The 52,269-nt window shown below is 43.0% G+C and carries 49 protein-coding genes and 1 other annotated feature (1 of these 50 only partly in view); of the genes, 8 read left to right on the top strand and 41 right to left on the bottom strand.

Features of this window, described 5'->3' with window-relative positions:
• The first annotated feature begins 689 nt into the window (after positions 1-689).
• On the top strand, positions 690-1,760 hold the full coding sequence (locus PGQ33_RS04940; RefSeq protein ID WP_330663233.1) for a CdaR family transcriptional regulator: 1,071 nt from the start codon (positions 690-692) through the stop codon (positions 1,758-1,760).
• A 198-nt stretch (positions 1,761-1,958) separates the two neighbouring features.
• Here PGQ33_RS04940 and PGQ33_RS04935 read toward each other — a convergent pair whose 3' ends face one another.
• The 3 genes from PGQ33_RS04935 to PGQ33_RS04925 are packed head-to-tail and all read right to left on the bottom strand — an operon-like array spanning position 1,959 to position 3,683.
• A complete protein-coding gene (locus PGQ33_RS04935) occupies positions 1,959-2,084 on the bottom strand; it encodes a helix-turn-helix domain-containing protein (protein WP_207730779.1) in 126 nt (41 codons plus the stop codon).
• Between the two features lie 37 nt (positions 2,085-2,121).
• The gene (locus PGQ33_RS04930; protein WP_270205370.1) at positions 2,122-2,775 is read right to left on the bottom strand and encodes a YkgJ family cysteine cluster protein; all 654 of its coding nucleotides are present in this window, start codon (positions 2,773-2,775) and stop codon (positions 2,122-2,124) included.
• Positions 2,776-2,789: 14 nt separating this feature from the next.
• Positions 2,790-3,683: a radical SAM protein gene (locus tag PGQ33_RS04925; protein WP_270205369.1), complete on the bottom strand. Its 894-nt coding sequence runs from the start codon at positions 3,681-3,683 to the stop codon at positions 2,790-2,792.
• Between the two features lie 167 nt (positions 3,684-3,850).
• Here PGQ33_RS04925 and PGQ33_RS04920 point away from each other — a divergent pair, with 167 nt between their 5' ends.
• A complete protein-coding gene (locus PGQ33_RS04920) occupies positions 3,851-4,297 on the top strand; it encodes a GatB/YqeY domain-containing protein (protein WP_008369771.1) in 447 nt (148 codons plus the stop codon).
• Positions 4,298-4,341: 44 nt separating this feature from the next.
• Here PGQ33_RS04920 and PGQ33_RS04915 read toward each other — a convergent pair whose 3' ends face one another.
• Together PGQ33_RS04915 and PGQ33_RS04910 are read right to left on the bottom strand one after the other, a co-directional pair.
• Positions 4,342-4,641: a type II toxin-antitoxin system PemK/MazF family toxin gene (locus PGQ33_RS04915; protein WP_270205368.1), complete on the bottom strand. Its 300-nt coding sequence runs from the start codon at positions 4,639-4,641 to the stop codon at positions 4,342-4,344.
• 3 nt (positions 4,642-4,644) lie between these two features.
• Positions 4,645-4,887 (bottom strand): AbrB/MazE/SpoVT family DNA-binding domain-containing protein, encoded by a 243-nt coding sequence (locus PGQ33_RS04910; RefSeq protein WP_044998617.1) that lies wholly within the window; start codon positions 4,885-4,887, stop codon positions 4,645-4,647.
• A 160-nt stretch (positions 4,888-5,047) separates the two neighbouring features.
• Here PGQ33_RS04910 and PGQ33_RS04905 point away from each other — a divergent pair, with 160 nt between their 5' ends.
• Entirely contained in the window at positions 5,048-6,262 is a 1,215-nt protein-coding gene (locus PGQ33_RS04905; RefSeq protein WP_270205367.1) for a DUF4317 domain-containing protein, read from the top strand.
• A 177-nt stretch (positions 6,263-6,439) separates the two neighbouring features.
• Here the strand turns inward: PGQ33_RS04905 and PGQ33_RS04900 are convergent, their stop codons facing one another.
• The 5 genes from PGQ33_RS04900 to PGQ33_RS04880 all read right to left on the bottom strand — a co-directional run bounded on the left by PGQ33_RS04900 (position 6,440) and on the right by PGQ33_RS04880 (position 9,940).
• Positions 6,440-7,138, bottom strand: coding sequence for a site-2 protease family protein (locus tag PGQ33_RS04900; protein ID WP_227119682.1), 699 nt, complete (start codon positions 7,136-7,138; stop codon positions 6,440-6,442).
• 140 nt (positions 7,139-7,278) lie between these two features.
• Entirely contained in the window at positions 7,279-7,983 is a 705-nt protein-coding gene (locus PGQ33_RS04895; protein WP_117834345.1) for a TVP38/TMEM64 family protein, read from the bottom strand.
• Positions 7,984-7,995: 12 nt separating this feature from the next.
• Complete coding sequence (locus PGQ33_RS04890) at positions 7,996-8,682, bottom strand: TVP38/TMEM64 family protein (protein WP_117555980.1); 687 nt, start codon at positions 8,680-8,682, stop codon at positions 7,996-7,998.
• A 164-nt stretch (positions 8,683-8,846) separates the two neighbouring features.
• Positions 8,847-9,131, bottom strand: a complete 285-nt coding sequence (locus tag PGQ33_RS04885; protein WP_082421164.1) for an RpiB/LacA/LacB family sugar-phosphate isomerase — start codon at positions 9,129-9,131, stop codon at positions 8,847-8,849.
• A 20-nt stretch (positions 9,132-9,151) separates the two neighbouring features.
• Positions 9,152-9,940, bottom strand: a complete 789-nt coding sequence (locus PGQ33_RS04880; protein ID WP_055261386.1) for an SseB family protein — start codon at positions 9,938-9,940, stop codon at positions 9,152-9,154.
• A 180-nt stretch (positions 9,941-10,120) separates the two neighbouring features.
• Here PGQ33_RS04880 and PGQ33_RS04875 point away from each other — a divergent pair, with 180 nt between their 5' ends.
• Positions 10,121-11,509, top strand: a complete 1,389-nt coding sequence (locus PGQ33_RS04875) for an MATE family efflux transporter (RefSeq protein ID WP_270205366.1) — start codon at positions 10,121-10,123, stop codon at positions 11,507-11,509.
• Between the two features lie 81 nt (positions 11,510-11,590).
• Here the strand turns inward: PGQ33_RS04875 and PGQ33_RS04870 are convergent, their stop codons facing one another.
• The 8 genes from PGQ33_RS04870 to PGQ33_RS04835 form a co-directional block, all read right to left on the bottom strand.
• Positions 11,591-12,115, bottom strand: a complete 525-nt coding sequence (locus PGQ33_RS04870; protein ID WP_270205365.1) for a 2'-5' RNA ligase family protein — start codon at positions 12,113-12,115, stop codon at positions 11,591-11,593.
• Position 12,116: 1 nt separating this feature from the next.
• Positions 12,117-12,410, bottom strand: a complete 294-nt coding sequence (locus PGQ33_RS04865; RefSeq protein ID WP_055249520.1) for a hypothetical protein — start codon at positions 12,408-12,410, stop codon at positions 12,117-12,119.
• A gap of 304 nt (positions 12,411-12,714) precedes the next feature.
• Positions 12,715-14,097: an HNH endonuclease gene (locus PGQ33_RS04860; protein WP_270205364.1), complete on the bottom strand. Its 1,383-nt coding sequence runs from the start codon at positions 14,095-14,097 to the stop codon at positions 12,715-12,717.
• 316 nt (positions 14,098-14,413) lie between these two features.
• Positions 14,414-16,840 carry a leucine--tRNA ligase gene (leuS, locus tag PGQ33_RS04855; RefSeq protein WP_117834351.1) on the bottom strand — a complete coding sequence of 809 codons (2,427 nt, stop codon included), beginning with the start codon at positions 16,838-16,840 and terminating at the stop codon, positions 14,414-14,416.
• 118 nt (positions 16,841-16,958) lie between these two features.
• Positions 16,959-17,196 (bottom strand) — a binding site (T-box leader).
• A gap of 87 nt (positions 17,197-17,283) precedes the next feature.
• Entirely contained in the window at positions 17,284-17,826 is a 543-nt protein-coding gene (locus PGQ33_RS04850) for a M48 family metallopeptidase (RefSeq protein ID WP_008369795.1), read from the bottom strand.
• Positions 17,817-19,652 carry a DNA helicase RecQ gene (recQ, locus tag PGQ33_RS04845; RefSeq protein WP_195250826.1) on the bottom strand — a complete coding sequence of 612 codons (1,836 nt, stop codon included), beginning with the start codon at positions 19,650-19,652 and terminating at the stop codon, positions 17,817-17,819. The genes PGQ33_RS04850 and recQ overlap by 10 nt, the downstream gene beginning before the upstream one ends.
• Positions 19,645-20,586 (bottom strand): TIGR03943 family putative permease subunit, encoded by a 942-nt coding sequence (locus PGQ33_RS04840; protein ID WP_008369798.1) that lies wholly within the window; start codon positions 20,584-20,586, stop codon positions 19,645-19,647. Before PGQ33_RS04840 ends, recQ begins: the two co-directional genes overlap by 8 nt.
• 15 nt (positions 20,587-20,601) lie before the next feature.
• Complete coding sequence (locus PGQ33_RS04835) at positions 20,602-21,774, bottom strand: CobW family GTP-binding protein (RefSeq protein WP_117555839.1); 1,173 nt, start codon at positions 21,772-21,774, stop codon at positions 20,602-20,604.
• A gap of 201 nt (positions 21,775-21,975) precedes the next feature.
• Between PGQ33_RS04835 and PGQ33_RS04830 the strand changes: the two genes are divergently transcribed.
• A complete protein-coding gene (locus PGQ33_RS04830) occupies positions 21,976-22,398 on the top strand; it encodes a DsrE family protein (protein WP_117555837.1) in 423 nt (140 codons plus the stop codon).
• 214 nt (positions 22,399-22,612) lie between these two features.
• Here PGQ33_RS04830 and PGQ33_RS04825 read toward each other — a convergent pair whose 3' ends face one another.
• From PGQ33_RS04825 to PGQ33_RS04810, 4 genes are all read right to left on the bottom strand, one after another.
• Positions 22,613-24,223 carry a CvpA family protein gene (locus PGQ33_RS04825; RefSeq protein ID WP_195479491.1) on the bottom strand — a complete coding sequence of 537 codons (1,611 nt, stop codon included), beginning with the start codon at positions 24,221-24,223 and terminating at the stop codon, positions 22,613-22,615.
• Between the two features lie 39 nt (positions 24,224-24,262).
• Complete coding sequence (locus tag PGQ33_RS04820; RefSeq protein WP_270205363.1) at positions 24,263-25,708, bottom strand: TrkH family potassium uptake protein; 1,446 nt, start codon at positions 25,706-25,708, stop codon at positions 24,263-24,265.
• A gap of 12 nt (positions 25,709-25,720) precedes the next feature.
• Positions 25,721-27,082: a Trk system potassium transporter TrkA gene (gene trkA, locus PGQ33_RS04815; RefSeq protein ID WP_270205362.1), complete on the bottom strand. Its 1,362-nt coding sequence runs from the start codon at positions 27,080-27,082 to the stop codon at positions 25,721-25,723.
• 165 nt (positions 27,083-27,247) lie between these two features.
• Complete coding sequence (locus PGQ33_RS04810) at positions 27,248-29,323, bottom strand: elongation factor G (protein WP_022220725.1); 2,076 nt, start codon at positions 29,321-29,323, stop codon at positions 27,248-27,250.
• A gap of 184 nt (positions 29,324-29,507) precedes the next feature.
• On the opposite strand from PGQ33_RS04810, the gene PGQ33_RS04805 reads away from it, so the two are divergent.
• Positions 29,508-30,605: a prephenate dehydrogenase gene (locus PGQ33_RS04805; RefSeq protein ID WP_270205361.1), complete on the top strand. Its 1,098-nt coding sequence runs from the start codon at positions 29,508-29,510 to the stop codon at positions 30,603-30,605.
• A gap of 179 nt (positions 30,606-30,784) precedes the next feature.
• On the top strand, positions 30,785-32,098 hold the full coding sequence (gene aroA, locus PGQ33_RS04800; protein WP_270205360.1) for a 3-phosphoshikimate 1-carboxyvinyltransferase: 1,314 nt from the start codon (positions 30,785-30,787) through the stop codon (positions 32,096-32,098).
• Between the two features lie 262 nt (positions 32,099-32,360).
• Here aroA and PGQ33_RS04795 read toward each other — a convergent pair whose 3' ends face one another.
• Positions 32,361-33,713, bottom strand: a complete 1,353-nt coding sequence (locus tag PGQ33_RS04795; protein ID WP_117822904.1) for an MATE family efflux transporter — start codon at positions 33,711-33,713, stop codon at positions 32,361-32,363.
• Positions 33,714-33,944: 231 nt separating this feature from the next.
• On the opposite strand from PGQ33_RS04795, the gene PGQ33_RS04790 reads away from it, so the two are divergent.
• The gene (locus tag PGQ33_RS04790; protein ID WP_117555825.1) at positions 33,945-34,964 is read left to right on the top strand and encodes a M42 family metallopeptidase; all 1,020 of its coding nucleotides are present in this window, start codon (positions 33,945-33,947) and stop codon (positions 34,962-34,964) included.
• Positions 34,965-35,104: 140 nt separating this feature from the next.
• On the opposite strand, the gene PGQ33_RS04785 is transcribed toward PGQ33_RS04790, so the two are convergent.
• The 18 genes from PGQ33_RS04785 to cbiE form a co-directional block, all read right to left on the bottom strand.
• Positions 35,105-36,373: an L-cysteine desulfidase family protein gene (locus tag PGQ33_RS04785; RefSeq protein WP_117822902.1), complete on the bottom strand. Its 1,269-nt coding sequence runs from the start codon at positions 36,371-36,373 to the stop codon at positions 35,105-35,107.
• Between the two features lie 272 nt (positions 36,374-36,645).
• Positions 36,646-37,842 carry a glycine C-acetyltransferase gene (locus PGQ33_RS04780; RefSeq protein ID WP_270205359.1) on the bottom strand — a complete coding sequence of 399 codons (1,197 nt, stop codon included), beginning with the start codon at positions 37,840-37,842 and terminating at the stop codon, positions 36,646-36,648.
• Between the two features lie 26 nt (positions 37,843-37,868).
• On the bottom strand, positions 37,869-38,921 hold the full coding sequence (tdh, locus tag PGQ33_RS04775) for an L-threonine 3-dehydrogenase (RefSeq protein WP_173689988.1): 1,053 nt from the start codon (positions 38,919-38,921) through the stop codon (positions 37,869-37,871).
• 270 nt (positions 38,922-39,191) lie between these two features.
• On the bottom strand, positions 39,192-40,574 hold the full coding sequence (locus PGQ33_RS04770) for an MATE family efflux transporter (RefSeq protein ID WP_181974485.1): 1,383 nt from the start codon (positions 40,572-40,574) through the stop codon (positions 39,192-39,194).
• On the bottom strand, positions 40,555-41,055 hold the full coding sequence (locus PGQ33_RS04765) for a GNAT family N-acetyltransferase (RefSeq protein WP_117555816.1): 501 nt from the start codon (positions 41,053-41,055) through the stop codon (positions 40,555-40,557). Before PGQ33_RS04765 ends, PGQ33_RS04770 begins: the two co-directional genes overlap by 20 nt.
• A 2-nt stretch (positions 41,056-41,057) precedes the next feature.
• Positions 41,058-41,729, bottom strand: a complete 672-nt coding sequence (locus tag PGQ33_RS04760; RefSeq protein ID WP_008371759.1) for an HAD family hydrolase — start codon at positions 41,727-41,729, stop codon at positions 41,058-41,060.
• 289 nt (positions 41,730-42,018) lie between these two features.
• The gene (locus PGQ33_RS04755) at positions 42,019-42,819 is read right to left on the bottom strand and encodes an SDR family NAD(P)-dependent oxidoreductase (protein WP_044998928.1); all 801 of its coding nucleotides are present in this window, start codon (positions 42,817-42,819) and stop codon (positions 42,019-42,021) included.
• 176 nt (positions 42,820-42,995) lie between these two features.
• A complete protein-coding gene (locus PGQ33_RS04750) occupies positions 42,996-43,625 on the bottom strand; it encodes a precorrin-8X methylmutase (RefSeq protein ID WP_117555814.1) in 630 nt (209 codons plus the stop codon).
• Positions 43,622-44,023, bottom strand: a complete 402-nt coding sequence (locus tag PGQ33_RS04745) for a bifunctional adenosylcobinamide kinase/adenosylcobinamide-phosphate guanylyltransferase (protein ID WP_117822896.1) — start codon at positions 44,021-44,023, stop codon at positions 43,622-43,624. Before PGQ33_RS04745 ends, PGQ33_RS04750 begins: the two co-directional genes overlap by 4 nt.
• Complete coding sequence (locus PGQ33_RS04740; RefSeq protein ID WP_270205358.1) at positions 44,020-44,571, bottom strand: bifunctional adenosylcobinamide kinase/adenosylcobinamide-phosphate guanylyltransferase; 552 nt, start codon at positions 44,569-44,571, stop codon at positions 44,020-44,022. The genes PGQ33_RS04745 and PGQ33_RS04740 overlap by 4 nt, the downstream gene beginning before the upstream one ends.
• Positions 44,559-46,097 carry a cobyric acid synthase gene (locus PGQ33_RS04735; protein WP_117823032.1) on the bottom strand — a complete coding sequence of 513 codons (1,539 nt, stop codon included), beginning with the start codon at positions 46,095-46,097 and terminating at the stop codon, positions 44,559-44,561. The genes PGQ33_RS04740 and PGQ33_RS04735 overlap by 13 nt, the downstream gene beginning before the upstream one ends.
• Before the next feature lies 1 nt (position 46,098).
• The gene (locus PGQ33_RS04730) at positions 46,099-47,154 is read right to left on the bottom strand and encodes a pyridoxal phosphate-dependent aminotransferase (protein WP_117555808.1); all 1,056 of its coding nucleotides are present in this window, start codon (positions 47,152-47,154) and stop codon (positions 46,099-46,101) included.
• A 15-nt stretch (positions 47,155-47,169) separates the two neighbouring features.
• Positions 47,170-48,132 (bottom strand): adenosylcobinamide-phosphate synthase CbiB, encoded by a 963-nt coding sequence (cbiB, locus tag PGQ33_RS04725; protein WP_270205357.1) that lies wholly within the window; start codon positions 48,130-48,132, stop codon positions 47,170-47,172.
• Positions 48,129-48,755 (bottom strand): histidine phosphatase family protein, encoded by a 627-nt coding sequence (locus PGQ33_RS04720; RefSeq protein WP_117822890.1) that lies wholly within the window; start codon positions 48,753-48,755, stop codon positions 48,129-48,131. Before PGQ33_RS04720 ends, cbiB begins: the two co-directional genes overlap by 4 nt.
• Before the next feature lie 34 nt (positions 48,756-48,789).
• Positions 48,790-49,566 (bottom strand): adenosylcobinamide-GDP ribazoletransferase, encoded by a 777-nt coding sequence (locus tag PGQ33_RS04715; protein WP_270205356.1) that lies wholly within the window; start codon positions 49,564-49,566, stop codon positions 48,790-48,792.
• Positions 49,563-50,636, bottom strand: coding sequence for a nicotinate-nucleotide--dimethylbenzimidazole phosphoribosyltransferase (gene cobT / locus PGQ33_RS04710; protein ID WP_117834379.1), 1,074 nt, complete (start codon positions 50,634-50,636; stop codon positions 49,563-49,565). The genes PGQ33_RS04715 and cobT overlap by 4 nt, the downstream gene beginning before the upstream one ends.
• Before the next feature lie 46 nt (positions 50,637-50,682).
• Positions 50,683-52,065 (bottom strand): cobyrinate a,c-diamide synthase, encoded by a 1,383-nt coding sequence (locus tag PGQ33_RS04705; protein WP_117822884.1) that lies wholly within the window; start codon positions 52,063-52,065, stop codon positions 50,683-50,685.
• A protein-coding gene (gene cbiE / locus PGQ33_RS04700) for a precorrin-6y C5,15-methyltransferase (decarboxylating) subunit CbiE (RefSeq protein ID WP_243034340.1) crosses the window boundary here: on the bottom strand, positions 52,062-52,269 show its 3' end. The gene runs 1,013 nt beyond the window's last position; 208 of the gene's 1,221 nt are visible here — the last part of the coding sequence; its start codon lies off the right edge, out of view — the gene reads right to left on this strand; its stop codon occupies positions 52,062-52,064. Before cbiE ends, PGQ33_RS04705 begins: the two co-directional genes overlap by 4 nt.

Genomic DNA, 52,269 nt, shown 5'->3' with positions numbered 1-52,269 from the left:
CCACTACCGGGTGGATTCGGGACTTTAACCCGTTAGAAACGTGCGCCGCTAGGCGCACATGACAAATATGCAGGCAACTTCCATAACGCAAATTGCCTACATATTATCCATAAAGGGGCACTTTCCAGTCTGTAATTGCAAGCGCCCATTCTTCTTTCTTTTTACCGATTGCCAGTCCCAGCATCATTCTAGTTGATTCGCTCATATTTGGTTACCTCTTTACTAATCTTTCCTCTACTCGTTCATTATGTCAGCGCGCTGTCATTTATCTGACAATGCTATTGTACGAAAAAAAAGACATAAATTCTATTGACGCTTTCATCAATACCTATGTACTTTTTTTATGTATTCTTTACAATTTTTCATATATAGTAATGAAGTTTTCAAAATCATTTCATTTTCATTTCAACATGATATTTTTCTGTCAATCTATACTTTTTCAGCAATTGTTTTATTTCTTATTTTGAAATCTTTCATTCATATATTGCATTTTTGTGAATCATATACATTTTCCAGTTCTTCTTTTATGCAATCTTCCTCTTGTACCTTTCCACCTTGTTCCTCTCTCCAAATAATGCTACAATTCTTAAATAAGTGGTAATGATACCGTTCTCTTTATCCTGTTAAATGCTGGATAAGCATCTGCATCATTCCCGCAACTTCTTTTCCAGAATCGGAGGATGTTTAAAATGAAGTTAGACAAATCACTTGCCTTTCAGGTAGTAAACACGATCAAAGACACCTGCGGACAGGATATCAATTTTATCGATAAGCAGGGAATGATTTTTGCGAGTACCAACGCCGACCGGATTGGTACGTTTCATGCCATCGGTCACAAAGCCGCCCAGACAGAACAGACAATCGAAGTTTTTTCAGATGATGATTTTCCCGGAACACAAAAAGGGATCAATATGCCACTCTATTATCACGGCAGTTTTCTTGCAGTGATCGGAATTACCGGAGAACCGGACCAGGTCCGCCAGTACGTCCATCTTGCCGACCGGATTACCCATCTGCTGATCCGTGAAAAAGAGCTGAACCGACTGAGCCGCTCTCTGGAAGATAAAAAACACTTTGTTATCGATGCCCTGATCCGGAATGAGATTGCTGATCCGGATTATCTGGACACCTGCCTTTCAGATCTTCAGGTAAATCCAGGGACAAAGAAACGGCTTCTGATCATCCAGTCATCACCGGATGGACACAACAACTCTTCTTCCCTTGAACAGAAGATCATCGGACTTTTCGGCACGCTTGGTATTACTCTTTATACCTTTTATTATCCAAATGAATATCTTGCCGTGCTGGAAAACTCCGGCAAAGCCGCTCTCTATCAGATACTGGCTGATTTTACCGCAGACTGTGAAGCTTTGCTCTCCATTGCAGTCGGAAAGAAATGTCAGCTTTTCCAGCTGTCTCTTTCTTACCAATCTGCACTCACTGCGCTGAAATACTGCCGGAGTTCGGAAAACGAGATTGCTTTTTTCGATGATATGACACTGGAAATTCTGCTCTCTTCCATCTCGGAGCAGGAAAAAAATGCTTATCTGCAAAAAACGATCTCTGTACTTTCTGATGAAGAAAGAAATCTGCTTCAGACTTACTTTGAAGCAAATATGTCTCTTCTCGGAACCAGCCAGAAACTGTTTCTTCACAAAAACACAGTGCAGTACAAGCTGAATCATATTTATCAGAAATGCGGGCTGAATCCGCGTGTTTTCAAGGATGCGGTGCTTTTATATCTTGCCTTGCAGTTGTGATATTTTTAAATTCCAGACACGGATTCCTGTGCACACATCTTCCATATCCGTGTACAGGTTTGCCTATATAAGAAAATATTCTTGACAGATAAGTTTACTTACAGATTTTCGTCAAAAAACAGGACAGCCTTTCCTTCACCCTCACAACGGGTATTAAAAAGTCTGTCCTATCTTTTTTTATTCTTTATTTCTCATCAGCTATTCATCATACTTTGCTTCCACGCCATATTTCTTCATCCTCCGCCAGAGCGTCGTCGTACTGATCCCCAGCTCTTTTGCCGCAAGGTTCCGGTTTCCGTGGCACCTTTCCAAAATTTCTGACAACTCAATACTCCCTGGCTGCCGATTATTTCAATTGTATTTAACAATATGCCTTTTTTGCTTCGTCCATTCTCTGGAAAAATTCACTGTAAAATTCTTCCGTCCGATACGGAGTAAGGTAAAATCTCTGCAGTACATCCATGCTGACCGCTTTTGCGCTCTCCGGGTGTGCTGCAATGAATTCCTGTAACTGAATCAGTAATCCATGCCATCTGGCAATATACGTTTCATACTTTTTCAGATCCGGTGTATCAAGCCATTTTTTGACCTTTACTTTCGCCCGGTTCTCTTTCTGACATTCATGTACCTGAAGAAAATAGCAGAAACCATTTTCCTCATAATATCTTCCAAGCGGGAAAAGCCGACAGATTCCCGGACGAAATGGATGAATCCCACATCTTCCTTCCTCAGTCAGAAAACCACAGCCATCTTCCGCTCCTGCCATCTTCAGATTCGGCAAAATGATTCCGTCTACCACATTCAGTTCAATCTTTCCTGCAAGCAAAGTCTCAAAAGCCGCTCCTGTTCCCCTGCAAATCCGGACAATATCCAACGGATCCAGCACAATCGAGCTTCCCATCCCCGTACAACAGGCGTGGCATCCCTCACAATCGCCACAGTCTGCTTTTACCAGATCATTGCTGGTATATAATTTTCCATCTGAAATTTCTTCCATTGTCACCTGTCTTTTCATATCAATCTCCTTTCCTATACTCCTTCCAGTGTAAACGGTGGAATAAAGCTCTCCTTTGCCGTATCCCCTTCCTGTATAAACGCCTGCATCACACCAAGCGAGATCGCATAGTCCACCAGTTTCTCATACGCATACTCTGGCACTTTCCGGTTCAGCTCTGGATATTTTACCGCATCCAGACTCTCCAGTGGCGTATACTGGCTCATCAGGCTCATATAAATCCGGTTTCCATAAGTCTCATGCAAATATTTCACCACTCTTTTTCCATCTGCAAGACATCCCGGCAAAAGCAGATGACGCACGATCACGCCACGTTTCATCATTCCGCACTCATCAAATGTCGGCTCCCTTGTCTGTCTTACCATCTCAGCAAGAGCCGCCTTCGCAACCTCCGGATAATCCTCCGCCATCGAATATTTTTTCGCATGATCTGTATTTAAATATTTGAAATCCGGCAGGTAAATATCCACCAGACCATCCAGCATTTTCAAGGTTTCCACTCTCTCGTAACCGCCCGTATTATATACAACCGGCAAATACATCCCCTGCTTCTTTGCACTCTGAAGCGCCCGGATGATCTGCGGCACAAAATGCGTCGGCGTCACAAGATTGATATTATTCGCACCTTTCCCCTGCAGTTCCAGAAAGATCTCCGCCAGCCGCTCTTCTGAGATCACTTTGCCAACCTTGCTTCCCGCAATCTCATGGTTCTGACAGAACACACATCTTAAAGTACATCCCGTAAAAAAGACCGTCCCTGATCCTTCCTTTCCGGAAATACAGGGTTCCTCCCACATATGAAGCGCCGCTCTCGCCGCCCGGATCTCCCCTGTCTCTCCGCAAAAACCTGTCTTCCCATTCTCCCTGTCCGCCTCACACATCCGCGGACATAATGTACAGCCACTCATCCTATCGCTTAACCTCTCATCTATCCCTGATTTATTCCTCTCAGTATACCGCACTTTTTGAAAAATAGCCACCCAAGTTTTCCTCTTCCAGAGATTGAAAATTCTTTCCCCATCTGCTACAATAAAGTGCAGACAGGCATTTTGCCTCAAGTTTGGAGGAATATACAATGAGTAAAATTGATGAAGTAAGAAGCGCTATGGTCGCAGCCATGAAAGCAAAAGACAAGGACACAAAAGAGACATTATCTGCTCTTCTTGCAGCCCTTAAGAACAAAGCCATCGACAAACGTGCCGATCTTACCGAAGAAGAAGAAGTTCAGGTTATCTTAAAAGAGATCAAACAGACAAAAGAAACTCTGGAGATGACTCCTGCTGATCGTACAGACATTATTGAAGAATGTGAGAAACGTATCGCTGTTCTTGAACAGTATGCTCCGAAGATGATGGACGAAGCTGAGATCAAAGAAGTGATCGCAGGTGTCCTTTCCGGTCTTGGAATTGATGCTCCGACACCAAAGGATAAAGGACGTATCATGAAAGAACTGATGCCGAAAGTAAAAGGAAAAGCTGACGGAAAGCTTGTGAATGATATTCTCACAGGAATGATGGCTTAATAGCAGATATTATGAATGCAGGGTTCCGGATTGGTTCCCTGCATTTATATATAGTCGAATATACTCTGTATTGCGTCTGTTACATTAATTACATCTGCCCTTTTTACACGATCTATTATTTTATACCCCCTGATTCTCAAGTCTAACATTTTCATTTGTTCACATTGGATATAACCTTTATTTTCATCCATTTCAACATAAATGTGAAGTGGGCTTTCTGTACTCTCTCCTAATATTGGACAGCCAATTATTTCTCCCGACTGATTAAAAAAATTTTTACTTGCAACAAATACAGGATCCTTAATTTTTTCCACTTTTAAAACAGCCCCCTGCTGTATCTCCATTTTCTACCACACCTCTCTTCCTTCCGGCTTATCCCATTCATATTCTCCATCAAGATTTAACTTACCACCAAACTTTTCAGCTCTTTCTTCTAATTTTTGATGCCTGAAGGTCTTAACAAGCATAATCATACCATCCGATACTTTTACTTCCAGCATATCATTTATTTCTACATTGGCCTCTTGTAAAATATCTTTTGGAAGTCTGATTCCCTGACTATTTCCCCATGCTTTTACCTGTGTTTGCATAAAATTCACCTCCATATAATGTATATACTTAGTATATACATTATTCTGAAAATAATCAAATAATTTTCTCTCCTAATCACACTCTTCCTCAAAATATGTTATAATTCATAAGCATCAGTCTTTTACAAAATCACAATTACCAAAAGGGGATTTACTTACTATGAATAAAAAAGAAGTTACTGAAATCAAAAAACAGTTCACCCCATCCAACTGTGCGATTACCCGCATCTGCGGATGCTATGTAGATGGTGAAAAAGAGAAAAAAACGGAGATGAAAGATGCTTTCCTTTCTCTTCCGGAAGAGGAAATGTTCAAGTATTTTGACATTTTCAGAAAGTCCTTGTCCGGTACGATCGGAAAAAATCTTCTGAATATGGAATTTCCTCTGGAGACCGAATCGGAAGGTGGTACACAGGAATTTCTTCTCAAATTAAGAAACAGCCGGCTTACTGACGACGCTCTTCTGGAAGAATTCTATAATCGTGTCATCGATTCCTATGATTATGCAGAGAACTATCTGATCCTGCTGGTCCATGCAGCCTACGATATTCCGGGAAAATCAACGGACGGAAGTGAAATGTTCGATGCATCCGATGAAGTCTATGATTACATCATGTGTACCTTCTGTCCGGTCAAGCTTTCCAAGCCAGGACTCAGTTATCATGCAGAAGAGAACAGCTTCCATGAGCGTATCCGTGACTGGATCGTAGAGATGCCGGATGCCGGTTTCCTCTTCCCTGCTTTTAACGACCGCAGCACCGATATTCACAATCTGCTTTATTATTCAAAAAATGCAGAGAATCTCGGAAACGGTCTGACCGATCTGCTTCTTGGATGTGTTCCGCCACTCACCGCCGGAGATCAGAAAGAAACTTTCCGTACACTGATCGAAGAAACGCTCGGAGATGACTGCGACTACGATACGGTCAAAAATATCCACGAAAACTTGAATGAAATGATTGAACAGAATTCTGAAAATCCGGAACCACTTGCCCTTGACAAAGCAGAAGTTAAATACCTCCTTGCCAAAAGCGGTGTCGAAGAAGAAAAGTTGGAAACATTCGATGAGCAGTACGATTCCGCTGCCGGAGAGCACAGTACACTCCTTGCCTCCAATATTGCAAACCTCAAAAAATTCGAGATCAAAACTCCGGACATCACCATTCAGGTAAACCCAGAATGCGCAGATCTTGTAGAAACACGTATTATCGATGGTCAGAAATGCCTGGTCATTGTCGTTGACGACCGCGTTGAGATCAACGGAATCAGTGCAAAGACTGCCGTATCCGGAGGACTTCCAAAGTCTTCTACCCCTGATGCGTCTGATGAATCCAAAAGCGATACATCCGAAAATGAAATGGATGTTCCATTCTAAATGCCTTACATATTATTACAAAAGACATTTTTATTGATTATCTTTCGTAATATTTCCTTATTTCTTTTCAATTTTACAATGTATACGAAAAATGCAGGTAATCCTCTCGACTACCTGCATTATTCTATACGCATTTTTTCATTCTCATTTACTACAATTCCCGTTTTTCATCTTTTCCTAAATCACAGTTCCTCCACCGGTCGTCACAAATCCAACTCTCAGAATTGCTTTCACAAAACTCCACATTCCATTGATTACTGCAGAATTCAGCAGACTGATCGGCACATCCAGAATTCCTGTTCCAAGTAACAGAAGCAGAATCCACATACTATACGGTCGGATCTTCCAGTAAAACTCTGCTACCCTCGGAAAGATCTCAGCAAGAATATTCGATCCGTCAAGAGGCGGAATCGGAATCAGATTGAACACACCAAGTCCAATATTCAGCACTGCTCCATAATAAGTAAGCACATAAAGATAATTCAGAATCAACCCACTCGATCCGTACTTATACAAAAGCCCGTGCAGAATCATACAGACAAACGCAAGCAGGAAATTCATGACTACTCCCGCTGCTGCCACAAGAATCGTATCTCTTTTTTTATTCTTATAATTCCTGGTATTGATCCTTACCGGCTTTGCCCATCCCACATGAAAGACAAGCAGACATAACGTTCCCCACACATCCAGATGCTTAAATGGATTCAAGGTCAGTCTTCCGTCATATTTTGGTGTCATATCCCCGAGTTTATATGACACATATCCATGTGCAAATTCATGCAACGAAACAGCAAATAGTGTGGCAGGGGCAACGTAAATGAGTGTCTGAAAAAACTGATACATCGCCCTGGTCAGTCCTGTATTCTGAAACAGCATAATATCCTCCCGATTTTCTTAGTAACGTCTATTATAGTCCCAAGAGAAAACGGATTCAAGAAAGATTATGTAAATTTTTTCTAAAGATTGTACAGAAAAAGTCATTATCCAATCCATAGATAATGACTTTTTTATACCATTTATTTTGCTTTTTTATTCTGTCTGTCCATGTAGATCTTTCTCCCCATAAAAATCAGTGCCGACAGAGCAAACAGGATCAGCAGTCCTGTCACCAGAAGCTTCGCTCCTCCTGTCAGCATTCCTCCAACATAAGAATATACAATCGTTGCCGGAAGCTGTCCTACACCAGTTGCCACAAAAAAAGATATAAACGACATCGAAGTAAGTCCTGCTGCATAACTTACAATATCAAACGAAATAAACGGAAGCAAACGACAGATCAGAACTGTATTCTTTCCATATTTTTTAAAAAATGTATCTATCTGCTGCATTCCAGCTTTACTCGTAAGCTTTTCTGCCACATCACGTCCAAGTATTCTTGCAATGAAAAAACATACCGCTGCTCCTGCCATCGCACTGCTCCATGACAGAATAGCTCCCTGCCACCATCCAAAAAGATTCGCATTTGCAAATGTAATCAGAAATGCCGGAAGTGGCGCTGCAATCGACTGAAAAATCATAAGCAAAAATGAAATCAATGCCGCATATGCCCCATAAGATGCTACAAAGTCTCTGACCACTGCAAAGTCTCCACTAGCAAACATCTTAAATACCTGATTCATCACATGTTTTACGGACGGAAATACATAATAACTTCCGATTGATACAATAATCAAAACGATCACTACTATTTTCCCCACCCAAATATTTTTCTTTTTTTCCATACTTTTTACTCCTTATTCCTTATTTTCTTCCAGGTCATCTTTCAGGTAACGTTTTTTCAGGATTATCCCGATTATCGTGACTACAACTGCCAGCACTACTGCTATTCCAATATAAAGCAACCTATTTTCCTTATCCGCAAGGCCTGCTGTACCAACCGTATACATCGCTGTACCAGGTAGCATAAATATCAACGAACCAATTGCATACGTACTAAAACGGATATCTGTAATACCATACGCAAAATTCTGCAGATTAAATGGAAATACCGGAACCAGACGTGTAATCATAAGAACAAATAATTCATTACAGCCAGTATCGTCAAACAACCATTTTTTCAAGATACGGTTTTTTGCAACCACTGGTCCAATACTGTCTTTCAAGAAAAAACGTCCTGCAATAAATGCAAGAACCGCCCCGATCGTTGTTGCCAGAGAACAACAAATCGTACCGATTACTGGTCCAAAGAGAAGTCCTGCCAGTATCGCAAACGTCACTCCCGGAAGCGCAAGCACCACACACCCAACAACTGTCAATACCATATACAATAGAATTGCCAGAGGAAGATTATTCTGCACTATCCGCTTCATAAATTCAAGATTTTCTGCAGTACTTATGTAAGAAGACCAGTCAAAAATATGATTCAGGATCACAATCAAAAGGATGATTCCCCCAAATATCCATAGCTTCTTGTTTTTCATCTCTTTTTCCTTTTCCCCTTTTTGAATTTTGCTATCTAATGTTATCACATTTTCCCTTCTATCTCAAATACATTTATACTATAATTGTATATCCTTATCGTGTTTTTCTATAGCAAAAAGCAGCCCTTGATGGACTGCTCTTTACGCTTTCTGAATAACTCAGATTATTTACCTTCTTTTTCGTATTCTGTAATTCTTGCCACCTTTGGCATAGAACGGGATTCCGGATCGAAAGTTACGCTTAAGTACTCTTTTACGAGGCATTTTGCGAGCTCAATTCCTGTAACCTGTGCACCAAGTGTGATAATGTTGGCATTGTTACTGAGCTGTGCTCTCTGAGCCTGATATACATTGTTAACCAGTGCTGCATAAGCTCCCGGAACTTTGTTGGCAGCAATGCTTACCCCGATACCTGTTCCGCAGATCAGGATTCCTCTTGCAATTTTCATTTTTTCTTTTTTATTTTCGATTATTCTTGTGTTTTGTTTTCGTTTTCTTTCGTTTTCGCTGGTTTTCTCTTTATCTGCAACTGCAGGTTCACCCCAAACGGATTGACTGCAACGCCAAATGCTTCCGGTGAAAGAATTTCCGGAATCTTACTTCCTTCTACAACAGCGGTTTTCAATGTCACACCCTTGTTCAGGTTCTGGAATTTCTTAACTTCCTGCACATCCGTAAAGATTGGCTGATACACTTTCCCATCTTTCTGTTTCAGAATCGGAATTCCTTTGTCCTCCTGAACAGTCACAATATAACGCCCCTCCTGATAATGGGCAAGCATTTCTTCGTTCAGTTCTTTTAACTCATCCGTCATCTCCGGTTTATCCGGCTTTCTCATCTGTTGCATAAAATACGCTGCAGTCAGCACCAGTTCCGGATTCTCTACACGTATTTTTCCTTCTGGCAGTTCTTCATCCTTCGGTCTCGTGATCAATTCGTCAAGCTGCACAGTAATCTGTCCGTCCAACCCTTTGTCCACCAGAATACAGTTGACTCCCATCGGAAACAGCCCGGTAAAAAATGACAGGCGGGAATTTTCATCCACCTTGACAAGCTGCATTGGATTTCCCTCCTTCTGAAGTTTCATAGCCTCTTCTTTCGCTTCCGCTTCTGTGTAGTAAAGAAGGATCTCATCATCAAATGTCTCCGGATCGCAGACCACATATGGCATTCTTGTACAGGATGACATCAGTACATAAATTGCCTCTGTAGTACGCAGTTTATTTAAAGTTTCGATTTTCTGATTTGTATTACTCATTCTAGTATATCCCTTTCCTATTTCTCCATATAACAAGAATTATACCCGTCTGTCCGAAAGAAGTCAATTTATACTCCCTTATTCCACTTGATTATCTTCGTATTTTCCTATATCATATGTGTTTAGTGGCTGTTTTTACAATATTTTTACTCTTTTATCAGAACAGAAAGGAATGAGAAAATGAATCAGGAAAATACATCTGCACCTGCAGAAAACAAAATGGGTACCATGCCCATCGGAAAACTATTATTTAATATGTCTCTGCCTATGATGATTTCTATGCTGGTACAGGCTTTGTACAACATCGTAGACAGTATTTTTGTCGCTAAATTATCGGAAAATGCACTGACCGCCGTTTCACTTGCCTTTCCACTCCAGACACTGCTTATTGCAGTTGGAACCGGAACCGGTGTCGGCATGAATGCACTCCTTTCCAAATCACTTGGAGAGAAAAATTTCAAAAAAGCAAATGCAACTGCAAGCAACGCTGCCGTTTTATATTTTTTCAGCTATCTCGTATTTTTCATTCTTGGCTTTACGATCGTCCGTCCTTTTTACGCAAGTCAGATTGGAAATGCTGACCAGGAGATCATGAAACTCGGAATTGAGTACTTAAGCACCGTCATGATTTTTTCTTTCGGGCTGCTTGCACAGGTCTTCTTTGAACGTCTTCTTACTTCAACCGGAAGAACCATCTTCAGTATGACTTCCCAGCTGACAGGGGCAATCACTAACATCATTCTTGATCCAATCCTGATCTTCGGACTTCTCGGAGCTCCGAAAATGGGTGTGACCGGAGCTGCTGTTGCAACCGTGATCGGACAATGCGTTGCCGCACTTGTCGCCGGATTTTGTAACCACCGGTACAATCATGATGTGAAACTGAAGTTTCATGGATTCAGACTCGATTTCCATATTATCGGCACCATTTATGCAGTTGGAATTCCAACGATTATTATGCAGTCCATCGGATCGGTTATGACTTACTGCATGAACCGCATCCTGATCGAGTTTTCATCAACCGCAACTGCTGTATTCGGCGTTTACTTTAAGCTACAGAGTTTCTTCTTCATGCCGGTATTCGGTCTCAACAATGGGATTACTCCGATCATTGCCTACAATTATGGTGCCGGTCAGAGAAAACGTATGCTCAAGACGATCAAGCTCAGTATGCTGGTTGCCTTCTGCCTCACCTTCATCGGATTCCTCTGCTTTGAAGGAATCCCACAGATACTTTTGGGTATGTTCAATGCATCGAACGAGCTGCTCACCATCGGAGTTCCTGCCCTGCGGATCATCGGAATCCACTATCTGATCGCATGGTTCTGTATTGTATCAGGAACAGTATTTCAGGCTCTTGGAAAAGCATTTTTCAGTATGATCGTCTCCATTATGCGTCAGTTATTTGTACTGATCCCTGCCGCATATATCCTTGCAAAGCTTGGCGGTCTTCATGTAGTGTGGTGGTCATTCCCGATTGCGGAGGTCATTTCACTTATGGTATCCTCCTTCTTCCTGGTACGGATCAACCGGACGATCATTTCCAGGGTTCCAGAGGGAAAGTTTTAGTAGAACTGTGCTCGGATAGTTCCTCTGATAGCGAAAAAGAAGATTTTCACGTGTCGATTCAGATCCTCGAAAATCTTCTTTCTATTTTAACTTTATCTTACATAAATTCCTGTATGGATTCGTCCTCGCAAGCCCAATCTCAACCGCTTCACCTGTAAACGGTGCAAACTGGTTCTGCATCACAACAAATGCCTCCCGCATTTCCGCCTGATTCAGTCTTTTTCCCAATGTTGTATGCGGGAACCAGGAAAACGGCTGGTATCTGATCTGGATCCGTACCTCCTCCAGATATCTAATCTTTGAGAAAACAGACTCTGACAGCTTTTGCAGATATGCATTTAAAACCGGTGACAAATAAATTGTATGTGGCAGAAACATCCCTACCGAGCACCAGAAAATCTGTCCTTTTTCAAATTCCTGTTCCATTGCCGTAAAGCCGGCGATTGCTTTCTCTTCTTCTGCCATATCAAATGCCGACAAGGTAATATGTGGCGGAACCTTTCCGTCAATCATCGCCATATTGCCCGTTCTTTGCGCAATCTGTTCCATATATAACTGGATCTTCTTGTTTGTCCCTTCGTCAAAATAAAGTGATATCAGGTACATACTATCCTTTTAGCCCAGCTGACTGCCGGATCATATCTTCCACTACGATATCGTAAATCTCGCCAATACTATTACAATATTCCAGAATCTTCCATGGCTCGTTTGTATGGAAATGAATTTTGATCAGATCTTCATCTCCTACCGCGATCAGACAGTTTCCTTCAAAATGTTCGGATATATATTCTGCAATCTCATCTTCATCCAGATCTTCATCTCTTCTGTCAATCAAAAGCTGCGTATCATAACGGTATGCAAACTGATCCTCTTCTACGTCTATACTGTGTACATTTTCCATCTGTTTGTTCCTCCTTACTCAAAGTTCAAGAACAGTATAGCATATTTTTATTTGTTATCAAATGTAATATTTCTGACCATATTCCGGTTGATCAGCTGTATTCCCTTTTTCCCTGCATCCACTTTTGGAATCCGTAAAGGATTACCGGAAAATTAACGGACTTATACTTGAATGATTTACTTTGTCGCAAATTTACGGCAGTGCACAATCTCACGAACATAGTTCGTTCGATTGACGGGCATCGGCTACGCCTTGTTCCTTGACCTCACTACATTTGCACAATCCGTTCTTCTATCATTCCATACTATTCATCACTTTTTAAATGTTTGTTTGTAATAATTGGAATAACTTCTTCTGAATCATTTACAAAAACTAAAACTTCATTTACTATCTTAATCTTCCGATAACCACCTTTATGATAATGCAACATCTTATGATGATTCGGACAAACAACTATGAGATTATTAAGCCTATCCAAAGTTCCTTCTTCATCATATTCTTCAGACAGATTTTTTATATGATGTACTTCTACGTATTTTGTTCCATCTTGTTTTTCTATTGGCATTCTTTGCTCATTTGAACATAATTGGCATTCATAATCATATGCTCTTTTTAGTTTATCTATTAACTTATGATTTCGTTCTATCTTATTTTCTGATATTTCTTTTTTTCTGATTTCCTGCTCTTCCAAATCTATAATTTCATCAATTTCCTCTGTTAGTTCTTTTATCGTATTACTTTTTTTAGAACGAACATACCCTAATGACAAAATATACTCATCTATTGACATTTCATTCAACTTTGCTACATTATATATTGTTTGATAAATTTTGTCTTGTGAAGAAAAATATACGATATTGGGTGGCTCTATAATGTATTTACTTAACTCTTTCTTATACTTTATATTCTTATTTTCAGAAACATACTCATCAGCACGCCTTGATTTTTTATATCCATAAAAATCAAGAAATTCATCTAAATGCATTCCATAACGATGTGCATAATTTCGAATCCATTGATTTTCTGGTGATGAACTTAATTGTACAACACCATCAACCATATGTTCCTCAAAAAATTTGATTATTCTAGAATCTCTAATTGAATCCTTTTCTGTTAAACAACTTTCAAATCCAAGAAATTGAGCATATTCTTTTCCTTTCATATTTCTTTTATGAGCCGCTTTTTTAAAAAGCTGTTTAGAATCTCCATTTAGTAAAATACATTCCTTTTTCAAAATGCTATCCCGTTCACTACATTTCAGCACCTCATAGTCCATTTCATTATATATATTCATTTTTTCAACTATTGAAAGAGTTTTTAAATCCTCTGGAACAAATTCATCAAACATACATTTAACACATTTTTCATCAAAATATATTAAACATATTTTTCCATCCCTACTATTTTTAATAAGATACCGTCTTTGCTGTTTCTCATTCCAATAACTGAATTTGTGGTACATTAACATTTTTCTAAAAATTTTATCATCATCTTCTGATAACATTTCCATAAACCAAGATGTATAATGCTTTATCCCATGAATTAACACTTTATTGACATTTGCTTTTGTACTCCATGTCATATCTGCTATTTCTTGATTTGTCATCTGATACTCGTAATATAATTTCTTTATTGCCTCCGAATCTAATTCCGAAGTAGTACCCCGATATTTTTCTGTATTTTCCATTACAATTTATCTCCCTACATAAACATATAACTATCTGAATAGATTTTAACATAATTGACAAGCAAAGTCACATTTCTATAAAAGGATTATAGCAAACAAGGATATGCAAAAATGCATATCCTTGTTTATTTGAAATATTTACTCCATTTTCTTTCAACTTTTACTCCAAATTTACTCCATTTCAAAAATCTGTTACGATATTTTACGGTATTCTATAATACCTTTTCTTTAAAGAAAAATGTCTGTAAACCTTGATTTCAAGCAAACTTTTCAATATTTCCAAGCACTTTATTCTGTTGTGAAAATTTCTTCTCAATTATTTCTGAACAATGTTTATGATCTTCTTCGGAACGTAGATTTCTTTTACGATATTTCCTGTAAGTTTATCTGCGATTGCTTCTTTTCCGGCAGCGATTGCTTCTTCTTTTGTAGCCTCTGCGGAAATCTTGATGACTGCTCTTGTTTTTCCATTGATCTGCACCGGAATTTCGATTTCATCATCTTTCATGGCTTCTGTATCGTATTTTGGCCATCCGGCACGGAATACGCTTTCTTTGTTGCCAAGTTCTTCCCAGATTTCTTCTGCCATATGTGGTGCAAATGGTGCCAGTAATACAGCAAGGGTATCCAGAGTATCTCTGTCTACTCCGCCTTCCTTCTTAGCGATCGCAACCAGTGTATTTGTATGCTCCATGAATGCAGAAATAACGGTATTCAGGCTGAAGCTTTCCAGACGGGTTGTGATATCATAAACCAGTTTATGACGTACTTTGATCATCTCTTTGGTTGGTTTGATATCTTTATCCTTGCTGTCCATAAGCAGGTTCCAGAGTTTCTTAAGGAAACGGTATACACCATCGATTCCTCTGTCATCCCACTCTGCATCCAGTTCCGGTGGTCCTACGAAGAGTTCATACATTCTTAAAGAATCGCATCCATAATCTCTTACAAGATCATCCGGAGACACGACATTTCCTTTTGACTTACTCATCTTGATACCATTCTTACCTGTGATCATTCCCTGGTTGAACAGTTTGATAAACGGCTCATCAAAATCGATCACACCGATATCGCAAAGGAATTTAGTATAGAATCTTGAATACAGAAGGTGAAGTACTGCATGTTCTACACCACCGATATACATATCTACCGGAAGCATTGCATCTGCTTTTTCTCTGGATACAAGTTCTTCGTTGTTGTGATTATCTACATAACGCAGGAAATACCATGAAGATCCAGCCCACTGCGGCATGGTATTTGTCTCACGTTTTGCCGGCTTTCCACAAACAGGACAGGTTGTATTTACCCATTCATCGATTCCCGCAAGTGGAGATTCTCCTGTTCCTGTCGGTTCATAAGATTCTACATCCGGCAGTCTCAGCGGAAGCTGATCCTCCGGTACCGGTACAGCGCCACATTCCGGACAATGTACGATCGGAATTGGTTCTCCCCAGTATCTCTGACGAGAGAATACCCAGTCACGCAGCTTGTAGTTTACAGTTGCACGTCCGATTCCTCTTTCTTCGATGATATGTGGAGCTTCTTTCTTAAGGACAGAGCTTTCCATGCCATTCCATTCTCCGGAATTGATCATCGTTCCGGAAGCCTCTGTATAAGCTTCTGTCATATTTTCGATTTCTTTACCATCTTTTGCAATAACCTGGATGATCGGGATGTTGAACTTGGTTGCAAATTCAAAGTCACGGTCGTCATGAGCCGGTACACACATGATGGCTCCTGTACCATAATCAGCCAGTACATAATCAGAAAGCCAGATCGGTACCTTTGCTCCGTTCAGAGGGTTGATCGCGTAAGTTCCTGTAAATACACCTGTTTTTTCTTTGTCCTGCAGACGGTCTACATTAGACTTCATAGAAGAATCGAAGATATATTTTTCTACTTCTTCTTTGTGTTCCGGTGTTGCAAGCTCTGCTGCAAGCTTATGTTCCGGTGCAAGTACCATGAAGGTTGCTCCATGAAGCGTATCTGGTCTTGTTGTGTATACAGTGATCTTATCTTCTCTTCCTTCAACCGGGAAATCTACTTCTGCACCGTAAGATTTACCGATCCAGTCTGTCTGCATCTTTTTAACTTTTTCCGGCCAGTCAAGCTTATCCAGGTCATTTAACAGACGGTCTGCATATTTTGTGATACGCAGCATCCACTGACGAAGGTTCTTCTTTGTAACTTCAGCGCCGCAGCGTTCGCATTTTCCGCCTACAACCTCTTCGTTTGCAAGACCTGTCTTACAAGACGGGCACCAGTTGATCGGGAATTCTTTTTCGTATGCAAGTCCTTCTTTGAACATCTTTACAAAGATCCACTGTGTCCATTTGTAGAAATCAGGATCTGTTGTATTGACTTCCATATCCCAGTCATAAAGCGCTGAGATCTCATTGATCTGACGTTTGATATTCGCGATGTTTGCTGCTGTCGATTTTGCAGGATGGGTTCCCATCTTGATCGCATAGTTTTCAGCCGGAAGGCCGAATGCATCCCATCCCATCGGATGAATGATGTAATATCCCTGAAGCAGTTTGTAACGGCTCCACACATCGGAGATAACATAGCCTCTCCAGTGTCCTACATGAAGACCGTTTCCTGACGGATACGGGAACATGTCCAGACAATAATATTTCTTTTTCGGGTTGCCGTTTTCATCCACTTTCGGATTAACCGGATTTTCAGCCCATTTTTCTTTCCATTTCTTTTCGATTGCCTTATGATTGTAAGGTACTGCCATTTTTCTTTCCTCCTGGTATTGTTTCAGTATGAAAAAAAGTGTCTTAACCTTTTATTTAACAGGAAATTCCATCAGGATTTCCTGTTAAATAAAAATCTTTCGCCTCTTTTGATAAATTCAAAGAGACGAAAGATTAAATTCCGTGGTACCACTCTTCTTCGCCGCATCCCGGTAACATAACTTACGGTGCAGCGCACTTGTGATTCTATAACGGGAATTCCCGCTTCTGCCTATCTGAAAACCGTTCAGCAGAAGAACTCAAAGGCGAGTTCAAAGATTTGATCTGCTGCCTTGCACCGCCCGGCAGTTCTCTGTACAGACTCTAATCTTTTACTGATCCTTGTCCTTGTTTTTTTCATATACCTTGTTATTATAAAAATAAATACAAGTTCCGTCAAGAGATTCTTGATTGTTTTCTACGAATTCTTGATTATTTTTACCATTTAAAATTGATTTCCGTTATCTCTCAGCCATTTTCTATATTTTTTATAGTCCGGCATCCACGTCGCCACGACCTTCCAGAATGCAGCGGAATGATTCATTTCTCTACGATGTGCCAGCTCATGCACCACAACATAATCCAGAACTCCCGGCGGCATCAGCACCAGCTTCCAGTTGTAATTGAGATTCCCCACGCTGCTGCAGCTTCCCCACCTGGTCTTCTGCTCCCGGATGGAAATACGTCCATAGGTCACACCCATTTTCCGGGCATAGTATCCGGTCCTTGCACCTAATACTTCTCTTGCCAGATTCCGGTAATATTTCTTTTCTGCTTCCGGCATCTCTCTCTTTTCCTGCCGCTTCATTGCATTTTCCTTCTGAAGCTTTACCTTCTGTCGGATCCAGTTCTCTTTTTCCAGAAGGAACCGGTCAATCCGCTTTTTCTCACAGGAATAGGGTGCACGGACCGTCACCTTTCCTTCCCGGTCAACTTCGATTCCAATACTGCGCCTATCTGACCGGATCAGATGATATTCTATATCCACGACCGGATCACCTCCAGAAAGCGCTCTCCATATTTTTCAAACTTGAACTCTCCCACACCGGAAACTTTCAGCATAGCATTCTTATTTGTCGGTTTTTCGATACACATCTGCACAAGAGTCTTATCGGAAAATACAATATAAGGCGGAACTTTTTCTTCTCTTGCTATCTCTGCCCGCAGAACGCGCAGGATTTCAAAAGACTCTTCCTGCTCTTTATTCAGAACCAGTCCGGCCGTTTTCTTCACTTTTTTCTTCGGTGTTGTCTTCGCCTCTTTCTCCGGTTCTTTTGCCATCTTCATTGTAAATGTCTCCTGCCCTGCAATCAGTGCTTCCGACTTTTCAGTCAGCTTCACAATCATATAAGAATCCGGCGTGGTCTTCAGATATCCTTCTGCCAGAAGCTGGTTGAATATCTGCCTGAGCTTCCACGATGGCGTCTTAGAAAGTACCCCGTAAGCCGGACTGACACCCATGCCATACTGCCGGATCTTCGCATTATTTGCTCCATGCACCGTATCCAGAATCACATTAATTCCATAACGCTGATGACTTTCTTTTACACACATGGCAAGTATCCTTGCCTCTGCCGTCATATCCACGGTATCAAACTGCGTCTTACAGTTTGAACAGTTCCCACAGTAATTGCTTCCGTATTCCCCAAAATACCGCAGAATATAATCACGCAGACATTCCTTTGTAAAACAATAATAAGTCATCTTTTTCAAGCGCTCCTGATCCCGCTCCATCACGATCCGGCGCGTCAGTTCATCCAGTTCCTGATTGTCGCGGTTGTTCTCAATGAACATCTGGTTTGTGATCACATCCTGTCCACTATATAAAAGCAGGCACTCCCCCGGCTCACCGTCTCGGGCGCAGCGTCCCACTTCCTGATAATAGGACTCCAAATTCTTCGGCATATTGTAATGTACGACAAATCGGACATTGGATTTATCAATTCCCATCCCGAATGCATTCGTCGCCACCATGATCTGCTTCCGGTCATAAATGAAATCATCCTGATTATCACGCCGCTCCCGGTCTGTCAGTCCCGCATGATACCTGGTCACGGAAAACCCATCCATTTCCAGGAGTGCGCAATTTTCCTCCACCTGCTTTCTGGTCAGGCAGTAGACAATCCCGCATTGATCCGGATGCTCCTCAATAAATGCTTTGAGTGCGGCATATTTGTTCTTTGGGAACTGTACCGCAAGGAACAGATTCGGTCTGTCGTAACCTGTCATTACTACTTCCGGATCCTCCAGCATCAGGATATCGATCATATCCTCTCTTACTTCTTTCGTCGCTGTTGCAGTAAATGCACTCACAACCGGCCGCTTTGGAAGATACTCTACAAACTCTGTGATCTTTAAATAACTTGGTCGGAAATCCTGTCCCCACTGGGAAACACAGTGCGCTTCATCGACTGCGATCATAGAAATATCCACGCTCATAGCAAAATCCATAAACTCTGCAGTTTCCAGCCGCTCCGGTGCCACATAGATAATCTTATATCTTCCTTCTTTTGCAAAAGCAAGTGCCTTCCGGTACTGCCCCATAGTCAGGGAACTGTTCAGATAGGCTGCATGAACCCCTGCCTGATTGAGGGATGCCACCTGATCCTTCATAAGAGAAATAAGGGGAGATATCACAAGTGTAATACCTCCCATCATCAGCGCCGGAATCTGAAAACAGATGGACTTTCCGGCTCCCGTTGGCAGTATGCCGAGTACATCCCGACCGGACAGGATCGCATCGATCAGTTTCTCCTGTCCCGGTCGGAATCCGTCATAGCCAAAAAATTGCTTTAATACTTGAAATTTATCCAAGATATACTACCTCTTCTTCCGGTTTTTCTGCGGATTCCATCTCCAGCATATAAAGAACCGGCTGCTTTGGAACCATCGGACGGTACGCTTCGTACTCGAACTTGACGGTTACTTTTTTCCAGCTTCTCTGTGTAATCTGCGCTGCCCTTCCAAGATTACATGGATATCCATAGAAACGGATATCATCTGCGCAGCAGGTCATGATCTGTCTTCCCGGAATCAGCATATTTGCCGGCATTCCCTTCGGACGGAAAAGCTGTGCAAGGAAGGTGATCTTCTTGTGCTCGTAGCGCTCCGGATGCTCATATGCATCCACATACCAGGTACCAAAGTCCACATCATCAATGAAGATATGGTCTGCTTTCAGATCATATGGCAGATCCTCTTCTGTCTGCGGGATAATATTGCCATCCACGCCTTCAAAGATCAGCTGTGCCTGCGGGTTCTGGATCTTAAGGGCACGTCTGAACGCACTTCGGTCTGTATTTTCCCCACAACGGTTGATGATGATCAACTCAGATTCTGTAAGCTGGTTCATCAGCATATTCCGCATATTCTTCAGGTACATGTCCAGCGTCTCACCGCTAACCGTTGAGTACACACCCTGAATCTCCCAGTTGCGTGGAAAATCTTCATCCAGGATTTCCTGCAGATCCCAGGTTCCATTGTACTCAATGATCACCTGAACCGGATGATAGATCTTCTCACAGTTTTCAAAGAAAGTTTTATTTAACTTTTCTCTTTCTTCTATATTGAAGAGGAACAGTCCGTTCTCATCCAGATATTTTTCCGAGTACTCTTCCTCTCCCTCTTCACACTGCAAAAGCAATGTCGGACCTTCTTCGATCCATTCCTGCTTCATCAGTGTGTCCTTGATAAATGTTGTTTTTCCACTGTCCAGAAATCCTGTACAGATATATACCGGTGTTGTCATCGCCGCTTGCTCCTCCTAGATATGGAATAACTTAATCAGATCCTCTTCTTTGAGATCTGTTCCGATCACGCATACACGTCCTGTGTAATCAGCCTGTCCCTCACGGACTTCATATTCTTCCGGAACCATATCAAACTGCTTCCAGGAACCGTCTGCCATCTGGATAATTCCTTTGGAACGAAGTACGGTTCCGTAAGCATCTGTCTCAGATAATGCTTTCAGCAGGTAATCCAGTTCTTCTTCTGTATACTTATGAGCAGTCTCCTTGCCCCAGCTCGTAAATACTTCATCTGCATGATGATGTCCTTCGTGTCCGTGGTGATGGTCATGGCATCCGCAGGTGCAGTTCTCATCATGTTCATGATGATGCTCATGCTCTTCATGGTCGTGATCATGATGGTGTTCATGGTCATGATCGTGGCATCCGCAGGTGCAGTTCTCATCATGTTCGTGATGATGCTCATGCTCTTCGTGATCGTGATGATGGTCGTGATCATGATCATGACCGCAGCCACATTCGTCATCATGATGATGGTGATGTTCGTGGTCGTCATGCTCATGTGCATGTTCTTCCAAGATACCTTCGATCTCAGCGCCATGCTGCAGGGCATGCAAAACGGCATCTTTTCCAAGTTCTTCCCAAGGTGTGGAAATAATGGTTGCCTCTGCATTTTTCTCACGCAGCATATGCACGCACTCTTCTACCTTTTCATCTGTCATCATCTGGGTACGGCTGATAACGATCGTAGATGCATGCTCTACCTGGTTATTGAAGAATTCTCCGAAGTTCTTGAGATAGATCTTTGCTTTCTTACCGTCAACAACTGTGATTCTTCCGTCAATCTCAATATCTGCCTCATCTTTGACACCCTCGATTGCTTTTACAACATCAGAAAGCTTTCCAACTCCTGAAGGTTCGATGATGACACGATCCGGTGTATAATCTGCAAGTACTTTCTGAAGTGCTTTGCTAAAATCCCCCACCAGTGTACAGCAGATACATCCTGAGTTCATCTCTGTGATCTCAACGCCGGCATCTTTTAAGAATCCGCCATCAATACCTATCTCCCCAAATTCGTTCTCGATCAGGACCAGTCTTTCTCCCGGAAATACATCCTCGATCAGTTTCTTGATGAATGTTGTCTTTCCTGCTCCCAGGAAACCAGAAATAATATCAACTTTCGTCATTTTTCGTTCCTCTTTTCTTATTATTATAATTTCATAAATTAGCCTTTTCTAACTGCAAATTGTTTCCGAGCTATATCGTATCACATTTCTTTAAAAGATGCAAATAAATAGCTTGTTAATGCATTGTGATTAGTGTATAATAGTTTTATAAAATCTCGTACTTTTTTAGTACAAATTCATAAACAAAGGAGACTTGATAATATGGTTAATTTATTGACAGGCCCAAAAGGAAGCGGAAAAACCCAGCAAATGATCGAACGTGCTAACGAAGCTGTAAAGACATGTGAAGGAAACGTATTCTTCATCAAGAAGAGCCACAGAGATACATACAGCTTATCTTTCAACATCAGAGCGATCTGCATGGATGACTATGATGTAATCACCAATACCGATGAATATCTTGGATTTATTTACGGTATGTTAAGCGCAGACCATGATATCAAAGCAATCTTTATCGACGGTATTTTAAAACACGCCGACATCACACTTGAGAACATTCCTTCTTTCATCGAAACACTGAAAAAGATCTCCAAAGAAAATGATGTAGATTTTTATGTCAGCATCAGTGCAACGAATGAACAGCTTGGTAATGTAGATTTTGAAAATTGTACACTCCTTAACTAAGATAGACATTATCCAAAAGGAGGGATGAAGATTTTCTGTAAATCTTCATCCCTCCTTTTATGGTTTTCCAAATGTGACAGAGTACATTCTTTTTATGCTATGATACCAGGGTCAAAAGGTCAGAAAGCCGATGCAAGCTTGCTTGCAAGAGGATTTTTGCACTCTCGCAATCTGGTATCAAAGGGGCAAAATACCTTTTGACTCCAACATCATGCTATTTCAAAGACAAAACCGTATTTGCCTTATCCCCTTTTGCATACTCCAGTTTTACATCATCTCCAACATTGTACTTGATGATCTCAATAAAATCGACTACCGATACATCAAAAATCTCATCTGATCCTTCCAGCATAATGTAGTAATGAGAATCTCCATCTATAACGCCCTGGGCGATTTTCGTGATCTTTCCTTCGATCGTGCCGGTATCCATCTTCACTTCTTCTTTTTCCTTGATTCCATTGGTAAGAAGCAGATTATTGTAGGATTCTTCACATACACTTACCGTATCCCCGATCGCAACAACCTGGTACTTCTGGACATTGACCATTGCATACTTTTTCACAAGTCCTGCATCATCCTTAAGTGCCATAAAGTAAGTCGGCTCCCCGGAAATGTTAAGCAACAGCGGGAAAGTCGCCCGATACTTCAGGTTCTGTACCTGTCCTTCTGCCGATGCCATCGCAGAATCTTCGATCGCACCTGCCACCGGATAATACTTTGTCTCCATAGTTCTCTGGTTCATCAGAACAAATCCCACATTGGACTGGTCACTGTTTACAGAAGTTACTCCCGTGTACACCCATACATCATCATCAATCGCCAGATAATTATATCCGTTTGTTGTCTTCAGACAATCTTTCTGGCTGAGTACACTGTTAAAATACCCATGTTTTAACGTGCCATAATAATCATAAAGCTGTACCAGAAGATCTGCCGAATAGGCTCGGTCGATCCATTCCGGGACTTCATCGATCCTGTAGTCCTGCATTTCGCCGGTGATCGCATTGCAGAGCACCACATGTCCTACCGTTTCTCCTCCGAAAAGACCGATATTATACTTTTTGACCGGTGCTACCCAGTATGGAACACCATTATCATCAATTTCAAAACTAAGGTCTCCGTAAATATAAGTCGGATGCGCAAAACGAAGATGACGGTAAATATTTCTTCCAAAATGCTCGCTGGTCGAATACTTCATTCCCTGCTCCAGCTTTACCATCTCCGTTGTCTGACTTGCCATATCGATCCGGATATATGCAGGAAGTCCATCTTTCCGATTGGTAAACCATTTGATCAGATTCGCATATTTCAAAGGTGACACACGGACCGGACGATCCTTGTAGTTGATCTGACTGTAGATATCGTCCACCTCAAACTGGGATACCATATCTGACATGCTTCCCATCTTCCGGTCTCCTAAAAGCTGCGCAGACTCCTTATCCAGAAGCGGGATCTGGTCAAAGGAAAGCTCCTCGATATCTTTCGTGAATTCGCCCTCTTCTACCTTCAGAAGCTGTTGATATTTCTTCGCATTCACAATCGGTGAAGAAAGAATGGTTCCGGCCAGATAAATCACTAACAAAAGAATAAAAAGACGGACACACCATTTGAAACCTTTGGATTCTTTCATCTCCTTCAGATCAATCGCTCCGTATCGCAAGCCTTTTTTTCCTGCAAACACAAGACCGACCGCAAGCACCAGAACAAGCACAAAATACCACACTCCGGAAGAATGGATATTAAAAGCCGGCAGTGATACATAATACCAGATTCCTGCTGCCACTAAAAGCAGCAGAAAACTAATCGCTATATTTTTCTTTTTCATAAATTCTCCTTTTCATCGTTTTGCCTTACCGAAGCTGTCTTAGAATTTTCTACTCCAAAGTGACGGCGAGAACAGCATCAAGAACGGGAAGATCTCCAGTCGTCCGATCAGCATATCCACGCAGAACACAATCTTCGAGAAGTCTGAGAACTTCGCAAAATTTTCCACCGGTCCTACCAGATTCAGTCCCGGTCCTACATTATTAAGTGTAGTAAGCACTCCGGTAAATGAAGTAGTAAAATCAAAGTTATTGATCGAGATCAGAAGCACGGATACGATCAGGATTAGTATATACGCAATAAAGTATACATATACCCCCCGCATCGTCTCTTCTTTCATTTTTTTCCCATTTACTTTTACGATATTGACTGCTTTCGGATGGATCATAGTTTTCAGCTCCCGGCGGATGCTTTTTACCAGGATCAGAAGTCTTGATACTTTGATACCACCGCCTGTTGAACCGGCAGAAGCACCGATTACCATCACAAGAAGCAGAACACATTTGGAAAGCTCCGGCCACTTGTTGAAATCTGCCGTCACAAATCCAGTTGTCGTGATCACGGATGCCACCTGGAACGCCGCATAGCGGAATGCCTTTAAAAGAGAATGATAACCTCCGGCGATATTGCAGGTGATCACAACGGTTGCTCCTGCAATGATTCCCAGGTAAGCACGCAGCTCCTCATTCTTAAATACACTCTTAAATTCTTTCAAAAGCAGAAAGAAATACAGGTTAAAATTGATACCAAACAGGATCATAAATACGGTGATCACACCATCAATGTAGGCACTGTTGAAGTGTGCCACACTTGCATTGTAGCCGGAAAATCCTCCGGTACCGGCAGTACTGAATGCATGTGTCACTGCGTCAAACAGGTTCATCCCTCCTGCCAGAAGAAAAACTACCTCAATTGCAGTCAGTGCAAAATACATTCCATACAGGATCCTTGCGGTTCCTCTTGCCTTTGGAACCAGTTTATCTGCCTCTGGCCCCGGAACTTCCGCACGCATCAGATGCATGGAATTCTTCTCATCCAGAGAGGTAAGTACCATAACAAATACCAGCACTCCCATTCCACCAACCCAATGTGTCAGGGAACGCCAGAAAAGAATTCCTTTCGGAAGTCCTTCAATCTCAGTCAGGATCGTAGAACCTGTCGTCGTAAATCCGGATACTGTTTCAAAAAAAGCATCCACATAGCTTGGAATACTTTTGCTGAGTACAAATGGAAGTGCACCTGCAAGTGACCAGAAAATCCAGGCCGTTGCAACAATGATCAGACCTTCTTTGGCATAAATCGTCATGTTCTCCGGGCATTTTCTGCCAAACAGCAGATAAATTGCCGTCAGGATCGCAGCTGTAATCAGAAAATAAACCGATGTGTGCTCGCCATAAATAATTCCAACCATCATCGGAAGCAGCATCAGCAGTCCCTCTACTCCCATCATCTTACTGATGATATAGCGTATCATTTTCACATTCATTTCTTTTCACCCCTATTGCTCAGCCAGAATATCTGTGATATCCTTAACTTTCTTCTGGGTCGTAACGATTACAACACTGTCGCCCACCTGAATGGATTCATCCCCGTCCGGAATAATAATCTGCCGTTTTCTTCCGATACATGCGATCAGATTGTTCGGCTTCAGTTCCAGATCCTTAAACGGGATATCTGTATATTCTGTTTTTTCTTTGATAATAAATTCCAGTGCTTCTACTCTTCCGCCAACCAGCTGATACATAGATTCAACATTGACATTCTTGAGAGAATTCTGGCGTGCACGCACATAACTCATGATCGCATCTGCTGTTGCAGTCTTTGCTGATACAATCAGATCGATCCCAAGTTCCTCGACAAGCTGGGCACGTCCGTCTTCGTTGACCTTTGCCACGATCTTGTCCACACCTTTTGTCTTTGCAAAAAGTGCAAGGATAATATTCTCCTCATCCATACCGGTCAGGCTGACCAGGGCATCTGCCTGTTCAATTCCTTCTTCGATCAGAAGGTCATGGTCTGCGGCATTCCCACAGATGATCGTCGCTTTCGGAAGCTGGTCGCAGAGATCTTCGCATTTCTTCCAGTCCTGCTCAATGATCTTAACCTGCATACCAAGTCCTAAAAGCTGTTTTGCCAGATAATATCCGACTTTTCCCCCACCACAAACCAGAATATTCTTCGGCTCTTTCCGCTTTCCGATCAGATGGAAAAATTCTTCAATATATTTGTGGGATGCAACAATATGAAGCCGGTCTCCATCATGGATGACAAAATCACCATTCGGGATGATCACTTCCGTTCCACGTCTTACAGCACATACCAGAACTTTGATCTGGAACTTGCGGTAAAGCTCAGCAAGCGATACTCCGCCCAAATGGCTTCTTTCTTTGACAATGAATTCTACCATTTCGACTTTTCCCTTCATAAAAGTCTCTACCTTTGCAGTATCCGGAAGAAGGATCGATCTGGAAATCTCAAATGCAGCCGCAAGTTCCGGGTTGACAGCCATACTCAGTCTTAAGTCCTCTTTCAAAAGATCGATCTGCTGATAATAGATCGGATTCCTTACACGGGCGATCGTGTGCTTTGCCCCAAGTCTCTTTGCGAGTAGGCAGCTCAGCATATTCAGTTCGTCTGTCGATGCACATGCCACAACAAGATCAGCGCCCGGCACTCCTGCTTCTTTCTGCACTTTCGCATCTGCACCATCTCCGGTAATGCAGAGAATATCAAGCTGATTAAGTGCTTCTTTTAATTTTCCCTCATTTTGGTCAATCAAAACCACATCGTAATTTTCTTCGGATAACTGTATGGTCAGTTTATGACCAACCTTCCCGTCCCCAATAATTACAATTTTCATTTTTCTTTTCCTCTACTTTTTCTCTTAATACTAAACCTTTAATACTAAAATTGTATAAAATACCAATGGGACAGCCGAAGCTGCCACCATCATAATATGTATACCACTTTTAGTACGAAAGTACAATAGAAAAAACCGGGATTTCCTCCCGGCTTTTCCTTATTCTTATTCTTCAGCTGCACGCTTTTCAATTTCTTTTTCCTGTACATCTGCCGGAGCCTGTTCATAACGGGCAAATTCATACGAATAGCTTCCTCGTCCACCTGTCATAGAACGAAGTGTTGTGCAATATCCAAACATGCCTGTCATCGGTACATCCGCTTCAATTACCTGATATCCGCCTGACTGTGGATTCATTCCAAGAACACGGCCACGTCTCTTGTTCAGATCTCCCATAACGTCTCCGGTATAATCATCCGGAACGGTTACTTTCACAGATGCGATTGGCTCAAGAAGAACCGGTCCTGCTTCCATAAATCCTTTCTTAAATGCCTGGATCGTCGCAGTCTTAAATGCCATTTCAGAAGAATCTACCGGATGGTAAGATCCATCATACAGGGTTGCTTTCACGCCAACTACCGGATATCCGGCGAGAGGTCCTTTTAATACAGATTCCTGCAATCCTTTTTCAACCGCCGGGAAGTAGTTCTTCGGAACAGCACCTCCGACTACTTCTTCCTGGAATACATACGGTGTATCCAGATCTCCGGATGGTTCAAAACGCATCTTAACATGTCCATACTGTCCATGTCCTCCGGACTGTTTCTTATACTTGGTATCTACATCCGAGTTCTTGCGGATCGTCTCACGGAACGCAACTTTTGGTGTCTCCAGTCTGATTCCGACTTTGTAACGCTCTGCCAGCTTGCTTGCTGTCACTTCCAGATGCTGGTCACCCATTCCATAAATCAGTGACTGGCGGTTCTCACTGTCATTTACCACTTTCAGTGTCACATCCTCTGCCATCATCTTCGCAAGAGCCTGTGATACCTTGTCCTCATCACCTTTGTTATTCACTACATACTTCATATATGTATACGGTTTGGAGTATTCGGTTCTTCCATAAGATACCGGTGTATTTTTTGTTGAAAGGGTATCCCCTGTCTTTGTACTTGTCAGTTTTGCAATCGCTCCGATATCACCTGCAAACAGTTCCTGAACTTCTACCGGTTTGTTGCCGGATAAGGTGTATATCTTGCCGATCTTTGCTTCTGCATCTGACTCCGGATTGTAAAGGACATCATCCCCCTTTAATACACCGGAACATACTTTTACGAAAGAATATTTTCCGATAAACGGATCTACCATGGTCTTGAATACATATGCGGTCTTTGCGGCTGCAAAATCATGATGTGCTTCAAAGATCTCATTGGTCTTACGGTTGATACCTACGCATTCACGGTATTCCGGACTTGGGAAAAATCTTACGATATCAGACAGTAAGTTTGCAACACCCTGTGCCTGAACATTGGATCCCATTGCTACCGGAACGATATCTCCGTCCATAACTTCTGTTCTCATGGCAGAACGGATCTCTTCAACCGAGAATTCATCTCCCTCAAAATAACGTTCCATAAATGCTTCACTGGTCTCTGCCACTGCTTCAAGAAGCTTCTCTCTGTAAATCTGCAGGTTCGGCAGACAGTAATCCGGAATCTCACACTCTTCTCTCTGTCCAAGTCCGGTGTATCTTCTACCTGCATTCTTGATAACATTGACATAACCTACTAATTTCTCGTTCTCACGGATCGGTTGGAAATGTGGTGCGATCACTTTACCGTATCTTGCGGTCAGATCTTCAACAACCTGACGGAAGCTGGCATCATCCACATCCATCTCAGTAACATAGATCATACGCGGAAGATTATACTTATCACAGAGTTCCCATGCTTTCTCGGTTCCTACCTGCACACCGGCTTTTCCGGAAACAACGATAACAGCTGCATCGGCTGCGCTGACTGCTTCTTCCACTTCTCCGACAAAATCAAAATATCCAGGTGTATCAAGGATATTAATCTTTGCTTTTTCCCATTCAATCGGAATCAGACTTGTGCTAAGTGAGAATTTACGTTTCTGTTCTTCTTTATCAAAATCACTGATCGTATTACCGTTCTCAACAGATCCCATACGATTTGTTGCTCCAGATACATAAGCCATCGCTTCTGCCAGACTGGTCTTTCCGCTTCCCCCATGTCCTAAAAGGACCACGTTTCTAATTTCATCCGTTCTGTAAACCTTCATGCTTGCTGCCTCCTTGCTAAAGTTTCTCATGGATATATTGTACTAAACTTTCTATAAAAACACAACTATTTTATAGAATTTCAACAAAAACTTTCACTTTTACACTTTAAAGTATTGCTTTATTGACAGATAGCCTGTTTTCCTATATTATGAAAGGTAGACTATCACGAAAGGACGAAAGATTATGAAACAGAAAAAAATCGGATTTATCGGACTCGGACTCATTGGGGGCTCTATTGCAAAGGCGATCCGGCGATATTATCCGGATTATGAGATTGTCGCTTTCGACAAGAATAGAGAAACTCTGGCACTTGCCACACAAGAATCCATCATCAATGTGGCCTGTACCTCAATCGATGATAATTTCCGAGGCTGCAACTACATCTTCTTATGTGCCCCGGTTGCTTTCAATACTGCATATTTAAAGCAGATGATGCCTTACCTGCATGATGATATGATCCTGACTGACGTCGGAAGTGTCAAGACTCCGATCCATGACGAGATCATCCGGCTGGGACTGGAGGATTACTTTATCGGAGGACACCCGATGGCCGGTTCCGAAAAGAGTGGTTTTGCCAATTCCAAACCAATCCTGATCGAGAACGCTTACTTTGTTCTCACCCCTTCCGCCAAAGTAGCGAAAAAAAAGGTTGATGCATACGCATCCTTCGTAGAATCCTTGCGTGCACTTCCGATCGTACTGGATTATCATGAACACGACATCGTCACCGGCACGATCAGCCACTTGCCACATATCATTGCCGCAAGTCTGGTCAACTTTGTCAGAGACACCGACACCAAGGATGAGCTGATGAAAACCCTCGCCGCCGGCGGCTTTAAGGACATTACGCGAATCGCCTCTTCCTCACCGACCATGTGGGAACATATCTGTGCACAGAATCAGAGTAATATTTCCCAGATCCTTGGAAATTATATCGAAACATTAAATGAAGCGAAAAAACTGGTTGATTCCGGAGACTCCCAGGGAATCTACAATATGTTCGACCATTCCCGGAACTACCGCAATTCCATGCCAAATGGTTCTGCCGGCCCAATCAAGCGTGCATTCGAGATCTACTGTGACATCCCGGATGAAGCCGGTGTGATCGCCACCATTGCGACCATCCTCGCTTCTAATGCACTCAGCATTAAGAACATCGGAATTGTTCATAACCGTGAATTTGAAGAAGGCGTACTCCGCATCGAATTCTATGACAGCATCTCCTGTGAGAAGGCAGTAGCACTTTTGCAGAAGCATCGTTATATTGTTTATGAGCGTTAATAATTAAATGATGATACCAGGGTCAAAAGGTCAGAAAGCCGATGCAAGCTTGCTTGCAAGAGGACTTTTGACACTCACATCATTAAATGCAAGACAGTCCAAAAAATCTTTTCAGAACTTTGTGTAAATTGGTCACAATGCTTGAAAATAGAATTTTACGAATGAGAGGTTACTATATTATGCAAATCCAACCTGTTAAACAGCTTCGCGGGGAAGTATCTGTTCCCGGCGATAAATCCATCTCCCACCGTTCTATTATGTTCGGTGCACTGGCAAAAGGAACTACTGAGATCACACATTTTCTTCACGGTGCCGACTGCCTCTCTACCATCGGCTGCTTTCGTGCCATGGGAATCAATATCGAAGACACACCTGACCGTATCCTGGTTCACGGCAAAGGCCTTCACGGACTTTCCGAACCTTCTTCTTTTTTAGATGTGGGGAACAGCGGAACCACCACAAGACTGATTTCCGGTATTCTTTCCGGTCAGCCGTTTGCCACCACTCTTTCCGGCGATGCTTCTCTGAACTCCCGCCCGATGAAGAGGATCATGGAGCCTCTTGGAATGATGGGCGCTGATATTTTAAGCCAGAATGGGAACGGGTGCGCACCACTTCTGATCAACAGCCATCTTTCTGCCGGTCAGAATCCATCCCTGCACGCAATCCACTATCACTCAAAAGTAGCTTCTGCTCAGGTTAAATCTTCCGTACTCCTGGCAGGACTTTATGCAGACGGATTAACCCTGGTTACAGAACCTGTACTTTCCCGTAATCATACAGAACTGATGCTGAATGGCTTCGGTGCCAACGTACAGACAGAAGTACATTCTGATGGCAGTGCAACTGCATCTATTCTCCCATGTGAGGAATTATACGGACAGAAGATCCTGGTTCCCGGAGATATTTCTTCTGCTGCTTACTTCATCGCTGCTGCCCTTCTGGTTCCAGGTTCTGAACTTCTGATAAAGAATGTAGGTACCAACCCGACCCGTGCCGGAATCCTTAAAGTATGCAGGGCAATGGGGGCAGACATTACCTATCTAAATGAAAATCGTGACAGTGGTGAACCAACTGCCGATCTTCTTGTACGTACAAGCACTCTTCACGGAACCACCGTAGAAGGTGCAATCATCCCTACACTGATCGATGAGATTCCGATGATTGCAGTGATGGCTGCTTTCGCCGAGGGAACTACGATCATCAGGGATGCTGCCGAATTGAAGGTCAAAGAGACTGACCGTATCAAAACAACTACAGAAGGACTTCTTGCCATGGGCGTTGATGTAACACCAACCGACGACGGCATGATCATCCGTGGCGGTAATCCGGTTCATGGAGGACAGATCAACAGTTATCTGGATCACCGGATCGCAATGGCCTTTTCCATCGCAGCCCTTGCCGCTGAGGGAAATACTGAAATCCAGAATGGTCAGTGTGTAGATGTATCTTATCCTTCATTTTTTACGGAACTTCATTCCCTTTCCCTGTAATTTCACGCAAAAATATAAGAAAGAATGTGCCTCGGCACATTCTTGCGCCGAGTGCGTTGCTGAGCGCCAGTGGCGCTCGTTAAGCAACGACCGAAGGGGAGCGTAGACCGCTTGCGACATTCTTCATCTTCGTGCGAGTGCGCATCTCCGGCACGCAGGGCCTTTTGTTTCATAGGAAGTTCCTTCGGAATCTCCTATGAAACAAAAAAAGAAAGCCGCACACTACATAAGTAGTGTACAGCTTTCTTTTTTATGCGCCCTGTCACTGTTTCTCTAATCCGTGAATCCAGTCTGTCTTAAGAAACAGAATCAAAAATATCACCGAACTGATAAACCAGGTAAGTGGATATGCCCAGTAGATTACATTGATCACCGGAATAATCCTGATAACAATACTAATATAGGTTACCCGGACTCCGCACCATACAATCATCATAACAAACATCGGAACAATACTTCTTCCCGCCCCTCTCTGAATTGCTGCCATACAATGCGAGAACGCAAGCAGACAATAGAAAAGAGCGATCGTATGTGCCTCTGCAATTCCATATTCAATTGCTTTTTGATCTCCTCCAAACGCAGCGATCAGGTATGGTGAAAAGAAAAAAACTGCTATTCCGATCACTTCTGCTATCCCGATTCCACAAATGGTTCCAAACAATGCCCCTTTTTTTGCCCGGTCATACTCTTTTGCTCCCAGATTCTGTCCAATAAACGTCGTGAGTGCCTGTGAGAAGCAGGTAACCGGAATAAATCCAAATCCTTCAATTTTGGAATATGACCCACATCCGGCCATTGCCAGAGCCCCAAACTGATTAATATTCGACTGTACAAATACATTTGCAACCGCAATAATGGAATTCTGGATTCCTGCCGGTATTCCGTTTACCACGATCAGCCGCAGCATATTCCCATTCATCCGAAGTTCACGAAAAGATAACCGGAACGCCTCTGGTTCCCTACGCAGTTTTCTGATACACAGAACCGCACTTAATATCTGTGAAACAATCGTTGCAAAAGCTGCTGCACCTACACCAAATCCTAAGCCTCCGATCAGCACCAGATCCAGAATCACATTCAGACACGCTGAAATGATCAAATAGATGACCGGACTCTTACTGTCACCAAGTGACTGCAAAATCCCCATTCCAAAGTTATAAATTACAAATCCAAGTGAACCTGCAAAATACACCCTGAAATAAACCAGTGATTTCGGCAGTACCTCTTCCGGCGTACCAATCAGTTTTAAAATCTGCGGTGCAAGGATCAACGCGGCAACCGTAAGAAAAATTCCACATACGCCACCAAATGCCAGTGCCGTATGGATTGCTTTTTTCAGCTTTTCATATTCTCCGGCTCCAAAATACCTCGCAATGACAACACCGGCTCCCACGCCAATTCCCCCAAAAAATCCTACCATCAGGAATATCAGATTCCCTGATGAGCTGACAGCTGCAAGTGCATTATTCCCAAGAAAATTTCCCACGATCAGCGAATCCGCCACATTATACAACTGCTGGAATAAATTCCCCCATAGAAGCGGAATCGCAAACATAATAATCTTTTTCGGAATAGATCCCGTTGTCAGTAGATTAGCGTTTGATGTTTCCCCCATAATTAACCTTGTCCTCCTATAATATTTTAAGTCTATTATACTCCTGATACGGTTAATTCACCAGCAAATATATCGGAAGCAATATTTGATTCTTTTTTAATAAATCATGAATCTATTTTTTCATCAATTATTATAACCTTTTTAAATTATCCTTCAATGTATATTGCATTTTCCATCCTCTTCCATTAAACTATTATGATATATACTATAAATTTTTTGGGGGAATTTTCTATGCAAAATTATCTTGAATTTATCGGAAACGAACTGAAAGCTTTAACTTCTATTCCAAGCCCATCCGGTTATACCAAAGATGTGGCTGCATACCTGATGAAGACTTTATCAGATATGGGATATGAACCACAGCTTTCTAACAAAGGCAACGTATTCGTAACGATCGGCGGAGAGGGGAATCCGCTGGTACTTGCAGCACACGTTGATACCCTCGGTGCCATGGTGCGTTCTGTCAAAGCAAATGGAAGACTGCGTCCGACTACTCTCGGTGGACACCAGTGGAGTACCGCTGATGGGGAAAACTGCACGATCCACACACGCGACGGACGCGTTTATACCGGTGTAGTACTAAATACTGAACCTTCTGTTCATGTTGCAGATTCTGCTGTTGAGACAAAAGAAGAAAATATGGAAATCCTTCTGGACGAAAATGTGGACACTAAAGAAGGAACTCTTTCACTTGGCGTACAGCCTGGAGATATCATCGCCATGGACCCGCGTACCCAGATCACACCGAGCGGTTATATCAAAAGCCGTTTCTTAGATGACAAGCTTTCTGCCGCCATCCTTCTCGGTCTGGCAAAATGCGTAAAAGATGAATCTATTGCTCTTTCCCGCAAAGTTTCTCTCCTTTTCACTGTATATGAAGAAGTCGGACACGGCGGAAGTTTTGTTGCCGAAGATACAACAGAGATGATTTCTGTTGACATGGGCTGCGTCGGATCCGATCTCGGATGTACCGAACGCATGGTATCTATTTGCGCAAAAGATTCCGGCGGTCCTTACAACTACGACGTAACATCCGCTCTTGCCGAAACTGCAAAAGAAGAAGGATTGGATTATGCGATCGATGTGTATCCGCATTACGGTTCTGATGTAGAGGCAACTCTTCGGGCAGGATATGATATCCGTCATGGTCTGATTGGCCCTGGGGTGTATGCATCACATAACTATGAAAGATCCCATATGGATGGGGTAAAGAATACGCTTTTGTTGTTGAAGAAGTATATTCAAAAATAAAAAGTATAAATAGCTAACGGTCAAAAATAAAACATCTGCGATATGCATACCGCAGATGTTTTATTTTTTCAATATTAGTCATATTTTTCTTAAGTCCGGTAAATGCAAGTGCCTCTTCTACCAGTTCTTTTCTCTTTTTCTTATCTTGTCATGATCTGGATGATCGTTTTATCCGTCTCACGCATTCCCTTCTTTGCAAGCTCTCCGATATTACGGATCGTGTTTTCTACACCTTTTTCTACAAGTCCGTCTCCGCCATAGAACTGCTTTCCATTTTTCTGCATCTGAAGTCCCAGAAGCCCTGCTTCTACAGCTGATGCGATTTTTGCCGCGCAGCTTGCCTTCGCTCCATCACACACAACACCTGAGTTAATGGCAACTGCATTTACAATTACATGAGAAATCTCATATGCATGTCCGCCATACAGATAACAGATTCCGGCACCTGCACCACATCCTGCACTGATCGCGCCGCAATATGCAGACAGTCTTCCGATTCCTGTCTTCATATGGATTGTGATCAGATTTGACACAACCAGCGCGCGGAGCATCATCTCTTTTGAGACATTCAGCTCTTTTGCATAGACGATCACCGGAAGAGAAGTTGTCATTCCCTGGTTACCGCTTCCCGAATTGATGACAACCGGAAGTTCACATCCGTTCATTCTTGCATCCGATCCGGCCGCTGCCATCGCTTTCGCACGGTTATGTACACTGTTTCCATATGCTTCCATCAAAGTCTTTCCAATGGCAGCCCCCCAGTTTCCTGTCATGCCTTCTTCGGCAATTGCCCAGTTATAATCAATCTGTCTCTGCAGAACTTCCTCTACGTCTGCAACGTCTACGCAGTCTGCGAATTCAATGATCTTCTCCACAGTCAGAAGAGAACGGTCCGTCGCACAGCTGGATCCCTGCTCTTCATATGCTTTTTCTCTGATGATCTCATCATCTTTCTTTACACAGATCACATTGGTGTGAAAACCTGCGATCTCTACGTATCCGCTGTGTCCGCCTGCACATGCCTTGATCTGGATGTCGAAAATATATTCTTTATCGGATTCCCGGATTGTCATCGGCATAGTATCCAGCATCTTTTTCATTTCTACTTTCTGTTCCCCTGTGATCTCTTCCAGAATTTCCAGTTCTTTTTCCGGACATCCGGCTACAATCCCTGCACAGACTGCTGCACCGATTCCGCGAAGTCCTCCTGTGCACGGTACAACGACACTTTTTACATTCTTAATAATATTTGCACTGACATTTACTTCTACAGATTCCGGTTTTTCCCCAAGAGCCTGAACTGCAACTGCTGCCGCGTAAGCTACTGCAATCGGCTCTGTACATCCCATCGCTGGAAGCAGCTCTTCCTTTAAAATTTCCACATATTCATTGTATATTTTTTGTTCCATCTTTTCTCTCCTCTGTCAGATGACACCCCATTCATCTTTTTATGGTTCCCTGTTTATTTTATAGTATTCCTGCCTTTCCCACAAGCTTTTCTCTCTATTTTTTCAGGTTTTACATAATTACCATGATTACATTCCAAAAATATTCTTTTATTTTTATTTAACGCCTCCGAAAATTTTCCTATAACATTTTTTAGTCAAATTTCTCTGTTATATCATCACAAAATGCCGGGCAACATTTTGTACTGTCCGGCATTTTTCTATCCTGTAGCAATTTATTTTCCAATCTCTTCTCTAGTCTCTTTAAAACATTTGATAATGAAATCAATATCTTCTTTTGTATGGCTCGCGCATACCTGTGTGCGGATTCTTGCTTTTCCTTTCGGTACAACCGGATAAGAAAATGCAACCACATATACCCCTTTTTCCATCATTTTCTTTGCATATTCTCCGGCAAGTCTTTCATCATAAAGCATAACCGGTACACATGGATGGGTTCCTTCGATGATATCAAATCCATTTTCTACCAGCTGCTTGCGGTAGTATGCGGTTACTTCTTCCAGATGGTCACGAAGCTCGGTGCTTTCTTCCAGCATATTGAACATCTCAATACTTGCTCCTGCGATTGCCGGTGCAAGAGAGTTGGAGAACAGGTACGGACGGCTTCTCTGACGAAGCAGATCGACGATCTCTTTTCTTCCTGATGTATATCCACCGGAAGCCCCACCGAGTGCTTTTCCGAGTGTTCCTGTAATGATATCCACTCTTCCTTCTACGCCACAGTATTCGGAAGTTCCTCTGCCGTGTGCTCCTACAAATCCAACTGCATGGCTGTCATCCACCATAACCAGTGCGTTGTATTTATCAGCAAGATCGCAGACACCTTTTAAGTTACAGATGATTCCATCCATTGAAAATACACCGTCTGTAGCGATCAGTTTGACTCTTGCTCCTGCTGCATCTGCAGCCTGAAGCTGTGCTTCCAGATCTTCCATGTTATTATTTTTATAGCGGTATCTTTTTGCCTTACAAAGACGAACTCCGTCAATGATGGAAGCATGGTTCAGTTCATCACTGATCACTGCATCCTCTGCAGTCAGGATAGTTTCAAAAAGTCCACCATTTGCATCAAAGCAGGAAGAATATAAAATCGTATCATCTGTTCCCAGAAATCCGGAAATCTTCTTTTCCAGTTTTTTGTGGATGTCCTGTGTTCCACAGATAAATCTGACAGAAGCAACCCCATATCCTTTTTCATCATAAGTTTTCTTCGCTGCATCGATCAGTCTCTGATTGTCCCCAAGTCCAAGATAGTTATTGGCACACATATTAAGAAGCTCTCTTCCGTCTTCCATTACAACCTTTGCGCCCTGCGGAGATACGAACGGTGCTTCCCCTTTGAAAAGACCATCTGCTTTGATCTGTTCTACTTCTTTTGTATAAATACTTAAAATATCATTTTTTCTTGCCATTTTATTCTCTCCTTCTTCTGCTTTTCCTAATCGTTAATATGTGCCCAGTCAAGGATCACCTTTCCTGACTGTCCTGAGATCATTGCCTCAAATCCTTTTTCATAATCGCGGATATCAAAATGGTGTGTGATGATCGGTGAAATATCAAGTCCCGCCTGGATCATCGTAGACATCTTGTACCAGGTATCCCATACTTTTCTTCCATAAATTCCGCGGATATTCAGCCCATTGAAGATCACTGTCTCAAGATCTACGGTTGCATCCTGTCTCTGCAATCCGAGAAGTGCGATCTTTCCACCATGTTTCATGTTATGGATCATATCAGAAAGTCCCGGCTGGCTTCCGGACATTTCAAGTCCGATATCAAAGCCTTCTGTCATTCCGATCTCATGCATCACATCCGTCAGTTTTTCCTGTGTCAGATTAACGCATCTGGTCGCACCCATTTTTGCTGCCAGATCCAGACGGTACTGGTTCATATCCGTGATTACCACATGTCTTGCTCCTGCAAATTTTGCGATCGCCGCTGCCATGATCCCAATCGGCCCTGCACCTGTGATCAGCACATCTTCACCAAGCATGTCGTAAGATAATGCAGTATGGGTTGCATTTCCAAATGGATCAAAGATCGCATATAATTCTTCATCAATTGCCGGATTGCACGGCCATACATTTGAAGCGGGAATAACCAGATATTCTGCAAACGCACCGTTCCGGTTTACCCCAACACCTTTGGCATCTTTACAGTTCTCTTTATGCCCTTCCAGACAGTTTCTGCATTTTCCACAAGTGATATGTCCTTCACCGGATACCAGATCGCCCACCTTGAATCCCTGTACACCTGTACCGACTTCTACAACTTCCCCGACATATTCATGTCCTGCGGTCAGTCCGATCGGAATAGTATGCTGTGCCCATTCATTCCACTGGTAAATATGTACATCAGTACCACAGATTGCATTTTTATGGATCTTGATCTTTACGTCATTTGGTCCTACTTCCGGAATCTGTACTCTTTTCAGCCAGAGTCCCTGTTCCGGTTTTTCCTTTACTAACGCCCACATTTTATTATCATTCATCTTCATTACCTCCGCATGACACATATGTCCGTTTAACGCGGACTTTTTATTGCTTTTGTTTTTCTATACTTAGGATACCCTATTTTTCTTCTCTTTTCAATCTATTTTCCGTGATACACAAACATTTTACATGTTCATGTTTTTGTAGCGGATACAAGCACATGTGTCTTTCTATTGCAAGCACATTTATTATATATATACAAAAACAGACAGATAAATCTGTCTGTTTTTCACAATGCCCTACTGTCGATTTTCACAATTTCGTTCTGTTTATAACAATCTTTTTTCTTTCTGATGTACCCTTTTTCTCACAAAATAGAAGCACACGACCTGAAGTACAATGGTAATGATCCATGACACCGGATAGGATACAAAAAGTACGGATAAAGATCTGTGGTTCGGAAAAATTCCAAATACCCACACAATTCTTGTTCCCACCGTTCCGATCACTGAAAGCACCATCGGGACTGCTGAATATCCCATTCCACGAAGCGCACCCGGAAACAAATCCATGATCCCACACAGGAAATAAGTGATCGATGTATACGCCAGGATTTCCATTCCGCAGTTGATAACCTTTGGATCTGAAGTATAAACTGTCAGAATCTGCGGTCCGAAGCTATAGGCAAGACCACCAAGCACTGCCGCGATCGATATAGACAGAATCGCACAGTCACGCAGCACCTTATCCATTCGTTTCAGCTTACCCACACCATAATTCTGACTGGTAAAACTCATACATGCCTGGGTGATCGAATTCACTGACATATAAAGGAACCCAAGTATATTGTTCGCTGCTGTATAGCCTGCCATCGCAATCGATCCAAATGAATTAACCGAAGACTGCAACAGTGCATTGGACAAATTGATGACCGTACTCTGGATTCCCGCCGGAACTCCCACCTGGAAAATCTGTTCCATGTAGGCACCATTGATCTTCAGTTTGGAGAAACGAAGCTGATAACTTCCTTCCGACCGGTACAGACAGGTCAGTACCAGCACACAGGAAATCAGCTGTGAAATAATTGTTCCAATTGCAACCCCGGCAACTCCCATATGAAAAAGAATAACCAGTGTCATGTTCAGCGCGGCATTTGCAATTCCGGAAATGATCAGGAAGATCAATGGCCTTTTTGTATCACCGATCGCCCTTAAAATGGCTGCCCCATAGTTATATAACATAAAAAATGGCATTCCCATAAAATAGATCCGCATATATAAGGCAGACTGCCCGATTACATCATCCGGCGTTCCCATAATTTCAAGTGCCCACTTTGCAAGAAGCACCCCGATAACTGCCATCATAATTCCACTGATCAGCGCAAGTGTGATCGAAGTATGTACTGTTTCCGACATCTCCCGGTCTTTGCCCGCTGCATAAAATCTGGCTGCAAGAACATTGGCACCAAGTGAAATTCCGATAAACAGGTTCGTAAACACATTGATCAGTGCTGTTGTGGAGCCGACTGCGGCAAGTGCCTGACTCCCGGAGAATCTTCCTACCACGATGATATCCACTGCATTAAACGCAAGCTGCAGAATTCCGGAAACCATAAGTGGCAGTGAAAAAGAGATCAGCTTGTCCATGATGGAGCCGTTGCACATATCAATTTCAAACCTATTTTTTTTCACATTATTCACCCAGCCCTTCATCAAATGTAAGTCTCATCTGATTCCAGACCACGTTTCCATGTACTGATTCTGAGACACCTTCATTTTTGAATCCAAACCTGGCATAATAAGATATCAGCCGGTCCTTGCAGGTAAGGACAAGTCCCTTTCTTCCCTGCTCTTTTGCATCTGTAATCGCTCTTTTGATCAATTCTCCTGCATATCCATGTTTCCGGTAAGACGGCAGCGTATTTACACCAAAAATCATCTGCCAGTCACCTTTTTCATCATGCATTTCCGCTTTTTCATACATTTCGTCTGTCAGATCTTCCTGATTTGTCACCATACCGTCCACGAAGGCGATCAACTTCTCTTCTTCAAACATCAGCCAGAAATGATCTTTATAAAAAGTAAGTCTCTTTTCAAATTCTTCTTCTGTTGCCGCTTCTGCTGCCGGGAAACACTCTGCCTCCACACGGGCAATTTCTTTCAGATCACTCATATCTGCTGTTCTTATTCTCATCTTTACTCTCCCTCTTTTCCTAATATTTTCAGCATTTTTTCTACATTTTCGCTGGTCCATGCCGGAAATTCCAGTACCGCATCCGGGATATCCTGCCTTCCGGAATCCGGGTTGTGGAACCAGATACATTTCATACCGGCTGCTCTGGCAGCTCCTCCACCGTTAGTCGAATCCTCTACTACCAGACAGTCCTCCGGCTCCATTCCCAGTTTCTCTGCCGTTACAAGGAAAGTATCCGGTGCCGGTTTTGGATGCTCTACATAATCTCCACTCATGACCACTGTAAAATATTTCTCCATATCCAGAGACTTTAATGCATCTTTGATCGCATAAGCCGGAGAGGAAGACGCTACTGCAAGCAGATATCCTTCGTCTTTTAACTGCTTCAATGCTTCTTTGATTCCCGGCATCTCCGGAAATCCTTCTGCCTCTGTAATCTGCGCTTTTTTCTCTTTCATGAGCGCATTCATCTTATCCACATCATCAAAAACCGGCCCATAATTCTCATTGATCAAATCCATGAAGAATCCACGAGTAGAACCGATACACGGAAGGTAGACCTCATAGTCAAGATCGATTCCGTTCTTCTCTTTTAAAATTTCCTTCCAGCAACGATAGTGTAATGGTTCTGTGTTGATCAGAACACCGTCCATATCAAAAATAACTGCTTTCATATCTTTTTAGCCTCGATTAAATGATTTAAATTTTCTTTTCATTCTTATTTTGAATGACGTTTTTAAAGATGTCAAGACAGAGAAGCTAAAAAGAATGTGCCTTGACACATTCTCGCGCCGAGCGCAGTCGCTTGCGACATTCTTCATCTTCGTGCGAGTGCGCATCTCCGGCACGCAGTGCCTTTTGTTTCATAGGAAGTTCCTCCGGAATTTCCTATGAAATAAAAAGAGAGCGACTGTACGATTCAAAAAACGCACAGGCACTCTCTTTGGCTTTTATGGATTTTTCTTAAGGTCTCTGTCCCATTCCACCTTCTAAGGTGATCGTCTCTCCGTTCATATATTTGAAATCCGGTGATGCAAGCTGTACGCATGCACGTCCGATTTCTTTTTCTACATCTCCGTAATGTCCAGCCGGCGGCATCTTTACATTTGCCTTAAATGCTTCCGGATAAGCTTTCTGAAAATTCTCAAGCTGTGCTGTCCATGCGAGCGGGCATACGATATTGACATTGATTCCGTCTGGTCCCCACTCTGTTGCAGCGACTCTGGAAAGTCCACGAATCCCTTCTTTTGCCGCTGCATATGCGCACTGCCCGTAATTTCCGAAAAGTCCGGCGCCTGAAGCAAAATTGATAACAGATCCCTTTGTCTCTTTCAGGTACGGATAGCATGCCTGCATATAATAGAATACCGCATATACGCCGGAATACATTGCCAGATTGAACTGGTCTGTTGTATGATCTGCGATCGTAACACCGGATGCGGATGCCTGTGCATTATTGATCAGGACATCAATTCTTCCGAATGTGTCGATTGCCTGCTTTACTACGTTCTGTACTGTTGCTTCATTATCAGCCCCCGCGCTGACATCAGCCTGTACAGGTAATACTTTGATACCATAGAGTCTCTCCAGTTCTTCTTTGGCATCTTCGAGTTTCTTTACATTACGTCCGGTAATTACCAGATTCGCTCCTTCTTTTGCGTAAGCTGTTGCGATTCCATATCCAATAGATCCACAGCTTCCATCACTTAATACGGCTCTTCCGCCGCCTGTGATAATTGCAGTCTTTCCTGTTAAAAATCCCATAATCAGTTTCTCCTTCCTGCTATCCTTCAACTAGCATACGATTATAATAGCAGAGTTCAGGTCGGAATTCAATACGGAATTGCGTCTATTTTCTGACAATATAGTTATTTTTTTAATTATCGCAAATACAGTTAGAATACAAAAACCTCATTGGACAAGGGTAGTTTATTATATATTTACAACATATATAATAGTGCATTGCAGATGCATGCAGCGATATTGCTGCCACCTTTTCTGCCTCTTGCCACGATATATGGTGTGTCTTTCAGTGAAAGGATTAACTCTTTAGACTGGACGACATTTACGAATCCTACAGGAACTCCGATGACAAGTTCCGGGGTTAATTTGCCATCCTGGATCAGTTCATAGAGTCTTACAAGGGCTGTCGGGGCATTTCCGATGGCAAAGATGATTTTTTTATCAAGGGCGGCTGCTTTTTCCATGCTTGCCACGGCACGCGTGGTTCCGTTCTTTTTGGCAGTTTCTGCTACATCTTCATCGGACATGAAGCAAAGAACTTCGCCTCCGTATTCTGCAAGCTTCCGTTTGTTGATACCTGCTTTTCCCATCTGGGTATCGGTTACAATGACTGCACCATTCCGGATGGCATCCAGCGCTTTTTCTACTGCACCTTCTGAAAACATCAGGTTCTTGGCATAATCAAAATCTGCGCTTGTATGGATACAGCGTTTGACGATCGGTTCTGTTCCTGGGATCAGATGCGTATCTCCCAGTTCTTCTGTTATGATCTCAAAACTGCGTTTTTCTATTTCTGCAGGTTTTACATTTTCCAGTTCTATCTTCACTTGGTATCTCCTCCTTTGATCGTCACACCGATCCCGCATACTACCCGGTCTACCTGATCTGAATTTGCCGCAAGTACGGTACAGATCCTTCCGGTCAGTTCCCTGTATCTGCGCTCAAATGCGTCTATCGGAACCAGGCCATAGCCGATCTCCTGTGTCACAATTACAATATCCGGACACTTTTTTGTTAGTTTCGATGCGAAATCAATTGCTTCTTTTTCCGACCAGTTTTCTTTTTTTATCATGCTCTGGATATATTTTTCAAAATGAAAGACTCCTTCTGCCGCAAAAATATTATCTCCTTCACATAGTTCCCCATCCGTCCAATGAATGTATGGGTTCTGCTTTTTTGCGTACGCAAGCTTCCCCTGGTATGCACCGCCGATTATCATTTTCATTTTTTTATATCTTTCCTTTCATCCGGAATTCCGTACACAACTTCTGTCACCAGATCTGCCATCTCTCCCATCCGAAGATTTACGTTTCCGAGAAGCTTCAGATATTTTTCCATCTCCGGATTGTCTGTCATACTGTCTGAAAACACTTCATTTGTAACAACTACCAGATCATCACTGGCCTTTTGCAGCTTATGGATTCCTGCCAGAATGGACTCTTCTGCATTTTCACCTGCTCCTGACGGATCGTACATTTCATTTGCCACAAGATTGGACATACATTCCAGAAGAACACTTCCTGTCTCTTTTGTCTGCAGGACTTCCGCAGCTTTTTTAAGATCCGTATAGCATTCGATCGTTTCAAACCCTTTGCCTGCACGAAGTCTTCTGTGACGTGCAATTTTCTCTTCCGTTTCCTTCCCGAAAGGCATCATAGTTGCTATATAGTAGCGTTTTTTGTTTCTTTTTGAATGGCTGGCATACTCCATAAGCTTCTGCTCTGCATATTCGGATTTGCCACTTCCACTGCCACCTGTGATCAGATGAAACATTCTGCTGCATTTCCCTTCTCGATAATCTCATATATTTTCTTCATATCCATATTCTCACGAACTGCATTTGCAAGAATCTGATACTGCTTCTCTTTGTAAGCATGGTAGTCCATGGAGTGCATGGCTTCCTCGCCGTATCCTTTTTCTTTCAGAAGTGCCCCGATCAGTGCATCCGCTACTTCCCGGTCATCAAAAATCCCATGTACATAGCAGCCGTACACATTCTTCTTCTGCGCTCCGTCCCACCGGCTCTCATCTGTCACCTGATCACAGATCTGTACCAGCATCTTATGATCTGCAGCATCTTTATCTGAAAAAATAGTTTCCCCCATATGGATCTCATATCCATCCAGCTTTGCACCGGACATTGCTTTTAAGATTCCGGTAACTTCTCCGAACTTTCCGGTAACACGGGTTCTTCTCTTGGTATTTTCAAATACAGTAACGGCAGGAAGCAGCCCCATCGCTTTTATGGTTCCACCACGTTCTACCCCTTCCGGATCACAGATCTCTTCTCCCAGCATCTGGTAACCGCCACAGATACCAAATACCGGTTTCCCTGATGAGGCATGGCGCAGCACTTTCCCTTCCAGTCCGCTCTGACGAAGCCACAACAGGTCTTCCATCGTATTTTTACTTCCCGGCAAAATTACCAGATCCGGATTCCCGAAATCTCCTGCCTTTGACACATACCGGAGAGAAACTTCTTCCCTGCATTCCAGTACTGCAAAATCTGTGAAATTAGAAATACGCGGCAGGCGGATCACTGCAATATCCAGAAGTGCCGCCTTTTCTTTCCGGTCAAACCTTTCTGACAGACTATCCTCATCATCAATATCCGCATAAATATATGGCATCACGCCACATACCGGTATCTTTGTCCGATCCTCCAACATCCTGATACCTGGCTCCAGAATTTTTACATCCCCACGGAACTTATTGATCACCGTACCTTTGATTCTTGCCCGCTCTTTTTCTTCCAGCAACATAACCGTTCCGACGATCTGCGCAAACACACCACCACGGTCAATGTCTCCTACAAGAAGAACCGGTGCATCCACCAGCTCAGCAAGTCCCATGTTGACAATATCATTCTGCTTAAGGTTTATTTCTGCCGGACTTCCCGCACCTTCTATGACAATCACATCATACTTTTCATCCAGTTTATGATAAGCTTCTAAAATAGCCGGAATATATTCTTTCTTTTTACGGAAGTATTCCATCGCCGGCATGACTCCCGCAACTTCTCCGTTTACAATTACCTGACTTCCTACATCGGAGGTCGGTTTCAAAAGAATCGGGTTCATATAAACTTCCGGCTGGATCATGGCAGCTTCTGCCTGCATGACCTGTGCGCGTCCCATTTCCAGACCATCTGCCGTGATAAAAGAATTGAGTGCCATGTTCTGTGACTTAAATGGTGCAACCCTGATTCCATCTTCCTTTAAAACACGACAGAGCCCTCCCGCAAGAAGGCTCTTTCCAACATTTGACATGGTTCCCTGAATCATAATCGACTTTGCCATATTAAAATTCTCCCTGACCTGCATAGAGGATTTCTCCCAGCGCATCGATCAGCTTCTGGTTGTCTCCTCTCTGCCGCATACAAACACGATAATATCCTTCTCCGAGACCTTTGTAATTGCTGCAATCCCGAATCAGGATCTTCTGTTTTTTCAGTTTCTCATATAAATTTATACCGCTTCGCATCAGAATGAAATTGGCATCTGACGGATAATGGGTAATTCCCAGCTTGTTCAGTTCATTTTCCATCCAGATTCTTTCACGGTTCGTAAAATCACAGGTCCGTTTCACACGCATCCCCTCTTTTAAAGATGCCATGCCTGCCACCTGTGCCGGTATCGATACACTCCATGGCTGTCTGGACTGTTCCATCTTCTCCAGAAATTCCATATCCGAAGTAACGGCATACCCGATACGGATTCCCGGAATCGCGTGCATCTTAGTCAGTGAACGGAGGATAAATAAAGTTCTCCATCTCTTGGTATCCGCAAGAATGGATGCCGTAGCTGCATTTTCCGCAAAATCAATAAAACATTCATCCAGCACCATCCGGATTCCGTAAGTCTCACATCTGGCAAGAATCTTCCAGAGCATGCTCCGGTCGATCAGCTTTCCGGTCGGATTATCCGGTGAACATAAAAATACCATATCGATATCTTCATTCAGAAGATCCAGAAAATCTTCTTCCAGCTGAAACCCAGTCGCTTCTCTTTTCTTATAATAACAGATCTCGCACCCGGTCGCACGCAGTGCCTGTTCGTATTCCGCAAATGCAGGAACCGGTATCAGCGCCTTCCTTGGGCAGTCCGCAAGCACTGCCGTAAAAATCAGATCCGCCGCCCCATTTCCACAGATAATATGCTCAGCCGGAACTTCCAGTCTTTTCGCCAGAGCACTTTTCAGTTTCCTGCAGCTGGCATCCGGATAATTTCCAATCTGGTCCATTGACTTTCTTGCCGCTTCCACTACAGCTCTTCCAGGTCCGAACGGATTCAGATTCACGGAAAAATCTGTCATTCCTTTGTGTGTATAAATATCTCCACCATGTACATATTCCATAACCTTTTATTCCCCTTACACCAGTATCATACAATATTTCAGTAATCCAAAGACAAGAAGTGTCAGAAGTGCTGCTCCGTCCATCAGATTTCCGGCTCTTAAAATATCTTTCGGCTCGATAGGACGCACATCATCTCCAATTGTCTCTTTCGGATATAATTTTCCAAAATAATAGGCATCTCCGGCAAGCTGCACCTGAAGTGCACCTGCACATACCGCTTCTGTTTGTGCGGAATTCGGGCTGGCATGCTTTCGCCTGTCTCTTTTCCAGACTGCCCACGCCCTTTTATAATCCATCCTGAAGATCCATGCACTTGCGATCATCAGAAGTGCTGATATCCTGGACGGAATATAATTCCATACATCATCCATTTTAGCCGCAAACCGACCAAAATGTAAATACTTTTCATTCTTATATCCTATCATAGAATCCATTGTATTAACAGCCTTATAAAAAAATCCAAGTGGTGCCCCACCGATCAACATAAAAATGAGCGGTGCGATCACTCCGTCTGATGTATTTTCGGCTACCGTTTCTACCGCTGCCTTTGTCACTCCGGCCTCAGAAAGATTTCCGGTATCCCGCCCTACGATCATCGATACCGCATGTCTTGCCCCCTCCAGGTTATGGTTTACGAGCTGTACATAAACCTTCCGGCTTTCATCTTTCAGGCACTTTCCGGCAAGAAGCTGATAACACCAGAAGGTTTCCAGTGCAAATCGAAGCCAGAAGCTGACCTTTCCGGCAAGATACAAAAGTCCCCACGGAATTCCGACGGATACCATAACCACACCAAACCACAGAATCCCCCCTGCGATTCTCTCTTTTCTTTCCTCATTTTTGCAAAATCCGCGCAACCATTTTTCCAGCCTCGAAATCCACTTTCCAATGATCCGCACCGGATGATAGAGCCATACCGGATCTCCGAAAACCGCATCCAATGCCATTCCTGCTATACATGCCATCAAAGAACTCATATCTCCTCAATCTCCTCAAACTGTCTGTTTCCCTGCTGCCATTTTTCTTCCTCAATTTGAAAATGAAAACCTTTTCCGTTTTTCACCTGCCAGTGGTAAAATTCTTTCTTTTCCGGATCAAATGCTTCCATCACCGACATGATCGTTCCCCCATGAACCACAAAGGCAATCTTCTTCCTTTTTCCCTTTATCATCTTTTCCATCATCTCTTCAAATCCGCAAACACATCGTTTCCGGAACTCCATCGGATCTTCTCCTCCCGGAAATGCCTTTGTACCTCCAGAATCAATCCAGCTCTGATACTTTGGATTCCCAGTCAGCTCCTGATAATTCTTCCCCTCAAAAAGCCCAAAATCGCATTCCCTCATCTTATCACAGACAACCTGCTCCGCTCCCGGGAAAAGAATCTCTGCCGTCTGCCTGCACCTCCTGAGCGGACTGACAATCACAAGCTCCGGCTCCCACTTCGCACGTCCATTTTTCTTCCCGTATCGTCTGTTTTCTTCTTTTTTCAGAATATACTCCGGAACGCACTCTGTTTTTATTTCTTCATCCGTCACCCCTATATACCGTTTTTCCAAATTCCCTTCCGTCGCAAAATGCCGAATCAGTCTGACTTCCATCTTCTATATGTCTCCTCTTCCTTTCCCTGCTTTTTCATTGGATTCCCTGCACAATCAATCCCCCGACTAATAATGCCAGCTCACAAATCTGCAGAAAGTATCCCGCCAGATCCCCGGTAACGCCTCCAAACTGTTTCCTGCTCATCCGGTAATAATATCCAAATACTGCTCCTGCAATTATAAGAAGTACCACCATACCAACCGGCGAGCAGATATACAAATATCCTGCCACCAGGATCAGGTATACGATCATTGTGAACCTTACTGCCTTTTTCTGTGCTCCGTCCTGGAAAGTCTTCACAAGACCACTTCCTCTTGCTGCCGGAAATGTCATTACAGCAAGCCCACTGAGCGCTCTTGAAATTACATATCCTGCTGCTACTACAGGAATCATCTCCGTCCGGATTTCACTCCATACGCCAAGGCTTCCGGTAAAATAACAGCAGATTCCGATGACCGCAAAAGCACCGTTATGCGAATCTTTCAGGATTTCCAGTTTCTTTTCTTTATCTCCCCAGGATCCAAGTGCGTCCATCGTATCCATAAATCCATCCAGATGGATTCCTCCACTTACAAAAACTGGTATCAATGTCATGACCGCAGCAAACATCAATCTTCCACTGTGTACTTTTGAAAAAATATTTCCATCAAGAAACATTCCTGCCAGATAAATGATTGCTCCGGTCACAACACCGATCAGCGGAAAAAAACACATCGTATATTTCATATTTTCCTTGTTCCACTCAATGCGCGGCATCGGTATTTTGGAATACATAGAAAACGCAATGATCATCGGTTCTAAAAACTTCATCTTTCTTCCTTCCCATCCAGTACTTCATACTGCTCTACGTGAATATCATCAAAAGTTCCCATTTTGCGGTACACCTGAAGTCCCATCTCAAGAAGCGGCATCGCTGCCACTGCTCCTGTTCCTTCCCCCAGACACATACCACATGTGAGAAATGGTTTTTTTTCTAAAGCATCTAAAATCTTTCTTGACGCAGGTTCATCAGACAAATGGGATGGTAAAATATATCCTGCACATTCCGGAACCATCCGTACCGCCACAAGTGCAGCCACTGCAGAAATAAAGCCATCTATCAGCACCGGAATCCGGTAGATCGCCCCACCAAGATATACACCTGCAAGTCCTGCTATGTCAAGTCCTCCAACCTTGGAAAGTACATCGATCGCATCTGTCTTATCCGGCTGCATCCGCTCAACCGCTTCCCGGATGACCTGTACCTTCTTTCGCAGACCTTTTTTCGTCAGACCTGCCCCCTTTCCTGTCATGACCTTCGGATCCTCTCCAAGCAATACAGAGGCAACCGCACTGCTGGTCGTTGTATTTCCAATCCCCATTTCACCTGTCGCAAGAATTTCGTATCCCGCTTCGGCACACTTCTTTACCATCTGAATTCCAACTTCTATCGCCTCAACTGCCTCTTCTCTTGTCATCGCCGCTTCTTTTGCAAAATTGTGTGTGCCATACATCACTTTGTATTCTTTCTTTGTCACAGACGGCACATCTGTTGCCATTCCTACATCCACCGGGAAAAGATCTACCTTTGCCTCTTCTGCCATGATGCAGACGCTTGTCTCTCCTCTTGTAAAATTATCCGCCACGATTGCCGTTACTTCCTGACCGGTCTGTGTCACGCCTTCTTCTACCACACCGTTGTCCGCGCACATAATGATCAGCCCGCGCTTTCGCAGTTCAAAATCTGAAGTCCCCTTAATCCCGGCAATCTGGATCACCGCATCCTCCAGACTTCCCAGGCTAAACAGCGGCTTCCCTACCGTCATCCAGTGAGCCCGCGCCTCTTCCATTGCATTTTCATCAAGTGGTTTTATTTTCTCTTTCCATCTGGTCTCTTCCATCTGTAAGTCTAATCTCCTGTCTTTTCGATTTGTCTTTGTCAGCTTTTTACTTGCTTCTGTAGGTTCTACACGCTTCTACAAAGCGTTTGGCCACTTTGGGGTTGGAATAAAAGTATAAATGCGGAAATCCCGCAAACAGATTCCCCTTCATATGAACAGCCTGCCATTTTCTCACACCATCCGGCTTTACGGCAAGTGTATCCTCTCCGTTTTCCGTAGAATCCCAATAATGGAACTCATGCGCCCGGATCTTCTCTCCCTTTTTCATATACACTCCGTTCATTTCCGCAGTCAGCTCAATGTATCCGAATCTGGTAAGTCGCCCTTTTTTGATCCCTTTTCCCGGAAGTGCCCCCACCATCGGATAGTGCTTTCCATCTTCCCCTTCCAGCTCTTCTGTCAAATATAAAAATCCTCCACATTCCGCAATACATGGAATTCCATTTTCAATCTGCTTTCTTACATCTTTTCGCATAGCTCTGTTTTCTGCCAGATGTTTCGCACAAAGTTCCGGATATCCACCACCAAATAAAAGTCCGTCTAAATGTTCCGGAAGCCTTGTATCCTCCAAAGGACTAAACGGAATAATCTCACATCCAAGCTCTTTTAAAAGCTCCATATTATCCTTATAATAGAAACAAAAGGCCAAGTCACGCGCTACGCCGATACGCACTTTTCGTCCGGCTGCTTCCTGTTTTGCCTTCACCGGATGATACTCCATTTCTTTTGCTTCCCAGGCAATTTTCAGCACCGATTCCATATCAAGTGTCTCTGTCAGAATCTCTGCTGCCCGGTCAATCTGTTTTCCCAGGTTCCCTATTTCCTCCGGAAGCATCAGTCCCAGATGCCGACTCTCCAGATGAAAAGCATCCTCCTCCGGCACATAACCAACCACCTGAACCTGGAATCCCATTGTCTGCAATCCCTCTTCGATCATCTTCTTCATCTTCGGATACAGCATCGGGGAAATCCGGTTCAGAATGATTCCCCGGATATTACTGTCATTCCGGTATTCAATCATTCCCTTCAATACTGCCAGGATTGTCGATGCCATACCTCTTGCCGGAACAACCAGGATTACCGGAAGTCCCAGGGTTCTCGCAACGTCATAAGTACTTGCCTGATCCGAATCCAGACTGATCCCGTCATAGTACCCCATCACACCTTCTGTCACCACAAGCTCCGCGCCTTCCGCATGATGCATAAACCGCTCTTTCAAGCGCTCCCGGTCACAAAAATACAGATCCAGGTTCTCGGAATCAATTCCCAGCACCTCCCGGTGAAACATAGGATCAATATAATCCGGTCCGCATTTGCAGGCGCGTACCTTCTTTCCGGCATTTTTAAATGCTTTCATCATTGCCATTGTCACCGCTGTCTTTCCACTCCCACTGGCAGATGCCGCGATTACAATTCCGGGAATTTTCATTCTGTATCTCCTCCGTCTGAAATAATATAAATCGGATTTAACCCGGTCATCATGTGATATCTTCCAAGTTTCTTTGACTTTGCCACATTCAGTTGTATGATTTCCGGATCTGCAAGCAGTCCTTCCTCCATCGCCTCCATCGCTTCCTTCACGGTTTCCAGCGAAATTGCATTGATCACGATACGGACGTCCGGATTTTTTTTC

Source organism: Coprococcus sp. AM100_B19A (assembly GCF_027662015.1).
Lineage (GTDB): Bacteria > Bacillota > Clostridia > Lachnospirales > Lachnospiraceae > Allocoprococcus > Allocoprococcus comes.
Note: the sequence above shows the minus strand (reverse complement) of the source record. Positions and strands in the feature narration are given on the sequence as shown.

What these genes read in the sequence shown, in the direction of transcription:
- PGQ33_RS04940 (WP_330663233.1), top strand. Translation starts at nt 690, where the DNA reads ATGAAGTTAGACAAATCACTTGCCTTTCAGGTAGTAAACACGATCAAA.
- PGQ33_RS04930 (WP_270205370.1), bottom strand. Translation starts at nt 2,775, where the DNA reads ATGAAAAGACAGGTGACAATGGAAGAAATTTCAGATGGAAAATTATAT.
- PGQ33_RS04925 (WP_270205369.1), bottom strand. Translation starts at nt 3,683, where the DNA reads ATGAGTGGCTGTACATTATGTCCGCGGATGTGTGAGGCGGACAGGGAG.
- PGQ33_RS04920 (WP_008369771.1), top strand. Translation starts at nt 3,851, where the DNA reads ATGAGTAAAATTGATGAAGTAAGAAGCGCTATGGTCGCAGCCATGAAA.
- PGQ33_RS04915 (WP_270205368.1), bottom strand. Translation starts at nt 4,641, where the DNA reads ATGGAGATACAGCAGGGGGCTGTTTTAAAAGTGGAAAAAATTAAGGAT.
- PGQ33_RS04910 (WP_044998617.1), bottom strand. Translation starts at nt 4,887, where the DNA reads ATGCAAACACAGGTAAAAGCATGGGGAAATAGTCAGGGAATCAGACTT.
- PGQ33_RS04905 (WP_270205367.1), top strand. Translation starts at nt 5,048, where the DNA reads ATGAATAAAAAAGAAGTTACTGAAATCAAAAAACAGTTCACCCCATCC.
- PGQ33_RS04900 (WP_227119682.1), bottom strand. Translation starts at nt 7,138, where the DNA reads ATGCTGTTTCAGAATACAGGACTGACCAGGGCGATGTATCAGTTTTTT.
- PGQ33_RS04895 (WP_117834345.1), bottom strand. Translation starts at nt 7,983, where the DNA reads ATGGAAAAAAAGAAAAATATTTGGGTGGGGAAAATAGTAGTGATCGTT.
- PGQ33_RS04890 (WP_117555980.1), bottom strand. Translation starts at nt 8,682, where the DNA reads ATGAAAAACAAGAAGCTATGGATATTTGGGGGAATCATCCTTTTGATT.
- PGQ33_RS04885 (WP_082421164.1), bottom strand. Translation starts at nt 9,131, where the DNA reads ATGAAAATTGCAAGAGGAATCCTGATCTGCGGAACAGGTATCGGGGTA.
- PGQ33_RS04880 (WP_055261386.1), bottom strand. Translation starts at nt 9,940, where the DNA reads ATGAGTAATACAAATCAGAAAATCGAAACTTTAAATAAACTGCGTACT.
- PGQ33_RS04875 (WP_270205366.1), top strand. Translation starts at nt 10,121, where the DNA reads ATGAATCAGGAAAATACATCTGCACCTGCAGAAAACAAAATGGGTACC.
- PGQ33_RS04870 (WP_270205365.1), bottom strand. Translation starts at nt 12,115, where the DNA reads ATGTACCTGATATCACTTTATTTTGACGAAGGGACAAACAAGAAGATC.
- PGQ33_RS04865 (WP_055249520.1), bottom strand. Translation starts at nt 12,410, where the DNA reads ATGGAAAATGTACACAGTATAGACGTAGAAGAGGATCAGTTTGCATAC.
- PGQ33_RS04860 (WP_270205364.1), bottom strand. Translation starts at nt 14,097, where the DNA reads ATGGAAAATACAGAAAAATATCGGGGTACTACTTCGGAATTAGATTCG.
- leuS (WP_117834351.1), bottom strand. Translation starts at nt 16,840, where the DNA reads ATGGCAGTACCTTACAATCATAAGGCAATCGAAAAGAAATGGAAAGAA.
- PGQ33_RS04840 (WP_008369798.1), bottom strand. Translation starts at nt 20,586, where the DNA reads ATGACAACACCGGTATATATCTGTACAGGATTTCTGGACAGTGGAAAA.
- PGQ33_RS04835 (WP_117555839.1), bottom strand. Translation starts at nt 21,774, where the DNA reads ATGACGAAAGTTGATATTATTTCTGGTTTCCTGGGAGCAGGAAAGACA.
- PGQ33_RS04830 (WP_117555837.1), top strand. Translation starts at nt 21,976, where the DNA reads ATGGTTAATTTATTGACAGGCCCAAAAGGAAGCGGAAAAACCCAGCAA.
- PGQ33_RS04825 (WP_195479491.1), bottom strand. Translation starts at nt 24,223, where the DNA reads ATGAAAAAGAAAAATATAGCGATTAGTTTTCTGCTGCTTTTAGTGGCA.
- PGQ33_RS04820 (WP_270205363.1), bottom strand. Translation starts at nt 25,708, where the DNA reads ATGAATGTGAAAATGATACGCTATATCATCAGTAAGATGATGGGAGTA.
- trkA (WP_270205362.1), bottom strand. Translation starts at nt 27,082, where the DNA reads ATGAAAATTGTAATTATTGGGGACGGGAAGGTTGGTCATAAACTGACC.
- PGQ33_RS04810 (WP_022220725.1), bottom strand. Translation starts at nt 29,323, where the DNA reads ATGAAGGTTTACAGAACGGATGAAATTAGAAACGTGGTCCTTTTAGGA.
- PGQ33_RS04805 (WP_270205361.1), top strand. Translation starts at nt 29,508, where the DNA reads ATGAAACAGAAAAAAATCGGATTTATCGGACTCGGACTCATTGGGGGC.
- aroA (WP_270205360.1), top strand. Translation starts at nt 30,785, where the DNA reads ATGCAAATCCAACCTGTTAAACAGCTTCGCGGGGAAGTATCTGTTCCC.
- PGQ33_RS04795 (WP_117822904.1), bottom strand. Translation starts at nt 33,713, where the DNA reads ATGGGGGAAACATCAAACGCTAATCTACTGACAACGGGATCTATTCCG.
- PGQ33_RS04790 (WP_117555825.1), top strand. Translation starts at nt 33,945, where the DNA reads ATGCAAAATTATCTTGAATTTATCGGAAACGAACTGAAAGCTTTAACT.
- PGQ33_RS04785 (WP_117822902.1), bottom strand. Translation starts at nt 36,373, where the DNA reads ATGGAACAAAAAATATACAATGAATATGTGGAAATTTTAAAGGAAGAG.
- PGQ33_RS04780 (WP_270205359.1), bottom strand. Translation starts at nt 37,842, where the DNA reads ATGGCAAGAAAAAATGATATTTTAAGTATTTATACAAAAGAAGTAGAA.
- tdh (WP_173689988.1), bottom strand. Translation starts at nt 38,921, where the DNA reads ATGAATGATAATAAAATGTGGGCGTTAGTAAAGGAAAAACCGGAACAG.
- PGQ33_RS04770 (WP_181974485.1), bottom strand. Translation starts at nt 40,574, where the DNA reads ATGAAGGGCTGGGTGAATAATGTGAAAAAAAATAGGTTTGAAATTGAT.
- PGQ33_RS04765 (WP_117555816.1), bottom strand. Translation starts at nt 41,055, where the DNA reads ATGAGAATAAGAACAGCAGATATGAGTGATCTGAAAGAAATTGCCCGT.
- PGQ33_RS04760 (WP_008371759.1), bottom strand. Translation starts at nt 41,729, where the DNA reads ATGAAAGCAGTTATTTTTGATATGGACGGTGTTCTGATCAACACAGAA.
- PGQ33_RS04755 (WP_044998928.1), bottom strand. Translation starts at nt 42,819, where the DNA reads ATGGGATTTTTAACAGGAAAGACTGCAATTATCACAGGCGGCGGAAGA.
- PGQ33_RS04745 (WP_117822896.1), bottom strand. Translation starts at nt 44,023, where the DNA reads ATGAAAATGATAATCGGCGGTGCATACCAGGGGAAGCTTGCGTACGCA.
- PGQ33_RS04740 (WP_270205358.1), bottom strand. Translation starts at nt 44,571, where the DNA reads ATGTTTCATCTGATCACAGGTGGCAGTGGAAGTGGCAAATCCGAATAT.
- PGQ33_RS04735 (WP_117823032.1), bottom strand. Translation starts at nt 46,097, where the DNA reads ATGGCAAAGTCGATTATGATTCAGGGAACCATGTCAAATGTTGGAAAG.
- PGQ33_RS04730 (WP_117555808.1), bottom strand. Translation starts at nt 47,154, where the DNA reads ATGGAATATGTACATGGTGGAGATATTTATACACACAAAGGAATGACA.
- cbiB (WP_270205357.1), bottom strand. Translation starts at nt 48,132, where the DNA reads ATGAGTTCTTTGATGGCATGTATAGCAGGAATGGCATTGGATGCGGTT.
- PGQ33_RS04720 (WP_117822890.1), bottom strand. Translation starts at nt 48,755, where the DNA reads ATGGAAGTCAGACTGATTCGGCATTTTGCGACGGAAGGGAATTTGGAA.
- PGQ33_RS04715 (WP_270205356.1), bottom strand. Translation starts at nt 49,566, where the DNA reads ATGAAGTTTTTAGAACCGATGATCATTGCGTTTTCTATGTATTCCAAA.
- cobT (WP_117834379.1), bottom strand. Translation starts at nt 50,636, where the DNA reads ATGGAAGAGACCAGATGGAAAGAGAAAATAAAACCACTTGATGAAAAT.
- PGQ33_RS04705 (WP_117822884.1), bottom strand. Translation starts at nt 52,065, where the DNA reads ATGAAAATTCCCGGAATTGTAATCGCGGCATCTGCCAGTGGGAGTGGA.